General features: G+C 39.7%; 57 protein-coding genes and 2 tRNA genes (2 of these 59 running past the window's edge). 31 read left to right on the forward strand and 28 right to left on the reverse strand.

The features are described from left to right. Positions 1-124: the end of an NAD(P)-dependent alcohol dehydrogenase gene (locus ACWIUJ_RS02670; RefSeq protein ID WP_454168813.1), read on the forward strand. Its footprint begins 974 nt before the window's first position; the window shows 124 of its 1,098 coding nt (coding positions 975-1,098); its start codon lies beyond the left edge, outside the window; it ends in the stop codon at positions 122-124. A gap of 268 nt (positions 125-392) precedes the next feature. On the opposite strand, the gene ACWIUJ_RS02675 is transcribed toward ACWIUJ_RS02670, so the two are convergent. Next, a complete protein-coding gene (locus tag ACWIUJ_RS02675; RefSeq protein ID WP_454168815.1) occupies positions 393-1,046 on the reverse strand; it encodes a hypothetical protein in 654 nt (217 codons plus the stop codon). Between the two features lie 63 nt (positions 1,047-1,109). On the opposite strand from ACWIUJ_RS02675, the gene ACWIUJ_RS02680 reads away from it, so the two are divergent. The 7 genes from ACWIUJ_RS02680 to ACWIUJ_RS02710 all read left to right on the forward strand — a co-directional run bounded on the left by ACWIUJ_RS02680 (position 1,110) and on the right by ACWIUJ_RS02710 (position 8,581). Then, positions 1,110-1,253 carry a hypothetical protein gene (locus ACWIUJ_RS02680; RefSeq protein WP_454168816.1) on the forward strand — a complete coding sequence of 48 codons (144 nt, stop codon included), beginning with the start codon at positions 1,110-1,112 and terminating at the stop codon, positions 1,251-1,253. A 20-nt stretch (positions 1,254-1,273) separates the two neighbouring features. Then, positions 1,274-1,450 carry a hypothetical protein gene (locus ACWIUJ_RS02685; RefSeq protein ID WP_454168817.1) on the forward strand — a complete coding sequence of 59 codons (177 nt, stop codon included), beginning with the start codon at positions 1,274-1,276 and terminating at the stop codon, positions 1,448-1,450. 44 nt (positions 1,451-1,494) lie between these two features. Continuing rightward, the gene (locus ACWIUJ_RS02690) at positions 1,495-3,666 is read left to right on the forward strand and encodes a DNA methyltransferase (RefSeq protein ID WP_454168819.1); all 2,172 of its coding nucleotides are present in this window, start codon (positions 1,495-1,497) and stop codon (positions 3,664-3,666) included. Further along, positions 3,659-6,244: a DEAD/DEAH box helicase family protein gene (locus tag ACWIUJ_RS02695; protein WP_454168821.1), complete on the forward strand. Its 2,586-nt coding sequence runs from the start codon at positions 3,659-3,661 to the stop codon at positions 6,242-6,244. The genes ACWIUJ_RS02690 and ACWIUJ_RS02695 overlap by 8 nt, the downstream gene beginning before the upstream one ends. 354 nt (positions 6,245-6,598) lie before the next feature. Then, positions 6,599-6,982, forward strand: a complete 384-nt coding sequence (locus tag ACWIUJ_RS02700) for a hypothetical protein (RefSeq protein ID WP_454152301.1) — start codon at positions 6,599-6,601, stop codon at positions 6,980-6,982. Between the two features lie 11 nt (positions 6,983-6,993). Then, positions 6,994-7,758 carry an SIMPL domain-containing protein gene (locus ACWIUJ_RS02705; RefSeq protein ID WP_454168822.1) on the forward strand — a complete coding sequence of 255 codons (765 nt, stop codon included), beginning with the start codon at positions 6,994-6,996 and terminating at the stop codon, positions 7,756-7,758. A 19-nt stretch (positions 7,759-7,777) separates the two neighbouring features. Beyond that, the gene (locus ACWIUJ_RS02710) at positions 7,778-8,581 is read left to right on the forward strand and encodes a HesA/MoeB/ThiF family protein (protein ID WP_454168824.1); all 804 of its coding nucleotides are present in this window, start codon (positions 7,778-7,780) and stop codon (positions 8,579-8,581) included. Positions 8,582-8,617: 36 nt separating this feature from the next. Here ACWIUJ_RS02710 and ACWIUJ_RS02715 read toward each other — a convergent pair whose 3' ends face one another. Next, complete coding sequence (locus ACWIUJ_RS02715) at positions 8,618-9,310, reverse strand: hypothetical protein (protein WP_454151984.1); 693 nt, start codon at positions 9,308-9,310, stop codon at positions 8,618-8,620. 103 nt (positions 9,311-9,413) lie between these two features. On the opposite strand from ACWIUJ_RS02715, the gene ACWIUJ_RS02720 reads away from it, so the two are divergent. Together ACWIUJ_RS02720 and ACWIUJ_RS02725 are read left to right on the forward strand one after the other, a co-directional pair. After that, entirely contained in the window at positions 9,414-10,082 is a 669-nt protein-coding gene (locus ACWIUJ_RS02720; RefSeq protein ID WP_454168825.1) for a YggS family pyridoxal phosphate-dependent enzyme, read from the forward strand. 91 nt (positions 10,083-10,173) lie between these two features. Beyond that, the gene (locus tag ACWIUJ_RS02725) at positions 10,174-11,388 is read left to right on the forward strand and encodes a phosphoglycerate kinase (RefSeq protein ID WP_454151983.1); all 1,215 of its coding nucleotides are present in this window, start codon (positions 10,174-10,176) and stop codon (positions 11,386-11,388) included. Between the two features lie 166 nt (positions 11,389-11,554). Here ACWIUJ_RS02725 and ACWIUJ_RS02730 read toward each other — a convergent pair whose 3' ends face one another. Both ACWIUJ_RS02730 and ACWIUJ_RS02735 read right to left on the reverse strand, forming a co-directional pair. Further along, the gene (locus ACWIUJ_RS02730) at positions 11,555-12,106 is read right to left on the reverse strand and encodes a Fe-S-containing hydro-lyase (RefSeq protein WP_454168826.1); all 552 of its coding nucleotides are present in this window, start codon (positions 12,104-12,106) and stop codon (positions 11,555-11,557) included. 10 nt (positions 12,107-12,116) lie between these two features. Beyond that, positions 12,117-12,962: a fumarate hydratase gene (locus ACWIUJ_RS02735; protein ID WP_454168828.1), complete on the reverse strand. Its 846-nt coding sequence runs from the start codon at positions 12,960-12,962 to the stop codon at positions 12,117-12,119. 233 nt (positions 12,963-13,195) lie between these two features. On the opposite strand from ACWIUJ_RS02735, the gene ACWIUJ_RS02740 reads away from it, so the two are divergent. Then, positions 13,196-13,423, forward strand: a complete 228-nt coding sequence (locus tag ACWIUJ_RS02740; RefSeq protein ID WP_454168830.1) for a hypothetical protein — start codon at positions 13,196-13,198, stop codon at positions 13,421-13,423. Positions 13,424-13,597: 174 nt separating this feature from the next. Next, a complete protein-coding gene (locus ACWIUJ_RS02745) occupies positions 13,598-14,158 on the forward strand; it encodes a hypothetical protein (RefSeq protein ID WP_454168831.1) in 561 nt (186 codons plus the stop codon). 103 nt (positions 14,159-14,261) lie between these two features. Here ACWIUJ_RS02745 and ACWIUJ_RS02750 read toward each other — a convergent pair whose 3' ends face one another. The 5 genes from ACWIUJ_RS02750 to ACWIUJ_RS02770 form a co-directional block, all read right to left on the reverse strand. Further along, complete coding sequence (locus tag ACWIUJ_RS02750; protein ID WP_454168833.1) at positions 14,262-14,459, reverse strand: YgaP family membrane protein; 198 nt, start codon at positions 14,457-14,459, stop codon at positions 14,262-14,264. 105 nt (positions 14,460-14,564) lie between these two features. Then, positions 14,565-15,908: an NAD(P)/FAD-dependent oxidoreductase gene (locus tag ACWIUJ_RS02755; RefSeq protein WP_454168834.1), complete on the reverse strand. Its 1,344-nt coding sequence runs from the start codon at positions 15,906-15,908 to the stop codon at positions 14,565-14,567. A gap of 78 nt (positions 15,909-15,986) precedes the next feature. After that, on the reverse strand, positions 15,987-17,192 hold the full coding sequence (locus ACWIUJ_RS02760) for an SLAC1 anion channel family protein (RefSeq protein WP_454168835.1): 1,206 nt from the start codon (positions 17,190-17,192) through the stop codon (positions 15,987-15,989). Continuing rightward, positions 17,182-17,904 (reverse strand): formate dehydrogenase subunit gamma, encoded by a 723-nt coding sequence (locus ACWIUJ_RS02765; protein ID WP_454168836.1) that lies wholly within the window; start codon positions 17,902-17,904, stop codon positions 17,182-17,184. The genes ACWIUJ_RS02760 and ACWIUJ_RS02765 overlap by 11 nt, the downstream gene beginning before the upstream one ends. Next, positions 17,901-19,007, reverse strand: a complete 1,107-nt coding sequence (locus ACWIUJ_RS02770; protein ID WP_454168837.1) for a 4Fe-4S dicluster domain-containing protein — start codon at positions 19,005-19,007, stop codon at positions 17,901-17,903. Before ACWIUJ_RS02770 ends, ACWIUJ_RS02765 begins: the two co-directional genes overlap by 4 nt. A gap of 259 nt (positions 19,008-19,266) precedes the next feature. Between ACWIUJ_RS02770 and ACWIUJ_RS02775 the strand changes: the two genes are divergently transcribed. After that, positions 19,267-19,896 (forward strand): Crp/Fnr family transcriptional regulator, encoded by a 630-nt coding sequence (locus tag ACWIUJ_RS02775; RefSeq protein ID WP_454168838.1) that lies wholly within the window; start codon positions 19,267-19,269, stop codon positions 19,894-19,896. A 95-nt stretch (positions 19,897-19,991) separates the two neighbouring features. On the opposite strand, the gene ACWIUJ_RS02780 is transcribed toward ACWIUJ_RS02775, so the two are convergent. From ACWIUJ_RS02780 to ACWIUJ_RS02840, 13 genes are all read right to left on the reverse strand, one after another. Beyond that, on the reverse strand, positions 19,992-21,155 hold the full coding sequence (locus tag ACWIUJ_RS02780; RefSeq protein WP_454168840.1) for a cation:proton antiporter: 1,164 nt from the start codon (positions 21,153-21,155) through the stop codon (positions 19,992-19,994). Between the two features lie 9 nt (positions 21,156-21,164). After that, a complete protein-coding gene (gene purN / locus ACWIUJ_RS02785) occupies positions 21,165-21,761 on the reverse strand; it encodes a phosphoribosylglycinamide formyltransferase (protein ID WP_454168841.1) in 597 nt (198 codons plus the stop codon). A gap of 26 nt (positions 21,762-21,787) precedes the next feature. Further along, on the reverse strand, positions 21,788-22,882 hold the full coding sequence (locus tag ACWIUJ_RS02790) for a DHH family phosphoesterase (protein ID WP_454168843.1): 1,095 nt from the start codon (positions 22,880-22,882) through the stop codon (positions 21,788-21,790). A 34-nt stretch (positions 22,883-22,916) separates the two neighbouring features. After that, positions 22,917-25,121: a flagellar biosynthesis protein FlhA gene (gene flhA, locus ACWIUJ_RS02795; RefSeq protein WP_454151972.1), complete on the reverse strand. Its 2,205-nt coding sequence runs from the start codon at positions 25,119-25,121 to the stop codon at positions 22,917-22,919. Between the two features lie 51 nt (positions 25,122-25,172). Beyond that, a complete protein-coding gene (gene hisJ, locus ACWIUJ_RS02800; RefSeq protein ID WP_454168845.1) occupies positions 25,173-25,964 on the reverse strand; it encodes a histidinol-phosphatase HisJ in 792 nt (263 codons plus the stop codon). A gap of 1 nt (position 25,965) precedes the next feature. Beyond that, entirely contained in the window at positions 25,966-27,066 is a 1,101-nt protein-coding gene (ubiE, locus tag ACWIUJ_RS02805; protein WP_454168847.1) for a bifunctional demethylmenaquinone methyltransferase/2-methoxy-6-polyprenyl-1,4-benzoquinol methylase UbiE, read from the reverse strand. Between the two features lie 2 nt (positions 27,067-27,068). Continuing rightward, positions 27,069-28,487, reverse strand: a complete 1,419-nt coding sequence (gene argH / locus ACWIUJ_RS02810; protein WP_454151969.1) for an argininosuccinate lyase — start codon at positions 28,485-28,487, stop codon at positions 27,069-27,071. Positions 28,488-28,500: 13 nt separating this feature from the next. Beyond that, positions 28,501-28,950 (reverse strand): protoporphyrinogen oxidase HemJ, encoded by a 450-nt coding sequence (hemJ, locus tag ACWIUJ_RS02815; protein ID WP_454168849.1) that lies wholly within the window; start codon positions 28,948-28,950, stop codon positions 28,501-28,503. A gap of 31 nt (positions 28,951-28,981) precedes the next feature. After that, positions 28,982-29,557: an IMPACT family protein gene (locus tag ACWIUJ_RS02820; RefSeq protein WP_454151967.1), complete on the reverse strand. Its 576-nt coding sequence runs from the start codon at positions 29,555-29,557 to the stop codon at positions 28,982-28,984. A gap of 2 nt (positions 29,558-29,559) precedes the next feature. Continuing rightward, the gene (locus ACWIUJ_RS02825) at positions 29,560-30,045 is read right to left on the reverse strand and encodes an META domain-containing protein (RefSeq protein WP_454151966.1); all 486 of its coding nucleotides are present in this window, start codon (positions 30,043-30,045) and stop codon (positions 29,560-29,562) included. Between the two features lie 83 nt (positions 30,046-30,128). Beyond that, positions 30,129-30,887 carry a glutamate racemase gene (gene murI / locus ACWIUJ_RS02830; protein WP_454168850.1) on the reverse strand — a complete coding sequence of 253 codons (759 nt, stop codon included), beginning with the start codon at positions 30,885-30,887 and terminating at the stop codon, positions 30,129-30,131. A 14-nt stretch (positions 30,888-30,901) separates the two neighbouring features. Further along, positions 30,902-32,197, reverse strand: a complete 1,296-nt coding sequence (gene rho, locus ACWIUJ_RS02835; protein WP_454151964.1) for a transcription termination factor Rho — start codon at positions 32,195-32,197, stop codon at positions 30,902-30,904. Positions 32,198-32,335: 138 nt separating this feature from the next. Then, positions 32,336-32,812, reverse strand: coding sequence for a hypothetical protein (locus tag ACWIUJ_RS02840; protein ID WP_454151963.1), 477 nt, complete (start codon positions 32,810-32,812; stop codon positions 32,336-32,338). Between ACWIUJ_RS02840 and ACWIUJ_RS02845 the strand changes: the two genes are divergently transcribed. From ACWIUJ_RS02845 to ACWIUJ_RS02890, 10 genes are all read left to right on the forward strand, one after another. After that, positions 32,795-33,004, forward strand: a complete 210-nt coding sequence (locus ACWIUJ_RS02845) for a hypothetical protein (protein WP_454151962.1) — start codon at positions 32,795-32,797, stop codon at positions 33,002-33,004. The two genes, ACWIUJ_RS02840 and ACWIUJ_RS02845, sit on opposite strands and share 18 nt — an antisense overlap. 169 nt (positions 33,005-33,173) lie before the next feature. Continuing rightward, positions 33,174-33,248 (forward strand) — tRNA-Gln (locus ACWIUJ_RS02850). A 5-nt stretch (positions 33,249-33,253) separates the two neighbouring features. Beyond that, positions 33,254-33,330, forward strand: a tRNA-Met gene (locus ACWIUJ_RS02855). Positions 33,331-33,406: 76 nt separating this feature from the next. Continuing rightward, complete coding sequence (locus ACWIUJ_RS02860) at positions 33,407-34,846, forward strand: DUF945 family protein (RefSeq protein WP_454168852.1); 1,440 nt, start codon at positions 33,407-33,409, stop codon at positions 34,844-34,846. A gap of 250 nt (positions 34,847-35,096) precedes the next feature. Continuing rightward, positions 35,097-36,680: a 4Fe-4S dicluster domain-containing protein gene (locus ACWIUJ_RS02865; RefSeq protein WP_454168854.1), complete on the forward strand. Its 1,584-nt coding sequence runs from the start codon at positions 35,097-35,099 to the stop codon at positions 36,678-36,680. A 12-nt stretch (positions 36,681-36,692) separates the two neighbouring features. Then, the gene (locus ACWIUJ_RS02870; protein ID WP_454168856.1) at positions 36,693-37,469 is read left to right on the forward strand and encodes a TorD/DmsD family molecular chaperone; all 777 of its coding nucleotides are present in this window, start codon (positions 36,693-36,695) and stop codon (positions 37,467-37,469) included. 98 nt (positions 37,470-37,567) lie between these two features. Then, the gene (locus ACWIUJ_RS02875) at positions 37,568-37,798 is read left to right on the forward strand and encodes a twin-arginine translocation signal domain-containing protein (protein WP_454168858.1); all 231 of its coding nucleotides are present in this window, start codon (positions 37,568-37,570) and stop codon (positions 37,796-37,798) included. 37 nt (positions 37,799-37,835) lie between these two features. Further along, entirely contained in the window at positions 37,836-40,655 is a 2,820-nt protein-coding gene (locus ACWIUJ_RS02880; protein ID WP_454151957.1) for a molybdopterin-dependent oxidoreductase, read from the forward strand. A gap of 10 nt (positions 40,656-40,665) precedes the next feature. After that, positions 40,666-41,301: a formate dehydrogenase FDH3 subunit beta gene (fdh3B, locus tag ACWIUJ_RS02885; protein WP_454151956.1), complete on the forward strand. Its 636-nt coding sequence runs from the start codon at positions 40,666-40,668 to the stop codon at positions 41,299-41,301. 13 nt (positions 41,302-41,314) lie between these two features. Further along, positions 41,315-42,364 carry a formate dehydrogenase subunit gamma gene (locus ACWIUJ_RS02890; RefSeq protein ID WP_454151955.1) on the forward strand — a complete coding sequence of 350 codons (1,050 nt, stop codon included), beginning with the start codon at positions 41,315-41,317 and terminating at the stop codon, positions 42,362-42,364. Positions 42,365-42,457: 93 nt separating this feature from the next. Here ACWIUJ_RS02890 and ACWIUJ_RS02895 read toward each other — a convergent pair whose 3' ends face one another. Continuing rightward, positions 42,458-43,270, reverse strand: a complete 813-nt coding sequence (locus tag ACWIUJ_RS02895; protein ID WP_454151954.1) for a tRNA 2-thiocytidine biosynthesis TtcA family protein — start codon at positions 43,268-43,270, stop codon at positions 42,458-42,460. A 168-nt stretch (positions 43,271-43,438) separates the two neighbouring features. Between ACWIUJ_RS02895 and ACWIUJ_RS02900 the strand changes: the two genes are divergently transcribed. Further along, positions 43,439-44,665, forward strand: a complete 1,227-nt coding sequence (locus tag ACWIUJ_RS02900) for an ammonium transporter (protein ID WP_454151952.1) — start codon at positions 43,439-43,441, stop codon at positions 44,663-44,665. Between the two features lie 125 nt (positions 44,666-44,790). Here ACWIUJ_RS02900 and ACWIUJ_RS02905 read toward each other — a convergent pair whose 3' ends face one another. Together ACWIUJ_RS02905 and ACWIUJ_RS02910 are read right to left on the reverse strand one after the other, a co-directional pair. Then, positions 44,791-45,387, reverse strand: a complete 597-nt coding sequence (locus ACWIUJ_RS02905; protein ID WP_454168859.1) for a DUF1104 domain-containing protein — start codon at positions 45,385-45,387, stop codon at positions 44,791-44,793. 69 nt (positions 45,388-45,456) lie between these two features. Then, complete coding sequence (locus ACWIUJ_RS02910) at positions 45,457-47,844, reverse strand: TonB-dependent receptor (RefSeq protein ID WP_454168861.1); 2,388 nt, start codon at positions 47,842-47,844, stop codon at positions 45,457-45,459. Between the two features lie 246 nt (positions 47,845-48,090). Between ACWIUJ_RS02910 and ACWIUJ_RS02915 the strand changes: the two genes are divergently transcribed. Together ACWIUJ_RS02915 and ACWIUJ_RS02920 are read left to right on the forward strand one after the other, a co-directional pair. Beyond that, positions 48,091-48,564: a TonB-dependent receptor plug domain-containing protein gene (locus tag ACWIUJ_RS02915; RefSeq protein WP_454168863.1), complete on the forward strand. Its 474-nt coding sequence runs from the start codon at positions 48,091-48,093 to the stop codon at positions 48,562-48,564. Next, positions 48,552-50,462, forward strand: a complete 1,911-nt coding sequence (locus tag ACWIUJ_RS02920; RefSeq protein ID WP_454168865.1) for a TonB-dependent receptor — start codon at positions 48,552-48,554, stop codon at positions 50,460-50,462. Before ACWIUJ_RS02915 ends, ACWIUJ_RS02920 begins: the two co-directional genes overlap by 13 nt. Before the next feature lie 62 nt (positions 50,463-50,524). On the opposite strand, the gene ACWIUJ_RS02925 is transcribed toward ACWIUJ_RS02920, so the two are convergent. Continuing rightward, positions 50,525-50,728, reverse strand: a complete 204-nt coding sequence (locus ACWIUJ_RS02925) for a hypothetical protein (RefSeq protein ID WP_454151944.1) — start codon at positions 50,726-50,728, stop codon at positions 50,525-50,527. 300 nt (positions 50,729-51,028) lie between these two features. Here ACWIUJ_RS02925 and ACWIUJ_RS02930 point away from each other — a divergent pair, with 300 nt between their 5' ends. The 5 genes from ACWIUJ_RS02930 to ACWIUJ_RS02950 all read left to right on the forward strand — a co-directional run bounded on the left by ACWIUJ_RS02930 (position 51,029) and on the right by ACWIUJ_RS02950 (position 55,446). After that, on the forward strand, positions 51,029-51,922 hold the full coding sequence (locus tag ACWIUJ_RS02930; protein ID WP_454168867.1) for a DnaJ C-terminal domain-containing protein: 894 nt from the start codon (positions 51,029-51,031) through the stop codon (positions 51,920-51,922). 36 nt (positions 51,923-51,958) lie between these two features. Next, entirely contained in the window at positions 51,959-52,324 is a 366-nt protein-coding gene (locus ACWIUJ_RS02935; protein WP_454151920.1) for a heat shock protein transcriptional repressor HspR, read from the forward strand. Positions 52,325-52,338: 14 nt separating this feature from the next. Next, the gene (locus ACWIUJ_RS02940; protein ID WP_454168869.1) at positions 52,339-53,583 is read left to right on the forward strand and encodes a replication-associated recombination protein A; all 1,245 of its coding nucleotides are present in this window, start codon (positions 52,339-52,341) and stop codon (positions 53,581-53,583) included. After that, complete coding sequence (locus ACWIUJ_RS02945; RefSeq protein WP_454168871.1) at positions 53,580-54,650, forward strand: hypothetical protein; 1,071 nt, start codon at positions 53,580-53,582, stop codon at positions 54,648-54,650. The genes ACWIUJ_RS02940 and ACWIUJ_RS02945 overlap by 4 nt, the downstream gene beginning before the upstream one ends. Positions 54,651-54,714: 64 nt before the next feature. Next, positions 54,715-55,446, forward strand: a complete 732-nt coding sequence (locus ACWIUJ_RS02950) for a hypothetical protein (protein WP_454168873.1) — start codon at positions 54,715-54,717, stop codon at positions 55,444-55,446. A 9-nt stretch (positions 55,447-55,455) separates the two neighbouring features. Here ACWIUJ_RS02950 and ACWIUJ_RS02955 read toward each other — a convergent pair whose 3' ends face one another. Further along, positions 55,456-55,731 (reverse strand): NifU family protein, encoded by a 276-nt coding sequence (locus ACWIUJ_RS02955; protein WP_454151912.1) that lies wholly within the window; start codon positions 55,729-55,731, stop codon positions 55,456-55,458. A 121-nt stretch (positions 55,732-55,852) separates the two neighbouring features. Further along, positions 55,853-56,706 carry the 3' portion of an MFS transporter gene (locus tag ACWIUJ_RS02960; RefSeq protein ID WP_454168875.1) on the reverse strand. 466 nt of this gene lie beyond the right edge of the window, so 854 of the gene's 1,320 nt are visible here — the last part of the coding sequence; the start codon falls outside the window, past its right edge; it ends in the stop codon at positions 55,853-55,855.

Consider the following 56,706-nt stretch of genomic DNA (forward strand, 5'->3'; position numbering starts at 1 on the left):
CGGCATTTACCCCGAGACTGAAATCATTAACGCGAGTGAAAGCGCAATCGATGAGGCATATCATAAGCTCACCACAGGGAAGGCGAAGTTTAGGTATGTAATCGATATGGGGACATTAAAATAGCGCGTTTGTCTCTTTGACGATTTCGCGGGATTCTTCGCGCTCAAGCACTCAATAGACGCTTTAGTCTTATTTCGTGCTTTCACGCTTAAAAAACCCACGAAATCGCCTAAAGATACTTCCGCGCAAGTCGCTTGTATTTTTTTGCAACTACTTCGATTGTGATTTGCGTTGCGAATCAAAAATCAAAATTTTTGTCATTGCGAGGCGAATCGTAGATTCGCCAAAGCAATCTAAATCACACGAATCTAAAAGATTTTGTGCGTAATTTTCACTCCAAAAAGCTCTTTAGATTCTCATAATCCTTGCTTTCAAGCACTTTTTTAAATTTAGCAAAGTCGCTTTTAGCTTTAGCATAGTTTGCTTTGTAGGCGGGGCTTTCATCATCGACATAGCTTAAAATTTGCAAGCCATAAAAATACAAGGCTATGCTACTTGTGGGCGTATCATCATCTAGCCACATAGGGAAGCCAAGATAGCGCAAACCGCTTAACGCCTCTTCAAAATACCTATCCCTTAACTCCCCGCTACTTATCAAAGCAAGGCTTAAATAATCTATGCCATAATGTAGCCCCGCTAACTGCTCTAATTCAAATTCTTCTGGCTCAAATTCTTTTTCTACTGCGCAGGGTTCAAGTTTAGAGCAAGATTCTAAAATGCTTTGTTTGAGCGTTAGCATTTGCGCTTTGTCGGGCTTTTTGGCAAGTTCGTAGGCTTTTTTAAGTTTAGCGATTTTTTCATCGCTTGTTTTTTTGTAGTAGTCATTAGCATTGTGAAGCCGATATTCGCCGTCTTTGTAAATGACACTGAGGGCATTTTCAAGCAAGGTTGGCGTGAGTTTGTCGGGCGATTTTGCGCCATCGCTTAGATTTTGCGCGAAATCAACTGGCTTTTTTGCTTTATCACTTATGGGCTTTGAATCCAAATCAATGCAATTTGCGGTGATTTGGTGGCTTTTGTGCTAAATTGTGCGAGATTTTAGGATTCTTTGAAAGATTTTTGCGTGATTTTGGCAAACCTCGTAGCGTGCAAAATCACACAAATTACGCTACAATGCTACGAAATTTTGCTTTTTAAAGATTATTGTTTTATAAAACTTGCTAGAATCTGCGACTTTAACGCAAAATCATAAAATCACAAAAAGGAATACTAATGCCACAAAATCCACAAAGCCACGAGCAAGACAACGCAGGAAGCGCACAAAATCCACAAAGCCACCAAGACAACGAAGCTAGTCAAAATGCCACACGAGGCGCAAAAACGCTAACCATTCTCAAAGACTCGACACACACACACACACACACACACACACTAAAAACCAAAATCTAGATTCTGACAATTCCTTACAATCCATAGAGCGCGAATTTGGCTCTTTGCAAGAGGCAAAACTCCGTGCGCTTGATAATGATTCGCAATTACTTACATTTTTGCTTGAAAATCCTACGCTTAAAGCGCGGTTTTTCACGCCCATAAACGAATCGCTTATCTTTGACAAAGAAGCGTTTTTAGATTTTCTCAAACTTCGCATTTTAGATTCAAGCTACACAAGATTTGCAAACAAAATCGGGCTTATGATTCACGCTCACACGGGCGCGAAGTTGCTAAAAAGCGATAGCCATATCGTGCTAAATTTCCCCTATAAAGATTGCATTTTAAAAGGTGCGCAAAGCAAAGATGAGGACAAAAGCAACGAAATATTTTTCAATGAGATTTTGGGTAGCGATGAAATTGATTTTTTGCTAAAACCAAAGGCATTGCAAAATTTTGAGCTTATCACTTCGTCATTGCGAGGGAGCGAAGCGACCGAAGCAATCCAAAAAAATAAAATAGATTGCCACGAATCCGCTAACGCGGATTCTCGCAATGACAAAAGCTTAAAATCCATATTGCAAAATAAACCAAATTTTTTGATTAAAGGCAATAATTTACTCGCCCTCCACACGCTAAAATCGCGCAAAGATATTTACGGGCAAGTAAAGCTCATCTATATCGACCCGCCCTATAATACGGGCAATGATAGCTTTAACTACAACGATAGATTTAACCACAGCGCGTGGCTTGTGTTTATGAAAAATCGCCTTGAAATTGCGCGGGAGTTTTTACGCGAAGATGGCGTGATTTTCATTCAATGCGATGATAACGAACAGGCGTATTTAAAAGTTTTAATGGATGAGATTTTTGGGAGAGAGAATTTTGTGGGTTGTATAACTTGGCATAGAAAACGGGGCAAAGATAACTCCGCTAAATTTTTAAGTCGAGTTAGTGAATATATTTTGGTATATGCAAAGCAAATTTCGGATTTAAATTTTGGTAGAACCGAACTTGATGATTCGACATTAGCTCAATATACGAATCCAGACAATGATTCGCGTGGAAATTATAGAAAATTAGCTTTGTGGCGTAGGCGTGGGCAAGGCGGAAGCAAAGAATATGCTTTTACGACAAAAGATGGCATAACTTTAAAATCTCGTGCTTGGCTTTGTAGCGAAACTACAATGCAAGAACTAGACAGAGACGACAAGCTAGTTGTTATAGGCGATAATCTTTATAGAAAATTATTTTTGAGCGAACACGAAGGAAGTATCCCTGAAACAATTTGGACAAATTTATCAAATACTGCAAACGCAAAAGACGAAATTAAATCATTGTTTTTAGAAAATAAAAACTTGAAAACCGATGAAGAATCAAATTTATTTGCCACACCAAAACCCGAAGCATTATTAAAACGAATCATTGAAATATCCACAAAAGAAAATGATTTGGTAATGGATTTTTTTGCGGGAAGTGGGACGACTTGCGCGGTGGCGCATAAAATGAAACGGCGTTGGGTAGGCATAGAGCAAATGGACTATGTAGAGTCAATCACAAAAGAACGACTTATCAAAGTCATAAACGGCGAACAAGGCGGAATCTCAAAAGCTGTGGCTTGGAATCCAAATTCTCAAATTTCCCCCTCCCTTGCGGAGGGGGATACAGGGGGTGGGTATAAAAATGCCAAAGATTCTAAAAACGCTAAATTTGCAAATGCAGAATCTACCCACCCCCTAGCCCCCTCCGCAAGGGAGGGGGAACAAAGGGCGAATCCCTCCGCAAGGGAGGGGGAACAAAATCTTTGTCATACTGAGGGCGAAGCCCGAAGTATCTCAAATGATAGTAAAGAGATTTTTCGCTACGCTCAAAATGACAATAAAGAAGTGGCTCGCAATGACAATGTAAAAAATGAATTTATCTACTTTGAGTTAATGCCACTTAATGCGCTGTATAAAGCGCGAATCTTAGAATCTAACAATGAAAATGAATTAGCACAAATCTACAAAGAATTGCAAGAAAAGGCATTTGTGGATTATCGCGTGGATAAAACATTGCCAAAAGATAGCGACTTTGAAGCGTTGAATCTCAATGATAAAAAGCGGATTTTGTATGAGATTTTGGACTCAAATATGGATTATGTAGTTTATAGCGATATAGAGGACGCAATCTATGGCGTGGATAGCGAGACGATAGAGCTAAATAGGGCGTTTTATAAAGGTGGCAAAAATGAATAGCCAAAATCTAAGCACCGAGCTACAATCCGCGCTAAAATACGCACAAAATATAGAAATCCCCGCATATATCACGGGCAATCTCTCTAAAACATTGCGACAATATCAAATCCAAGCCTTAAAGCACTATCTCTTGCAAAGGCAAAATCCGCGCACAAATCATTTAATGTTTAATATGGCAACAGGCAGTGGCAAAACGCTCATAATGGCTGCCCTAATGCTAGAATGCTACAAGCAAGGCTTTAGAAACTTTGTGTTTTTTGTCAATAGCAGCAATATTTTAGAAAAAACAAAGAGCAACTTTTGCGATGAGAGAAGTGAGAAATATCTCTTTGCGCGTGAGATTGTCATAGAAAATCAAAAGGTTGAAATAAATGCGGTTGAGAGTTTGGGCGAATGTAAAGAAAATGCGATAAATGTGTATTTTAACACGATTCAAGGGCTGTATAATCTTTTTACGCAAGAGAGAGAAAACGCGCTAACTCTGCAAGATTTGCGTCATCAAAAAATCGTGTTTTTAGCCGATGAAGCGCACCATCTAAACGCAAACACAAAAAGCGATGAAAATGAGAGAGGCTGGGAAAATATCGTGCAAAAGGCATTTAGCGCAAATGCGGAAAATTTGCTTTTAGAATTTAGCGCGACAATCCCAAAATTTGAATCCGTGCTAGAAAAATATAGCGATAAAATCGTATATGAATATGCTTTGAAGCAATTTCATAATGATGGATTTAGCAAGAAAATTTATTTGCTCAAATACAATGGATTAGAGATTAGTGAGCGGTTTTTGGGGAGCGTGATTTTAAATATTTATCGAATGCTTTTGGCAAAACAAAATGGCATTTTTTTAAAGCCTGTGATTTTGTATAAAAGCAAGACAATTAACGAATCTTTGGCAAATGAAGAGGCGTTTTTGGAGTTTATCGCCAATCTTGATTCTACGCAAGTGGCGGAATTTATCGAAAATTATGCGAATCTCTCAAAAAGTGATGATGATGAAATCGTGCTTTTTAGGCAAGTGCGAGAGTTTTTTGAAGCGCAAAAAATCACAAGTCAAAATCTTTGCTTTATGATAAAAGAGCTTTTTTCACCCGCGCACATTATCAACGCAAACAATGACAAAGATATAGAAAATCAGCAAATGTTGCTAAATAGTTTGGAATCAAAAAATAATGAGATTCGCGTAATTTTTGCGGTGGATAAGCTAAATGAGGGCTGGGATGTGCTAAATCTCTTTGACATTGTCCGCCTAAATAAAGGCGCGATAAAAGAGACGACAAAAGAAGCGCAACTAATTGGGCGCGGGGCGCGATACTATCCCTTTGTGCTACAATCGCAAGTAACGCAATCTGGCGCGATTAGTGATTATGAGTTTCGGCGAAAATTTGATAATGAGAGAGTGCCTTTGAAAGCATTAGAGATTTTGGCTTACCACGCGGCAAGTGAAAATGAATTTATAAACCGACTAAATAGCGAGCTAGTCAATATGGGACTGCGACAGAGTAAGCAAAAAAATATCGTGCTACGCGTGAAAAAGGACATAATGCAAAGTGAATTTTATAAGCAAGCGTATTTTGCTACTAATTCGCGCTATAAAGTTTCAAGTAAAAATACGCTTTTTTCTAGCGAAATCGTGCGTAAAATCGTGGCTAAAAGCAACTTTTTAGAAGTGCCATTATGTAACGCAAAAGGCGTTCAAGAGGAAAATCTAATGAAAGAGAATCTAACGGGCGAAAATATAAGCAACGATGATTTTAGCACAGATTTTGGAGAGACATATAAAGAGATACAATTTAGCGATTTATCGCAACGCGTGATATTAAAGGCTATGAATATATTGGATTATAATTTTGCCTTTTTGTCGCGAAACTTTGAGATAGAATCTAAACGCGAATTTATCGCTAAATATCTCAATCTCACGCTCAAACTTCACCCGCGACAAACTTTGGATAATCCGCGCACGGAGCTACAAATCGCGCTTTTTGTGCTAGAAAAATTTGGCGAGGGTGTGAGGAAATATTTGGATTCGTATCGTGTGGGGGAATGGAGTGTAAAACCGCTAAAAATCATCGGTGATAAAGAAATAACGCGCAATTTGGACGCGGAAGTGGAAAATTTTAGCAAATATGAGTGGTTTTACTTTGATAAATTTAGCGGGACTACATTAGAGAGAGCATTTTTGGAGTTTATCGAATCTAAAAAAGAGCTAATAAATGCACATTTTAAAGAATGGCTAATCGTGCGAAATGAGCGATTTAGCGAACTTGCAATTTATGATGATAGAGAATTGCTAGAAAATGGGGAGGAAAATGCAAATTATGCGGAGAGATTTGAGCCAGATTTTTATTTTTTAGGCAAAAGGGCGGGGGATAATCGTGTGATAATGCAATGTATCATCGAGCCAAAAGGCGAGCATTTAGTATTAAATGATAAATGGAAAGAGGAATTTTTGGCAACGCTGATTGATAAAAAGCCTATTGATTATAAGGACATTAGCGTGAAAATGCACGGAATGCCCTTTTTTGTAGCTAAAAGTGCGGAATTTAGAGAAAAATTTGAAGTGTTTATACGCAATACATAAGCGCGGGACAACACAAAAAATGTGGCAAAACAAAAAATGTGGCAAATGGTAGTCAAAATCTCATTTTGCTAAATTGTTGCCACCAAAAAAGCTAGATAAGAAACGCTAGACAAAAAAACGCTAGACAAGAAAAGATAGATAAGAAAACACTAGACGAGAAACGCTACGCGTGAAAATCTACGCGTGAAAAAAGGAATGCAAGCAAATAGACTAAATCTTATGGTAGTGTGCGTGAGCGATTTAACGCACTTGGCAACATAGCGTGGGCGATATACGCATTTGTGAGATTTTACAAGGCTACTTCATAAACATATAGTATAATAGCGATTTTCTAATTTTCATAAGGAGAATCTCTTGCTAGGATTTATGAGTTTTGACTTTGAATGCGAGGTGTGTAAAAAGTTGGTTAATAAAACACCCTATAAACTCTCAATGTCGCAACATATCACTAATGGTGGAATCATAGAATGCAAAGAATGCAAAGCGCGCTATAAATCAAAATTTCGCACTTCGTTTTTATACGATACGATTGGACTTGGTAGCGTATTTGTAGTCGCATTGTGTATTTTGTGGATTATTTATATGATGAATTATAGTAAAAATGTCGATTCTATAATATTGCCTGCGGTGCTTGGCATTGTCGGGTGTATGGTGATACAAGTGATTTTTGGCGCACTTATGAGCTTTTTTACCCCTGTGCGAAAGATTGGAGCAGGCGATAAAATTGATATTAAATAAAAGGATTAAAAATGTCGTTTCTTAAAACTTGTGCTTCTGTGGTTTTTGGACTGGTGTTGTTTGCGTGTGGAATGCTGTTTTATGTATTTGTGCTGGATAATAAATATTTTGGTAATCCACCGTTGCAAATAAATTATACAATCTCGGTAAATGGCTCTAAGACACCGACACATTATTCTGCTAATCCCGTATTTTCAAGTGCTTCGCTTCTAAAAATGCCAACGCTAACTCTCCAAGATAAGACTATTATTGCCTCTGGTTTTAAAATTATTTCACAGCGATTTGAGCAAAGCAAACTTTGCAAGGGTGGGAGCTACTCAATAACACCGCTCACCAAATACGACCAAGAGAGTCAATCAAACCAAGTGTATGGGCAAAATTTTCACGCTGAGTTTTCTTGCGAGTTTGATAAAGCACAATTTGAAGAGTATGAGAAACTTTTAAACGAAGCAGGCGCACTAGCAAATGAAATGGGATACTTTACTTTGCAAATCCCAAAAGTGCGTCCAATAGTCAAAAACGAACAGCAAAACGAGATAGATTCCGAGCTTAAAGGCGCGTTGATTGAGCAGGCGAAGCAAAGTGTGGAAGTATATCAAAAAAGCCTTAGTAAAATATGTAAGATTGAGCGTATTGATATAAACGACTCGCACGCATATCCTAAGGTCGCACTAATGCGAAGTGTAGAGACACAAAGCATAGATTCAAGCGCATTGCCCATAGAATCTAGCGAGGAATTTAGCCTTAGCGCGCAAGTCTCGTTGCGTTGCAAATAATTACAAGCGGTAGTAGCGTATGTTGGCGTTTAATGATGAGGAGCTTAAGCGATATTCGCGTCATTTGGTGCTACAAAATGTCGGCATAGAGGGTCAAAAAAAGATTTCACAAGCAAAGGTTTTGGTTGTTGGTGCGGGTGGGCTTGGCTCACCTGTATCGCTCTATCTTACTGCCGCTGGGGTAGGGGAGATTGGAATCATTGATGATGATAGCATTGATTTAAGCAACTTGCAACGCCAAATTATCCACACTACTGCCGAAGTGGGCACACCAAAGGTCCAAAGCGCACTAAAAAAGCTCAATGCGCTCAATCCTCATACCAAAATCACTCCCTATCATTGCCGATTAGACGCGAGTAATGCCTTAGAGATTGTGGAGCATTATGATGTGGTTGTCGATGGGACGGATAATTTTGGGACAAAGTTCCTTGTCAATGATGCGTGTGTGCTCGCGCAAAAGCCACTTTGCTACGGGGGAATCTTACGCTTTAGCGGACAAGTGATGAGTATAAAGCCTAAGGAAAGCGCGTGTTATGCGTGCGTGTTTGACTCTCCACCACCTCCAGATTCTGTGCCGAGTTGCTCTTCTGCTGGTGTGCTTGGTGCGATAGCTGGCACGATAGGGAGCATTCAAGCCTTAGAAGTGCTAAAAATCATCATTGGCGTGGGCGAGCCACTCTTTGATAAAATCTTAAGCATTGACGCGCTTAGTATGGAGTTTCGCAAGGTAAAAATAAGCAAAAATCCTCAATGTCGCGTGTGTGGAACAAATGGAATCACAGAGCTAAAAGATTACGAGCAGGCTTCGTGCTGGGAATTGTAGTCCTTAGCCGTTTCATTATCCTTGGCTATATTATGTTTAAAAGAGTGTGTCGCTTAGCACGCGGATACCCACACTAGCAAACGCGCCATTTTTCCCAAATGGCGTGATAAAGTCATTGCCATAAGTGCAGTCGATTTGAAGTTTGTCTTTTTTAAGCCAGATTCTCACGCCAAGCTGATAGCTCGCCCTCCTGCCTTGCTCATAGAATGCCTCTCCTATAAACCAAAAATGCTCGCTATGGTCATATTCCACGCCAAAGCCCGTGTAATAAAGTCTTTGCGAATAGGCGAGATTTTGGAGTTTGTAGCCTATATTAGCGTGCAAAAAGAGCTGATTTTCTAACAATGATTTGCTTGCAATCCCATACGCATAAAGCTCTTTGTTTGTATCTAAAATCCTGCCTGAACGCATATTGCCAAGACTAAGACCAAAGCTATACCCATCTTGCTCTAAATCCAAAAAGACCTTTTTAAGTGTGAAAATCATCGCAGGCGTAAGCACAGAATCTGCGTAATCCACATTTCCACCCACAGAAATTTCGGTGTTTAAAAATAAATTACACGCGGGCATTGCGTAATATTCTAAGCTCTGTCCTGTGCGTATCCACGATTCTATCTGGCAGGAGTGTTCATCGACTACGCGTCCATCATCAGTGTTCATAGGGCGCGCACCAAAGCACACAGAGTGAGTGATTGCAAGCAATAAAAGAAACTTCCACAACCTTTTCATAAGTGCAATTATAGCCAAAACACGAAAGATATTAAACAAAACGCCCTACAATCTCACATATTAAGAGAAATTTGCCAGAAAAAATATGATAAGCGAGGACAAAATGGATTATACAAGTAATTTTAAGCACATATACGCGCAAATCGCAAAATCTAAAAGCCTTTATAATTGCTCTTATCCCATTGAAGTCATCGCTGTGAGTAAGTATCAAGGCATAGAGCAGATTAAAGCTCTGCATAAATGCGGGCAAGTCGCTTTTGGTGAAAATAAAGTCCAAGATTTAAAGATTAAATGCAACGCCTTAGAATCGCTTCATTTGCAATGGCATTTTATCGGCACTTTGCAAGAAAACAAAATCAACGCACTTATCGCACTAAAGCCTGCGCTTTTGCATTCGCTAGATTCCCTAAAGCTCGCATACGCATTGCAAAAACGATTAGAATCTAAGGGGCAAACAATGCGCGCATTGCTTCAGCTTAATACTTCTTTTGAGCAAAGTAAAAGTGGTGTATATCCAAATGAAGCCATTAGTGTGTATAGACAGATTGCGCGTGAGTGTCAAAACATACAGCTACAAGGCATTATGACGATTGGAGCGCATACAAATAAGCGTGAGGCAATCAAGCGGAGTTTTGAGATTGCGAAAGAAATCTTTGATACACTTCAAGGCGATGGAGCGGAGATTCTCTCAATGGGAATGAGCGGGGATTTTGATATTGCTATTGAGTGTGGGGCGACTATGTTGCGCATTGGCTCGAAGTTTTTTGCTTAAAGAAGCGAATACCAAAGGAAGTAAAGAAGTTGTTTGTAAATAGTGTAAAAAAATACAATAAAATACTAAGAAAATTTTTGAGGAGAGAGCAATGAATAAAATCGCTGGAATCGAGTTAATGCAAAAAGTCAAAAGTGTGCGTGATATTGAATTGCAGGGCAAGCGAGTGTTGATTAGGGTGGATTTTAATGTGCCTATGGATGAGGATTTTGACATTTCTGATGATACGAGAATCCGCGAGGCATTGCCTACGATAAACTACTGCATTGATAATGGCGCAAAAAACATTACACTTATTAGCCATTTAGGTCGTCCCAATGGCAATGACCCAAAATTTTCACTCAAACATATTTTAAAACGCGTGGAGCGACTGCTTGGCAAGGATATTGCCTTTGCTGATAGCATAGATTCTATACAATCTTTACAAGAAAGCATTGCTACACCAAATGCGGTGATTTTGTGTGAGAATATCCGTTATGAAGAGGGCGAGGAGCAAAATAGCGATGAACTTTCGCGCGATTTAGGGAATCTGTGTGATGTGTATATCAATGATGCCTTTGGGACAAGCCACAGAGCGCACGCTAGCACTTATGGTATCACTAAGTTTGCTAAGGAAAAAGTAGCGGGACTCTTGCTTAAAAAAGAAATCGATTCATTTGCTAAAGCCCTCTCAAATCCGCTTAAGCCCGTGCTTCTTATCGTAGGAGGGAGCAAGGTGAGCTCTAAACTCACACTGCTGTATAACATTTTAGATTCCATTGATAAGATTATAATTGGTGGAGCGATGAGTAATACTTTCCTCAAAGCACGCGGGTTTGATATGCAAAAATCCTTAGTCGAAGATGACTTAGTGGCGGAAGCACGCAAGATTTTAGATACTGCAAAGCAAAAGGGTGTAAAAATTTATCTCCCCGTAGATGTCGTAAGCACTGATGATATAAAGCAACATCAGCATATCAAAATCACGCCAGCCCAAGATATACCAGAGAATTATATGGCGGTGGATATGGGACCTGCGACCACGAGACTTTTTAGCGAAGTGGTGCGTGATAGTCAAACTATCATTTGGAATGGACCACTTGGAATCTACGAAATAGCCTCATTTTCTCGTGGGACATTTAGTCTTGCGCACGCTGTGAGCGATACTTATGCTTTTAGTCTTATTGGTGGTGGCGATACTGCAGATGCGATTGATAAGGCTGGCGAGCGAGATAATATGAGTTTTATCTCCACAGGTGGTGGGGCAAGCTTAGAGCTCCTTGAGGGCAAGGTCTTGCCCGCCTTTGCTGTGCTAGATAAAAAATAAAGTTTATGGCTATAATACCAAATCTACAAATAAACGAAGAATCCACAAGCTATCTAAGGCGAATCAAACAATGGATATTTTTTGTGGGTTTAAGTTTTATCAAGTGGGGGGAATCTTGTGAGAAATCCGACTTATAATGCCACTACTCACTAGCAATCCCCATAAACTACGCTCTTTTATACTTTGCTTGTCCGATTTCATAGAAATTTGTCCCTTTGCTATCGATTGCCACGATAGCGGGTAAATCCACTACTTCAAGCCTCGCAATCGCTTCAGGTCCTAGCTCTGGGTAGGCTAGCACTTCGTATTTTTTGATACTTTGTGCGATGAGCGCGCCCGCACCCCCGATAGCCACCATATACACGACTTTGTGCTTGATTATGGCGTCAATTACGGCTTGGTTGCGATAGCCTTTGCCTATCATACCGCTTATGCCTAGCTCCATTGTAAGCGGTGTGTATTTATCCATTCGCCCGCTTGTCGTAGGTCCCGCTGCGCCGATGACTTCGCCGGGCTTAGCGGGACTTGGTCCCATATAGTAGATGGTTTGATTTGTCAAATCCACAGGGGGCTTCTCGCCATTTTGGACGACTTCAAAAAGCCTTTTGTGCGCGGCGTCTCTGGCTACTAAAATCTGCCCTGTGATTAGGACATTATCCCCCGCCTTTAAGTGTGCTACTTCCTCTTTTGTGAATGGTGCTTTGATTTTGATTTCCATAGTATCCCCCTTATAGTTCGATGTCCGCGTGTCTTGCGGCGTGGCAGTTGATATTGATTGCTACAGGAAGCCCTGCTATGTGCGTAGGATACCATTCGACATTCACCGCAAACGCCGTTGTATTGCCTCCAAGCCCTTGTGGTCCCACGCCTGAGCTATTTGCGATTTCTAGCAGTTCGTCCTCTAGCTTTGCGTATCGTTCATCTTTATTGTGGCTACCCACTTCGCGCACGGCAGCTTCTTTGGCAAGCATTGCGGCTTTTTCCATAGTCCCGCCGATTCCCACGCCAATCACCATAGGCGGACAAGAATTTGGTCCTGCGAGATTCACCGCTTCGGTAAAGACTTTTTTCACGCCCTCGATTCCATCGGCTGGGACAAGCATTTTGAGTATGCTTTTATTTTCGCTACCAAAGCCCTTTGCAGCCATTTTTAGTTTGAGTTTATCGCCTTTTACGATGCGCGTGTGGATTATTGCTGGGGTGTTGTTTGTGGTGTTTTTGCGCTCAAAGAGTGGCTCAGCTACGGCACTTTTGCGCAAGTAGCCATTGACATAGCCATTTTTCACGCCCTCATTGATAGCGTCCTCGATATATCCGCCTGTGATTCTCACATCTTGCCCGATTTCGACAAACACCACCGCTAAGCCCGTATCTTGGCAAATCGGCACTAGCGTTTGCTCTGAAATCTTGCCATTTTCGACAAGTTTGCCTAGTATGCTTTGCCCTAGTGGCGAAGTCTCTCTCTCTTGGGCTTTTTTAAACGCCGCCTTTATGTCATCTGTCTGCACACAGCACGCCTGAATGCAGAGCTTCTCCACGCTTTGTGCGATTGTGGCACAATCAATTTCTCTCATTTTTGCCTCCTAATTAGTTGTTGTGGAATGGCAAAATGGTAGCATATTATTTTGGCAAAAACGCTAAAAACTTGTAATTTTTTATCAATACGCGTATAAAATGAGAATGTTTCAAGCAATACCTCTCAACAAATCCATACAAAGATTTACCCAACATATTTTTAAAGAGCATAAAATCGTAGAAAGATTTTCATAAAATGGGTTAGAATGAGATTTTCTAAAAGGATTGCTTCGTGCAAAATAAAAAACTCTTGCGCAAGCTAGATAAGAGAATCTTTGATGAAATAAGGGCAGACATTGATAAAACAATTAACGAACCATATATGGTTACAAATGTATGCTTTAATAGATATTACGATGGTAATGGCATATATTACGGCAGATACGATATAGAAAGCGTATTAAAAAAATATTGCAACACTTGTGAAAAACCTAAGGCAGATGACAAAAGCAAGGAGTAAAAATGGGCTACATAGTAACTGCAACTTGCAATGGAGTAAGCACCTCTATCGAAGTGCAAAGACCGAATTTATCAAGCTTGGAAAAACAATATACCGATATTTCATTTTTGGCAAACTGACCCAAAATGCTCCATTACATAAAGTTAAATACAAGGATGCTCTAATGATGAAAAAATGTATTTTGTGCTGTGCGCTGTGCATAGAGTAGCGTATGGGAAGCAGTGGTGGGATGTGGATTGGGATTTTAGGGTAAAAGAACTTAAACAATATGGACTTTCATATTGCATAGCTTCACTAGAGCAAAAAGCATACACCAAACAAGAGAGGACGGACTGCTTTAAGTCTTCTTATTTTGATTTGGATAAGGGCGAAATTGTTTACAAAGATGAGGATGAATGTATAGTGAATAATAGATTATGTCCTATGGATTTTAATGGCGATGAAGTTGGTAGTAGTAAAAAATATGTCAAACGCACTAAAGGTTGGCGTTGGGATTTTAATCTTACTACGGAGAATGGCGAATGGCGGAGTTGCCTTGCGGAAGAAATTTTTTTCTTTGAGGGTATAGATGAAAATATCTTTGATGAAATCCGCGCATATACAAACGACATCAAGTCATTAAAATCGTGCCTTATTATGTATGATAGCCCTACTTACCACAAAAACATAGAAAATCTATTGGAAAAATACTGCGGTAACTTATGCAGAGAAGAAAAATCTTTTCCTAGATTATAAAAATAACAAGTTTTTAAATGCAAATTTTGAATACAAGCACAAACAATTTAAGCAAAATTTGCGTGAGATTTTGCTTCAACTTGCCTAAATCTCGCGCAAAATCCTACTTTTTGACTTCGCATTTGCCCTTTTTGCATAGTGGGCAGTTTTCGCGTAGCTTATATAGCGGGCAATACCCATACACCGCGCTTAGAAGCGGTGCTAATCCCACAAGCCACCACCAGCTCTCACACACAAAGCCAAAGGCAAATATCCAAATCGTAGCGATTGTTAGCCGAATACTTTTATCTATATTACTCATTTTTTATCTCCTTAATTTTAAAATTTAAATTTTAAAGATTTGCCACCAAAAATCTTGTCTAGCAAAATCTACATTTTAGATTTTACGCAAACCTAAAAGCAAAGCCTACGCCCGCGCATAAATCATTCCTTGCATTACCATTGCTTTCATTGCATAGACTTTTAACGCCCAATTAAGATAGCTCTCTCTTGTCGCACCAAAGCATTCTAGCGATGGTGCAGCACCATTGTAGTCAAATTCTACCATTACTGCTTTGCCATAGCGAGTGAGAAGCGGACACGCCGTATATCCGTTAAATTTCGCCTCTAATGCTCTGCCCTCCAAATGCGCAATGATATTTTGCGTGATTACGGGATATTGTTTGCGAATGGACGCGCCTGTCTTGCCTTTTGGCACACCAGCGCAATCCCCGATAGCAAAGATATTGTTAAAATTTTTGTGTTGCAAACTAAATTTATCCACATCTACCCAATTCCCCGCATTTGTGCTAAGCCCAGCCTCTGTGATAAATTTATGCGCCTTCATTGTGGGAATCATAAACAAATAATCAAATTCGCGCTCGATAAATTCCTCTGTATCCACGCGTTTGCCATTTAGAATGTAACTTGTCTGAAATGTCGCTTTGTTGCGCGTTTTATCCACCGCGACAAGCTGGTGCAAAAGATGATAGGGCATATCTCGCGCTACGAAAAACTGCTCTATCATTTTGGCGTGAATTGGCGAAGAAAGCATAGAAGCACCGCCTGTAAAAAGCGCGGTTTGCACTTGGCTTTGAATCCCGTTTGTGTGGATTAAGTCATTTAACAAAAAGTTGATTTTTTTGTTTGTACCACCGCATTTGTTTTGGCTTTTTTGCTCACTAAAAAACACGGTTAGTTTTTCTTGCTTTTTGCCTCGCGCTATGATTTCATCAAACATTTTTTGGGCTTTTAGCGCGGAATGTGGTGTATAAATCGTAGCGATATTGCTACTCCCACTCTCTAAATCCTCTTGGCTTAAACCCTCTATTGCGTTAAAATCATACTCCACGCCTGTGGCAATGACTAAAATATCATAGCTATGCGTTTCCCCGCCTTGCGTGATGATTTGGTTAGATTCAGGGATAATTTGGGCGATATTGTCCTTTTCCCACGACACTTTGCTATCTATCAAATCTGCTTTTTTATACGCTACATCTTTTAGCGAGTAGATTCCAGCGGCTATGAGCGTAAAGCCGGGCTGATAGTAGAAATCCTCATCTTTGTCAAATAGCGTGATTTTGGCATTTGGCATTGCTTTGATGAGACTTGCGCTTAGTGTGATTCCACCAAGCCCAGCACCGATAATGGCGATTTTGGGACTAAGTGTGGAAGTCTTTGCCTGTGCTTGTGTGGCGATACTCGCTCCACCACCTGCGATAATCGCGCCTGCGCCAAGAAGTTTTAGCGCGTTTCTACGAGATTTTTGCATTTTTTCTCCTTTGGTTTTAAAATTTAAAGCCACATTGTAAGATTTTGCGCAAAAATTGTTTGTAACAAAGTCGCATTTCTACTCCGCTACGCAGATTTTGCCCTTGCTCATCGCCAAAAGTGTCTTATACGCGACAAAAAGCACCGCAAAGGTTGCCAACATTAGCCCAAAAAGTCCAAATAGCGCGTAAAGCGGCGTGCCAAATCCCACAAACACTTCAAAACTCGCTATGCTAAACGCACACAGCGGGAATGTGAAAGCCCACCAAGAGAGCGCGAAATTTAGATGCACAAAAACTTTTGATAAACTTAGCATTAGCAGCATAAAAAAAAGCGCGACAAAATACGCCACTAGGCTTAATGCGCTATGTCCCCCAAAAAGCGCGACAAAATCCACCACAAAAATGCTCGGTGGCGCGATAAAGATAAAAAGCGTGGGCAAAAATTTTGATTCTAAACTCTCTTCAAAGATTAGCCGTGAGGTGATGAGCGCGGTTAAGATGAGCCAAAAAAAGCACCCGATTGCAAAGAATAGAAGCGAAAATTCGGGGCTGATTTTGGCAGAATGCCCAGCCAAAGGCACGATTAGATTGCCAACGATAGGGATAAACCACGCAGGGCTTAGCAAGTGCCGTTTCATCGCATTGCCAAACCAAAAATTGATGACATAAATGCTTAAAATGAGTTGCAAAAACGCGCTTATAAAAAAGGTGATTTGTAGCGCGAAAAGCACAGATTCACTCCCAAACGCACCTAAAAATGTGATGATGATAAGCGCGCTAATAGGGATTGCGGAGAGAAAGTTGATTTTGACTTGGTGGGTAGCTTCAGCTTTCACACTTGCAAAATGCGTGGCGATTTTTAGCCCATAGATTCCAAGCAAAAGCGCGAAAATCCCCATACTTGCAAAGCCTAAAATTACACTTGCGCATTCAAAGAGTTTGCTAAAACTTGTGAGATTTTGGGTGTGAATTTGATTTTGCGCGAAATTTGCGCTTGAATCTGCAAAATCCGCATTTGCACCAAACGCCACACTTGCCTTTTTGAACGCCAAAGATAAGCCACCGATTCCCATCACACTTGCAAAAAGCATTATAGGGAAATGGGCGAGTTTGGATTGTGTAGTTTTTGATTCTTGCGAGTTTGTAGAATTTGATTTACTAAAAGGCAACCCACCCCCTTTATCCCCCTCCGCAGAGGAGGGGGAAAGTTGTGCATTTGCGCTCATTTTGCCAAATCTAGATTCAGAATTTAAATCGCGTTTGTTTGGATTTTCATTTACCACTTTTTGCCTCCATATTATTTGTTTTTAATGTTTGATTTTCTAGCGCGTGTTTGGCAATCTTACAATCCTCTTTGCTCAAAGAATGCCGATGAAGCACATATTCCGCGCTCACTTTTCCACTAAACATTGCGCTTAAAAGCGGGCGATTTGCCTTAAAAATAAATGCCGCCAAATGCCCTATAATGCCAAAAATGATAAGCGCAAAGCCCAAATTATGCAGTTGTGCCACCCAAAAATACACGCTATCGCTTAGGTTAAACCCTGCGAGATTTTTAAAAGTCTTTATCGCGCCCGTGATAACTAGCAGTAGCAACACACCACCGATAAATGCGTAAGCTAATCGTTGCTCGGGCAAGTATTTTTCGCTCGGTGGCTCTTGCCCTCCTAAAAGCATTGCTTTGATGATTTGCGCAGATTTCTTAAAATCCCCTTTTTTGGGGAAAATGTCAAACTCTCGCCGTGCAATGTGAAAATACAAATGAAACGCCACAAACACCACTAAGCCCACTGCACCGATATAATGCGCCATAAGGCTTATGTGATAATCCCCGCTCCACGCCATTAAAGGCAGTTCGTTTATCATATATCGCTTCGCGATAGGGAGCTGAAAAAGCCCTGTGATAATGAGGCTAAAGGTGCTTATGGCGATACCCCAATGCACGATACGATTTTGCAAGGTTTGTCTCTGAATTGTAATGTGTGATTTTTTCATTGTGAATCCTTTGATTTTAGTTTGGTTGATTTTGGATTTTGGTGTAAATCTTGCGCAAGATTCGTGCTATTTTGCGTAGCTTTTTGGGCTTTTTTGTTTTTATTAACAGCGATTGCCCCAGCGATGATTCCTGCCACAGGAGCTAAAAGCACGGATTTGACTAGTGCGCTATCATCGTTTATAAAATTTGGCACATCTATATTTAAGTGCGGACGCCCCATTTTTTGCGTCTTGCCATTAAATTCGCTTTCATTTATGCCGTATTTATGCGCGATTGCAGAATTTATGTCGTTAAAATCCACGCTTGAAATGTAATATGTGCTTGTCCCGCCATTTTGCGTATCGCCATAGATATATTTGCCCTCCGCCCTTGCTCCTGCTACACGCACTAAAATCTTATCTTTGTCATCAAAGATGAGCGCGTCTTTAGGACAGCTTGTTTGACAGGCGGGTTTTTGCCCTTGTGAGAGCAAATCTTTGCACATATCGCATTTAAACATTGCCCCGCCACCGCCGAGTTTTGGGGCGATTTTTAGGTAGATTCCAACCCCTGCTTGTCGCTGTGGAATCCCCCACGGACACGCATCACGGCATTTCGCTCCGCCAAAGCAAAATTCCTCATCAATATCCACTGCGCCATTTTTGTCCTTGCCTATCACGCCAAATGGGCAGATTTTTTGGCAGGTGGGGTCATCGCAGTGCATACAACGGCGTGGGATTGAGATGTCCTTGCCACCGACATTTACCCGCTCTACAAAGGTAAAATTATAAGGTGTGAGACGGCTTATGTCATCGCGGTTTTGAGAGTAATCCTCTTTGACTTTGCGCGGGAAATAATCAGGTATTTCAGCAATAGGCTCGGGGAATCTATGCGCGTTTTTCTCTTTGCACGCGCTTACACACGCGGGAGTGGCGAGATTTTCGCACCCATCGCATTTATCTATATCAATGATTGAGGCTACGCCATTTGGGCTTAGATTTGCGCTAGATTTATCTGCGTGAGAATCTGTGCTAGATTTTGGCGGGTTTGTATTTGCGCTTGTATTTGTCGCTAAAAGCGCAGGACTTAGGGCTAAAAATTTCACAAAATTTCGTCTTTGCATTGTCTTTCCTTTGTTGTTGAATTTGTTTTATATTGTTTGACTTATCAAATCGCGCTTCGCAAAATCGCTATCGCTAATCAAGTCGCGCCTCGCAAAATCGCTATCGCTTTTTTGCGCAAAATCATTTAAGATTTTGCAATCGCCTTGCTTTAAATTTTAAACCTTAAAAGAGTTTTAAAATTTTTGTGCTATTATCACAAATTATGCAAAAATACAATGTAACTTTGTTACGAAGCGAAATAAAATAAAGGCAGATATTATGAATCAATCTCAAATGGCGCGAGTGGCGCAAATCAATACACAAATTTATGGCGATGAGAGCAGTCTAAAAGTCTTGCGTGAAAAAGGTGCGTTTAAGGTTATGGAAAAGGCTACAAAAAAATACGCCGATGAGTTGGGGTTTTTTCGCCTTGTGTGCGGGAGGATTCGCGTGTTTTCTATCGCGCCAAATGGCAAGGAAATCACTATTTTTTATATGACAGATACGGAGTGCTGTATCATCTCTACGAGATTTATGAGCGAGACGCTAGGCGATGAGGTGATGTTTGAGTGTATGGAGGAGTGCGAGATTTTCACGCTTAGCAACGAAATCTATCAACGGCTATGTGCGCAAAATGCGGGGATAATGCGCTTTAATGTCGAGCTGGTGGCAAAGAGATTGCGTCAGATTCTTGATATTGTGGGCGATGTCGCGTTTAAAAGCCTTAAAGAGCGTGTGCTGAAATTTTTAGCAAATAATGCCAAAGAAGGCATAGTGCATACAAGCCAAGAAAATATCGCAAACCACATAGGCAGCGCACGAGAAGCAGTCGCAAAAGTGCTAAAAGAGCTAAAAAATGAGGGGCAAATCGACACAAAAAGAGGCGAAATAGTGCTAAAAAATGTGTGATTTTGGGCGAATTTGTGGAATCTAAATAGCTAAATGCGCGATGGATTTATGTAAATTTTTATGCAACGCTTTTTCTCTCATAAATTTATCGCTTTTTATTTAGTCCGCCATAGTGTGTGAATGAGCTTAATGGCAATGCTAAAGAAAATCCCCTCAAAAATCGCGCCAAAGATACACGAAATATATGCTACTTCGCTAAGCACGCCAAATTTTTGCCCAATGCTTGCGGTGATGACTAAAAATGTGAGTGGCATTGAATTACTCAGTGCAAAAAGGAGCGTGTTTTTCGCACTTTTAAAGTGTTTTAAAAACACAAGAATAGAAGCGATTAAGCGCACTAAAAACATTGTAACAATGAGATATAGCGCATACAGCAAAATCTCTGGATTGATAAATACGCGTGTCAAATCAATAGTCGTGCCTACATATACGAAAAAAAATGGCACAAGGAATCCAAAGCCAATATCATCAAGCTTTTTAGGAAGTGTGTGTTTGTATTTAAAATAAGTAGTAATGATGACTCCTGCGATAAATGCGCCAAGCACAGGTTCTAAATGGAGTAATGAGGTAATGGCAATAAATACAATAAAAAGCATAAACACGAAACGAATGTCTTTGGAGTTGGTATCATCGTGTGGTAAAAGAAAGAGTTTGAGATTTGGAAACCACCAAAACAGCACATTTGCCATTTTAAAAATACACACCACGCCAATTAAGAATCCACACAAAATAAGCAAACTCTCCAATAAATCAATACTAAATCCATAGTGATAGATTCCCTCTAGTGTGATAAGCACGACAATGCTAACAAGCTCGCCTATTATGCCAATTTTTAGGGTGAGATTAAGCCAAGCGCGACTTTTGCCATAATCACGGATTAACGCCATAATCATACCCAAGCTCATCACAGGCAGGATTGCTATAAAAATAAAAGGCAATTTGAAAACAATCACAACAAGCACACAAAGCACATATAAAATCACAAAATACCATAGTGCTTGGTATAAAAATCGCTTGCCAAGCGAAAAAGAAGACTTCAAATCCACTTCCATACCGCACAAAAACATTAAAAACAACAATCCTACATTTGCCATTACACTAATGTGGGTTTGCGTAGAATCTACCACACCAATATATGCTGCGATAATGCCAAGTAAGATTTCTGCCACTGTTATAGGGATTTTAAGCACGCTATGAAGCGGGATAGCAAGCACAATAAGCGCACCAAAAACAGCAAAAGAAAGTGCATATTCTTGCATTTTACTCCTTTATTCTTCTAAATGTAGTGCTTGTAGTGTGGCTTTTGGGAATAGCGTGTATTCGAGATTGTGAATGCGTGATTCAAAAGATTGCAAGCTCTCATTGGGAATCTTTGGGAGTTTTTCTTGCAAGATAATATCTCCAGAATCTAATTCTTCGCTTACCCAATGCACACTCACACCACCAAAATCCTCATTTGATTGATAGCTTTGTGTAATGGCGTTTGCGCCTTTGTGTAATGGTAAAAATGACGGGTGGATATTGATAGCTTTAATGCGCGAGGTAAAAATGGGTGTTAAGATTCTCATAAAGCCACTTAGCACACATAAATCTGGTGCAAATTCTGTGATTTTTTTTACGAGTTTTGTATCAAATTCTTCACGCGAAAGATTGCTATGTGGGATAATCTCGCAAGGGATTGTGTAGTCTTTTAATCGTTGCAAACCTTTAGCGTTTGGATTATTACAAATCGCACCCGCAACGGTTAAAAGCACGGATTTTTTACTTGCAGATTCTATAAAAACCTTTTGGTGCAGAGTGTTTATGAGATGTATCATATTGCTTCCATTGCCACTAAATAAAATCACTATTGTCTTTTGTTGCATAGAAAAACTTTATGTAAGATTAGAATCTAGGATTTTTGTAAGCGTTGGAGGATTTGCTGTTTAATGTCCTCGTATAAAAAACTTTCTTTAAAGCCGTCCATTTTCCCACCTGAAGCATTTTTATGTCCTCCACCATTAAAAAGTTCCTTTGCCATTGCGCTGACATCGCACTCTCCATTCGCTCTCAAGCTCACATTGCCTTTGGCGTTAATATCCATATAAAAGGCAAATTCTGTGTTTTGACGCAAAAATAAATTTGCAAGCACGCTAATGCCACCCATTGAATAGCTTAAAAATCCTAATTTGTCTTCATAATAAATCGAGCATTGCTCCTTTTTTTGACTAAGGAGATTTGCTTGAGCGAGTGAAGTAATGCTATCCATTGTTTGTGTGGCTGGATTCCCGCCTAAGATTTGCTTTTTTAGACAAAATAGTGCGTTATCAAATTCCACTGCGCCATTTTGTTTGCCTAAAAATTCACGCGTGCTCTCAAGCAGGCTAAATTTATACTCCCTATGCTCCTCTTCAAACATAAAGCGATTAAGCTCGCTACTTTGGCTTATCATATTCATTGCTACCTTACCAAACTCAAACTCATAGGAATCTTCAAGCCAAATATCCACCGAATTTGTCATTTCTACAAGATTATGTAACCATTGCTTTTTACTCTCATTGCGGAGTGTGAAGTTGGCATTCAAATGTTCCCATACAAGTTTTGTCGCACATTTATTAGAATCTAAGTGATACCACGAAAATTTGTTCGCACATTCTTGCCCGCTAATGTGGTGGTCAAGTAAAGTAAGCGTGATATGCACGCCAGCATTTTTGAGGTTTTGCACTTTTTGGTGCAGAGTGTTTGCTTCTTGGAGTGTGAGGTTTAAATCACTAATGAGAATCATATATTCTTGTAGCTCGCTAGATTGCTTTGTTTTAGTGCGAAATTTTGTGCTAAGCATTTGAGTGTGATTGAGTGGGATTTGCTCCAAAATACAATCCAAGCGCACGCCAACTTCTTTGCCATAATTGGCGTTAAAAAATACAATATCATCAAAAAACTCTCTAGCAATAAATTGACACGCATAACCATCTAAGTCAATATGCGAGAGATGAAATACTTTCATTTTATTCCTTTAGATTCTTTTATTCTTTTGCTCTTTAGGTAAAAGCCACATCAATCGTGCTAAGAATCTCAAAATCAATTCTTGGGTCGATTTCAGAATTTCCAAGCACCACCACTTCGAGTTTATGCTCTTCTAAGAGATTTGCCAATGCCTTTCTTAAGCGATAATCCACGAGCAACACCACAGGAGAAATGCCACTATCTCTAATCTTTGACATTTCATCAACAATAGTATTTACCAGCGTTTGTGTTTCATTGATGCTTAAAAGTAACGCTTTGGTGTTTGTCTGGTCTTTAAGTTTGCTTAGCAAAAATTGTTCGGTTTTTATGAAAAATGTCATTGCTTTTAGTGTGCCATCATCAGATTTGTATAAATCTGTAATAGTGCGCGATAAGCTAGCACGGACATATTCACTAAGCGCGCTTATGTCATTTTGTAAGTTTGGATATATGTCGATGAGCGTTTCTAAAATGCTTATCATATCGCGGATTGGAATCTGCTCGTGCAAAAGATTTTGTAAAACTTTTTTAATTGTGCTAAGAGGGATTTTTTGCGCCTCAGCTACCACGGTTGGATATTTATCACTCAGTTTATTCATTAGATTCTTTACTTCATCAATAGTGATAAATTCCTCTGCGTATTTTTTAATCAGTGTAGATAAATGCGTGGTGATGATATTTGGTGGTTCGATAATCATATAGCCTTTTTGCGCAGCGTCATTTCTCGCAGAGGCATCTATCCATAGCGCGTCTAATCCCATTGCTGGTTCTTTAGTCTCAATCCCATCAATTTTGTTGATAACTTGCCCTGTATCAAGTGCTAGGAGTTTGTTTGGCATTAGCTCCCCTTGTCCTATGATGACATTTTTTAGCAAGATATTATAACACTCAGGTTTAAGTTTGAGATTATCCCTAATGCGCACTTGAGGGATAAGGAATCCATAATCACTAGCAATTTGCTTGCGCATTGAGCGCACACGCTCTATCAAGTCGCCATTTTCATCTTTATTTGCAAAGCGCATCAAATCATATCCTAAGTGGATTTCTAGCATTTCAAGTTTGAGGGCTTCATTAAGCATTGCTTCTTCTTTTTGTTTGATTTCTTCTTCGCTTGCTTGGATTTTTTCTCCTTTGTGTCGCTCTATATCTTCTTGGTTTGTTTGAGATTTTGTATCTTGTGGCTTGTTAAGTTTTTTGTTAAACCAATTTTCAAACAACGATACAATGCTCTTTGGGTCTTCTCTATTGCTAAGCCACGCAATAAGCAAGAAAAACAATCCTACAAAGCCAAATGAACTACCAAGCACGGTAGCAAATAGACATAAAATAAAACCAACAATAAGCAAAATTTTTGAGCTTGAGATAAGTTGGTTGATAATATCGCTCGCAAAGTTTGTCCCACTACTTTTAGCCGCGCGTGTGGTCATAATACCTGTGGCAGTAGCGATGATAAGGGCGGGAATCTGTCCCACCAAACCATCGCCAATGGTAAGGATTGTAAAGACTTTCGCACTTTCGCTCACAGGCAATCCATATTGAAAATAACCAATCAAAAATCCACCAATAATATTTACCAGCGTGATGATGATAGAAGCAATGGCATCACCTTTGACAAATTTACTCGCACCATCCATTGTGCCGTAGAAATCTGCTTCTTGTTGCAATGCTTCACGCCTAGCTCGCGCTTCTTCTTGCTTGATAAGTCCAGCATTTAAATCCGCATCAATCGCCATTTGCTTACCGGGCATTGCATCAAGTGCAAACCTCGCTCTCACTTCGGTTACACGAGTTGCACCATTCGTGATAACGATAAGATTGACAAGAACCAAAATAGTAAAAACGATGATTCCAATAATGTAGTTTCCACTTACGACAAATTGCCCAAATGAGTTGATAATCTTACTTACAGAATCACTTCCATTTCCACCTTCGGTAAGAATCATTCTAGTGGTGGCTACATTGAGTGCTAAACGATAAAGTGTAACAATAAGCAAAATGGTAGGAAAAGCAGAAAATTCTGTGGGTTTATCAACATAAAGCACCATAAAAATAATCAATACAGAAAGCGCGATAGAAATAGTGATGAGAAAATCAAGCACAGCACTTGGCAATGGGACGATGATGATTGCCATAATAGCGACAATAAATACAACAACACTCAAATCCTTAGACCCAAAAATCGCGCGCATAAAAGGGTTAAGTTTTTGTGTGAGTTTTTGTGCGGTTTTATTTTTTGCCATCCATTGCCTTTATACACTCATTTTACGCTTAAGATTGTAGCAAAATTTTTCTTAGTTTATGTCAAAAACTTGCATTTGCTTATCTTTAAACGCACAGACTTTATCAAATGCAAGTTCAAGTGCGAGATTTTTGCACTCTTCATAGCCAAAGCCTACATTTTCTACGCTATGAGCATCTGAGCTAAGAGTGATAGGAATGTCAAGCTCACGCGCCATTGCGAGAATCTCTTTAGAGGGATATTGTTGTTTGCAAGGCTTGCGTAACCCTGAAGCATTTATCTCAAGCACACAGGAGTGGTTTTTGATAGTTTGGAGAGCGCGTTTGATTATAGGATATATGGCTTGTGGTGGTTGATTGTTAAAGATTTTAAACAAATCAAAATGTCCAATAATTTGGAAAAATCCACTTTTTGCCATTGCCTCAATGGAATCAAGATAATGTTCCCAACATTTTTGTGTATCAAGATTCTCATAATTTCCAAGAAATTCTGGGTTATCAAATCCCCATTCATTGAGGAAATGCACAGAACCAATCAAATAATCAACCTCGCAATTTAGCACAGATTCTAGCATTAAGTCTTCTCGCCCCAAAATAAAATCCACTTCCAAGCCGATACGCAAGTCGATTTTATCGGCATATTTTTCACGCAAGTCCTTAAGCGTTGTGAGATATTCTGTGAGTTGTGTTTCGCGCATTCGATATTGCTCATCGAAGTTCATTGGTGCGTGGCAAGAAAAGCCATAGATTCCAATGCCAAGCTCTATTGCCCTTTTGATATACTCCTCTGGCTTTCCTGTGGCGTGATTGCATAAAGGAGTGTGATTATGTAAGTCAATACGCAAGTTAAGCCTTTGTGGAGGTGGTGTTTTTTGGAGTTTTTTTAGAGATAGCCACTTTTTTTGTTGGTTTTAGGGTAGATTTTTTGGTTGTAGCTTTGGTGTTAGTCTTTGTCGCGCTTTTTGTTTTAGAATCCGTAGGTTTTTTGGCGATATTTTTTGTGCCCTTGACTTCATTTTTTGTTTGTGTGGTTTTTTGGGTGATTTTTTTTGTGGTCGTGGTTTTTGGTTTTTTTTGAGTTTTGGTGTTTGCCCTAGATTGTGTTGTGGATTCTGTAGAATCTTTGTCTTTTTTTGAGGTTTTCTTAATTGGCGTTTTAGATTTTTTTACTCCTATAAAAAGTGTCGAAACACCAGCACTATAAGATTTTGTAAAGCTTTTTGTAATACCTTGTTTTTTAAGTAGGCTTTCTAGTTGAGTAAGAGAGATAAATGCCCCAATGGAGTTTGGTAGGTAATTGTAGGCTTTGAAGTTTGATGAGATTATCCCACCTATGAATGGTAGCACTTTGCGTGTATAAAAATTCATCACTTGGTTTGCTATACCCTTTTGGTTGTTTTTTAAAAATTCTAAAATTACTAATACCCCATCTTTTTTTAGCACACGGGCAAATTCGCTTAACGCAGCCTCGTATTCAAGCACATTACGCAGTCCATACGCGATAGAGATAATATCAACACTTTCATCTTTAAAGGGGAGTTTTTTTGCCTCGCCTTGCAAAAATTCTATTGTTACATTATTTTTTGATTCGAGTTTTTTCTTGGCGATTGAGAGCATTTTTTCCGAGCTATCATAGGCATAAATTTTGGTGATTTTTATAGAATCTTGTTGTATTTTTTTGCCCAAAATGTCTTTAAAATATTCACGCGTTTTGTCGTTAAATCTTTTTGCCCCATCAATCCAATGGGTTATCATATCGCCACTACCACAGGCAATGTCAGCGATGATGAGGTTTTGTGATTTGATTTTTTGGTAGGCTTTTTGGCAGGCTTCCTTGCGCCATAAAATATCCACACCAAAGCTCATCGCACGATTCGCTATGTCGTAAGTAGGGGCTATGTCATCAAACATTTGTATGATTTCTTGTTGTGTTGCTTGTTTTTTCATTGTTACTCCTTGTGTAATTGATGAATGTCTTTAAACGCGAGTGCAGATTCTATACATTGCTCTAGTTGTGAGATTTGAGAGAGCACCTGCGTGCTTGCAGTGCCACCTAGACTATCTCGTGCTTGCATACTAGATTCTAAATTTAGCACTTCGCACACATTGCTTTTTATACGATTATCAATGCTTGCAATCTCTTCAAAGCGAAGTTCGCTTATATCTACGCCATTTTGTTCAGCGAGGCTTACGACTCTGCCCGTGATATGGTGAGCATCTCTAAAGGCAATGTCGCACTCACGCACAAGAAAATCAGCCAAATCAGTCGCGCTTAAATGACCGATTTTAGCCATTTTAAGCATATTTTGCGTATTGACTTCCATTGTGGCGATACATTGTTCTAAAATTTCCAAACACATATGGGCGGTTTGAATGCTATCAAAAAGTGATTCTTTGTCCTCTTGCGTATCTTTGTTGTATGCAAGTGGCAAGCCTTTCATCACTACTAAAAGATTTAAGAGATTCCCATACACACGCCCGCTTTTTCCACGCAGTAGCTCTGGGACATCGGGGTTTTTTTTCTGTGGCATTATTGAGCTTCCTGTGGAGTATTCATCACTGAGTGTGATAAATTTAAATTCACTACTACTCCATAGCACTAATTCTTCGGCAATGCGTGAAATATGCATCATAAGCATAGCGATGTCATATAATAAATCAAGTGCAAAGTCTCGCTCACTTACGCTATCCATTGCATTAAGTGTGGGAGCGAGAAATCCTAACTCTTTAGCGACAAATTCTCTGTCGTTTTTATATGGTGTGCCAGCGAGTGCTCCTGCACCAAGAGGACAAAAATTATTGCGCTTATAAGTGTCTTGCAAACGCGTTACATCGCGCATAAAGTTTGCACACCACGCAACCAAGTGGAATCCGAAGCTAATAGGTTGGGCGTGTTGGAGGTGTGTCATACCGGGCATAATGCTATGTGTGTGTGATTTAGCAAGATTAAGAAGAGTTTGCATAAGGCTAAGAATGCGTTTTTGCAAGGCGACATTAGCACGCAGTGAGTAAAGACGAAAATCAAGAGCAACTTGGTCGTTGCGACTGCGTGCGGTATGAAGTTTTTTACCACTTTCTCCAATAAGCGCACTTAAGCGAGATTCTATTGCCATATGAATGTCCTCATCGCTGTTGCTAAATGTAAATTTATCTGCTTGGATTTCCTCTGCGATAGAATCTAATCCTTGTAAAATGGCTTGGAGTTCATCTTTATGCAAGATTCCTATGCGTTGAAGCATTGTAGCGTGTGTTTTTGACCCAGCGATGTCCTCACGCCATAATTTGTAATCAAAGCCAATAGAAGCATTAAAGTCTTCTAAGAGTTTGCTTGATTGCTTGTTAAATCGCCCACCCCAAAGTTTCGCCACTAAAATAACTCCATTAAAATGGTTTCACTATGACAAGAATTGCAATGACAATAAGGCATAGTGTAGGAAATTCATTATAGAAACGAAAAAATCTTTCACCTTTTTTACAAGTGTTTTGTTTAAGGGTTTTTATAAAATATCCGCATAAAAAGTGATACGCAATAAGAAAAACAAGCACAAAAAGTTTGGCGTGAAACCAACCACCACTTTGAAAAATAGCAGGGAAATCACGCAATATAAGTGCCAATCCGCTTATAAGAGTAAGCACAAATGCAGGCATTCCAATGTATTTATATAATCGTATTTCTTGGAGCTTAACAATAGTAGTAAAATCTTTGTTATCTACATTTTGTGCGTGATATACAAAAAGTCTAGGGAGGTAAAAAAGCATAGCCATCCACGAGGTAAGCGCGATAATGTGAATTGCCTTAATCCACAAGTAATATTGCCCTAAAAATTCCATACCAATCCTTATTGTATTTTATAAAAAGCGATTATAACGAATTTTTCAATATTTCCAACGAATTTTTATCGCCAAGACAAAAAATTTTTATATCTTTATCTGTAAATTCTTTGTGAAGTGTAATACCAAGTTTTTGCGCGTGGTATTGTGCTTTTGATATGGCGTTATAAGGGATTTTTATTTCTAAGATTTCTTGTTTGAGGTAGGGAATAAGCGTGGCATTTTTGATACATTCTTGCACGCTTTGTGTGTAAGCACGCACAAGTCCGCCCACCCCAAGTTTAATCCCACCAAAATAGCGCACCACCACACAACCTATATCAATGAGATTTTCTCCACGCAAGACATTGAGGATTGGCATTCCACTGCTTCCTTTTGGCTCACCATCATCGCTAAAAGATTCTGTGAGTTGATAAGTGTTTTGTGTGTCATAAAATCGCGTTGCATTAACAAAATGCACAGCCTTTGGGTGAGAATCTCTAAGGAGTGCTAAGGATTGTTTGAATTCTGCAATAGGAAAAAGGAAACTTAAAAATTTTGAGCCCTTAATCTCAAAAACACCGCTAGATTGTGTTTTGCAAGTTTTTATCGTCTGCTCTTTAGGCATTATCACTCGCTGTGTAAAAAATACGCAGCATTTTTACCCACAAGCACCATTGTGTTTTTAGGGAGATTCCCATAATCTGCTTCTGGTGCTTTGTAGTTTAGTTCGCGTTGTTTGTATTTATCAAGGCTTGTTAGTTCAAATTTTCCCTCAATAGTGCGTAAAAACTCAAATTCAAACACCATAGCCCTTTGTCTATCGCAAATCTTTCTAATGGCTGAATGGTTGCTAATCGTAATGATATGTTGTTTGATTTCAAAATTCGCTGTGTAGCTGTTACACCCTGTATTGCCTAAAACCCGCCTTTGCTCAATGTTGAAAACTAAAGTCGCTCCCTCGACAGCTTGGGTGAATTTTTGTCTAGATTCTACGCCAAGCACCACCCAATCTTTATCTTTTAGATTTACATTAAGACGCAATCGTTCAATATCTGTGCAAGCGGTAAAAAGACTAAATATTATAGTGTAAAAAATAAGAAAGGTTTTATTCATTCTTGCTACTCCTTAAAATCTTTAGTATTGTAATGCTTAAAAGCATACAAATTGTAAATTTGGTTGTTTTACGCAAAATTATGTTAGTTTGATAAATAATCTTTGCCAAGCCACATTTTTGCACTTGCTTTAAGCGCACCTACATCATCACTAGCGTGGAAGCTAAGAGATTTTAGAATCTTATTTGATTGCAGGTTATAAGTGTTTTGGATATACTCCACAATCGCCTCTCCACTATGGATAAGAAGCGTTTGATTCCCAAAAAATTCTTGCAAACTCTGCGCGATAAGTGGAAAATGCGTGCAACCCAAAATCAATGCCTCTGGGCTTTGAATGTGAGCAAAATAATGCTTAAAGAGGGCGAGCAGAGGCTCACCGCTAAAGATTCCCTCTTCGACAAATGGCACAAAAAGTCCTGTGGCAAGACTCTTTATATTGTTAAATCCTTTTTGTTTAAGTTTTTTTTCATAGAGGTTTGAGCGAATGGTGGCTTTCGTGCCAATGACAAGGATTTGAGAATCTTTTGATTTAAGTTTGTTTTGTGTGGCGATTACACCGGGCGTTATCACCCCTACGACAGGGAAATTTGCACTTGCTTTAAGAGAATCTAGCGCATACGCACTCGCTGTGTTGCACGCGACAATAAGCATATCGACATTGTGTGAGGAAAAAAACTCTAGGGCTTGAAGTGAGAATCGAATGATAGTTTGTCTATCTTTAGTCCCATAAGGCACGCGCGCAGTATCGCCATAATAGACAACAGATTCAAAAAGCCTTGCCTCAAGTAGGCTTTTTAGCACACTTAAGCCACCAACACCACTATCAAAAACCCCAATTTTCATTTTCACACTCTGCGTTATTCTTGTGAGTTCATTGCACTTAGAAATTCTTGATTGTCTTTGGTTTGCTTCATTTTAGAGTAAATAAAACTCAACGCCTCCACATCGTCCATTGAGTGCATTACATTGCGCAACGCCCAAACTTTACTTAAGTTATCCTTGCCAAGCAAAAGTTCATCTTTTCGTGTCCCGCTTTTTAAAATATCAAAAGCTGGGTAGATTCTGCGTTCAGCGATAGCGCGTGCAAGCACAATTTCACTATTGCCCGTGCCCTTAAACTCCTCAAAAATCACTTCGTCCATTCTGCTCCCTGTCTCAATGAGTGCTGTGGCGATAATAGTCAAACTTCCGCCTTGCTCGATATTACGCGCCGCACCAAAAAATCGCTTAGGCTTATGTAAGGCATTGGCATCAACACCACCACTTAACACCTTGCCACTTGATGGTGTCGCGGCATTATACGCGCGCGCTAATCTTGTGATAGAATCTAGCAAGATAACGACATCTTTACCCATTTCAACCTGTCGCTTTGCTCCTTCGATGACAAGTTCAGCCACACGAATGTGGTTTGTCGCTGGGAGGTCAAAGGTTGAGCTAAACACTTGTCCCTTTACACTGCGCTCCATATCTGTTACTTCCTCTGGTCGCTCATCGACAAGAAGCACCATTAGTTCGACATCTGGGTGATTTTGCGCGATTCCGTGTGCAAGTTCTTTCATTAACTCTGTTTTTCCCGTGCGTGGAGGGGCGACTATAAGTGCGCGTTGTCCCTTGCCAATGGGGCTAAATAAGTCAAGCATTCGCCCTGTAATGCCTTGTGATTGGTATTCGAGTTTGAGTTGTTCAATAGGAAAAAGTGGCGTGAGGTTGTCAAAAAGTGGGCGGTTTTTAATTTCATCAAGTGAAATGAAATTAACCGCTTCGATTTTTAAGAGTGCGTAATATCGTTCTTGGTCCTTTGGTGGGCGCACTTGTCCCATTACAATGTCCCCATTCCTCAATGCAAAACGGCGGATTTGACTTTGAGATACATAAGTGTCATTTTGGCTATTGCTAAAACTCTTATCTGATGAGCGCAAAAATCCGTGCCCCTCTGACATAATCTCTAACACACCCTCAAAAAGAATGTATCCACCTTGTGAAACCTGTGTCTTTAGAATCTCAAAAATCAAATCTTGGCGTAAAAATTCCTGTGGATTCTCTACACCAAGACTTGTGGCAATATCGATAAGTTTGGGGAGTGTCTTGCCTTTTAAATCTTCGATTTTGTAACCCTCAACGGGCGTATGTGTGCGAGTTTTTGTCTCTGCCATAATTATTCCTTAATTTTGGAGTTGCGTTTTGAAAAACTTAAAAGCTTTGCTGGCTATGTTGAAGTTCTTGCAAGAAAAGTGGGATTGTATATAACCTTTCCTTAAAGTTAGCTAAAGCAAGGGCATTATAATATAAAATTATGGAATTTTGGTGTTTTTGTGATGATTTTTAATAAGAAGTCTAATGCGTTCAAATGTATCAAAAAGGACGCAGTCCTGCTCACAATGGTTAATGAAATCACCTTTGGCGTATTCATTGTATGGAATCTTAGTGGTATTTTGATTGTGTGTAGAAGTGTGTGTTTGATTGTGTGTGAAGTTTCTAGGGATATATGCCTTTATGGAATCCATCTTGCATAGCGTAGGAAATTTTTGTGGATTGTCCTTTATGCTTTGTAAGAGTTGCTTGCCGATATAGTTTATCTCTTGGCATAGACTTGGGTGTGTAACGGCAAAAAAAATCGTGCGCTCCTTATGATAAATATATGCAATGCGTTCTTTTAACGCTGGCGTGAGATATGCTGCTTTAAAGAGATTGATTTCATCTTTTATGCGCAGTGGCGCGTAAGATTTTTGTAATTTTAATAAGGATATGATATGTTGAGAATTTTTCATTTGGTAATGGTAGCATATTTAGCGATACTTTTGAGTGCTTGTGGGTATAAAAGCGCGCCATTTTATACAGGCGATACACACAATCAAAGCACACAAAGCAAGGAGCAACAAAATAGTGATTCTACTTCTTCACACTCAAAGAGCATTCAAAGCATTGATAGCAAAGTCGTTACGGGAGGGGAGGGCGAGTAAAACATAATCCTTGTTAAATCTTAAGGAGCGCAAATATAAATAATTGTAAGCAAAGTGATAAAAACTTTGACACTTTGGCTTGACTTTTTGTAGTGAATCCTATATAATCGCTAGCTTTTTATTTGGTTTTGCTAAAAAGCAATTCTTTTTTGCATAAATTTTTGGAAATTGGGGTATCGCCAAGCGGTAAGGCACCTGGTTTTGGTCCAGGCATTCCGAGGTTCGAATCCTTGTACCCCAGCCATTTGTCGCGGGGTAGAGCAGTCCGGTAGCTCGTTGGGCTCATAACCCAAAGGTCGGTGGTTCAAATCCATCCTCCGCAACCAAATCAATTTTAATAAATCAAACGATAAAAAACCTCAAGTTGTTTATTATTGTTAAAGAGTTGGAGGACATAAAGAAATGGAAACAGCACAAATACTACAAAAACTTAAATCAAAGAAGGTTATAGCGGTTGGTGTCGCTACAATAGTTGTCATTGCCTTATATCTTGCTCAGGTGTTTTATATGGGTGGGGTAAATCAGAGGTTTTATGAAAATACGCAAAAGACAGCTAAAGAGGTCATTGGTGAGCTAGCAAAAATAGATGAGGCATATGGACATTTTTCAATCGCAAATGAAACTTTTGAGCGAGGATTTTTTAGCTCAGAGGCAAGTTTTGATATACTTCTTGATGCTGCTGGTCTTGTTGGTGGAGGTGTTGGCGAAATTCCTCCAATAACCGTGAAAATAGAGCTAAAAAATAATATTTTTAGCTCACAAAATTACACAGCAAGGCTTGAAAATCCATTCCACGAGATGCTCTCAATGCTTGCTAGTGCATCTGGGATAACGGTTAATATGGATAAAAATCTCATTGTGGCAAAGGCGAATATTTCTTTGTTTGGTGGGGCATCATTAGAGATGAGAATCAATGATATAACACTTAAGGCAAGTGATAATGAGCTTATGGAGTTTAAGGATTTTGTTACAATGTTTAAGATTGATGGTGATGGCAAACTTACTTCTAGCTCTTTACACTTTGGAGGGTTTGAGATTAGAAATAAAAACGAAGCATATTATATGAAAGAAGTAGTTTCTAATACGAAGTTTAATGAACCCGTTGATTTCTTTGGTGCGATTGGATTTAAACTTGTGGATTATGACTCGCACACGAGCATCAAAAGTATGGGATTTAAGGATTTTGGCAATGGCGTGGAGATTCTTGAAACGACATTTGACATAAAAGCTCAAGCAAGTGATGATAAAAATTCTTCAAATAGTGGAGAGAGCGAGACATTTAATTTCAACACAACTACAAAAATTAAGAATCTTAACAGAAATGAAAATGACAGCAAGATAGCACTTAATGATATAAACGCACAAATACTCATCAAAGAGATTCCTGTGAAGGTTTATTATCAGTTACTTGTTGCAATGTATGATACAAAAGAAATATTGGCTATGTTGGACAATGCAAGCAGTCAAATGGAGATTAGTGATATAAGTTTCCGCAAAGACAACAATGATTTCAAAGCTAATGGCTTTATAAAGAAAATCAAAGGTGATGCAGAAGTGGAAGTGAATCTTTTACTTACAAGCAATGTGCATTTTAGCGAGCTTTTACCTGGATTTCTTGCTGATATAGAATTGATACAAAACAATGAGGGTAGGTATGTATTAGAGATTGTAGGTATGGGAGAGGATATGCGCTTTAATGGTAAAAGCTTTGTAGAATTTGCTGGGATTGATGATGGGCTTATTGATGATGAACAACCTGAACATATTGAAGCGATTGAGTTGCCTGAGGACACACAAATACCAGATGAAATAAATCCAACGCAACCACTCCGCAATCCTTAAGAATTTTTGTTGTATTTGTGTAAATGCAACCTAACTTCACAGATTAAATATACAATATATAAAATTAGCGATTTCCGTTGCCATAGAGGTTAATAGGGAATCGTTAATTTAATGTGTTACTATTCTAAACGCTATATTTTATTAGATACATATTTTCTTGTTGAAATATGTAATTTTTGTATGATTTTTTGTTATTATCCACACAAAGGGTAAAGAATTTATACCTAAAGCACAACAAATGGTGGATAAAATGCAACAAGAAATTTACCAAGACAATGTCTATCAACCTATCTTAGATTTAGATATATACGCAGATTCTCAAGTAGCACTGCTTAATGAGGTTAATGAAATTCGTCTTGATTACACTCCATTTGAGAATCATAGAAGCATTTTCCTTGAACCTAAAGTTGCCATTATCGGTGTGGGTGAGGGCGTGCAAAACTTCATTTCTATCTTGCAAAGCACAAATACACAAGACATTACTTGGGAGATTACACATATTGAGCCACAGGATTTTATGGGTGCAAATGGTAATCTTGGGAATTTTACCATTTTGCGCGCGCAAGATTCTCTTAAATCTACCCCATTGTGTGTGTCTCAAGTGATATTTTTTACGAAGTTTGATAATGTCGCGCGCATTAAGGGCGTGCATTTTGTCAATGAATATGCAAATCCAACTGAACTCATCAACGCGCTAACAAACTTTGTGGGTGCATACTCCTACGAAGTCCCACTAAACCTTAATCCCAATCTTTGTGATTTTCATCATCGCCGTGCTAAAGCAGATGGTAGCGGATATTGTGCTGCGTGTGTGGGGGTGTGCCAAACTTATGGAATCTACAAAGATGAGAGAAAAATGGAGATTAACCTAAATCCGCTTGATTGTGTGGCGTGTGGCGAATGTGTGAGTGTCTGCCCCACAGGAGCACTCTCCCGCATAACTGAAAGTTTAGAATCGCTTACCTTACAAGCACGAATGTATAATGGTTATATACCGCTTGTGCTACAAGATTCTTGTATGAGTGAAGTGGCGGATGTTTTAAGAGATTTTAAGGGGAGCAAGGTATTACCATTTGTTGTTGCGCAACCCCATATTTTAAATGAGGTTATTTGTCTAAGTCTTATCCAAGAGAGTGGCTCTAGAGTGCTACTTTATGGTGATTTTACTCCAAGCAATATGCAAGCCATAGAGGGCATAAATGAAATCACGCGCTGTATTTTTGGCTTTGATACGCTTTTTGTAGCGAGCAACGCACAAGAGTTGCGCAATACAATAAATACAATCAAATCTTTAGAATCTCACACACACAATCTCGCCTATCTCTACACTCCAAATGCCGATGAGAGTGCCAAAGAAGTCCTATCAGCGCGTCTTTATGCGTGGGTTAGAGGCGGGAGTTTTGGCAGTGTGGGTGTGCGCTCGAGTGCGAATATCAAAGTGGATTCTCATAAATGCACGCTATGTCTCTCTTGTGTAGAAGCGTGCAATACAAAGGCACTCATCAATAATAATGCAAGTTTTGAGTTGCTTTTTAAACATAGTCTTTGCACGGATTGTGGATATTGCGCTGATGCGTGTGCTGAGAAAGTCATCACTATAGAATCTCGCACTTTGCACTTAGAGGCTCAGAGCTTTGAATATGTGCAAAAGGCGTATGATGAGCCATTTAAATGTGTAGAATGTGGGAAAATCTTTGCCACTACCAAATCTATCGCAAAGATTAAGGGCATTCTTGCAAGTAGCTTTAGCGGCGATGATATAAAAATGAAAAGTATTGAGTGTTGTGCGGATTGCAAGGTAAAAATCATCTTTGGTCCCAAAGGAAACTCATAGCAAGGAAATAAAATGGAAAATTTGCATTTTACTGACAAAAATACAAAAGATTTTAACCCTGCGTTGCAAAATTCCCTATTACAAGATGACGCCCAAAAAATAGATTCTAAGTGTGATACTTCATTTCACCATAGAGAATCTAAGAGTGCTACCACACAAAGCCAAGAGGCGATAAACTCTGCTCGTGCGCTGTATTATGACTTCTTTGCAGGATTTTTTCTTTATGAGCTTATTGCAAAGCGGTTTGAGCTTTTTAACAAGCAAATTGAAGTGCTTTCTCAAGCTCCACTTAGTGATGAGGATTTGCAAAGTTTTGTAATGCTAAAAAATCACCTCTCAAATACCACTGCACAAGAAATAGCAAGGGAATACAGCGTGGCATTTAATATCCCATTCAACACAGGCAAAACCCCGCCATTAGTCAAGGGTCAAAAAGCCCGTTCATTTGGGAATCCACAAACTTTTCTTTATCTTTCGCATTATGTTGAGGGTTGTTTAAATGGCGAGAGTTTAGTAAAGGCAAAAATGCTCACCAAAAAAACAACTTTTCGCCTAAACGAAGAATTTAAAGAGAGCGAAGAGCATTTTGGATTTTTGTTAATGCTTATGCGCCATTTGCTTCAAGATTCTCAAAATACCCAAGCAAATGAAATATTTAAAGAATGTCTTAAGCCAATGGCGATGCCAATCGCACTTTCATTGCAAAAGCGAGATGATTTGCCTTGCTTTAGCCTTGTTGGCGCATTGTTAAAAAATTTCATCACAATGGAGGAGCATATCAACGGATAATTCAATATTAGCATTTGTTTAATGCCTTTATGCAAGTCTTAGCCCAAAGATTTGCATAGGGGTATTAACCCCCCTAAATCCACACTTAAGGAGTCGCGATGGCACAAGAGCAAAATGAGGTTCAATCTTCTGGTGAAATTGAATCAAGACGAGGCTTTGTTAAGGTTGCAGCGTTAGGTGGCGTTGGCTTGGCAGTTGGCTCGTTGGTTAGCGGTTGTTCAAAGGGAATTGAACAAAAAGAGGTTATTAAGGGGACAAGCAAGAAGCAAGAAGTCCTCCATAGAAGCGATACGAAGTATTGGCAGGAATATCTTGCTGTTGCGAAGTAGGCTTTGATAAGCAAAATAACAACAAAAGGAGTAAGAAATGAGTAACACAAATACGCGTTCAAACGCACGCCGTTCATTTCTTAAGCTCTCTGCGCTAGCGGGTGTCGCTGGAGTGAGTGGAGCGTTTGGAAGTGATAGCGAGCGTGTGATACGCAAGGCAAGTGAAGGCGAGCTAAAGGAAATGTTCCCCGAAGCAAAGCGTGTGAAAACAATATGCACACACTGCTCTGTGGGCTGTGGAATCATTGCAGAAGTCCAAGATGGTGTATGGGTGCGCCAAGAAGTAGCACAAGACCACCCAATCTCACAGGGCGGACACTGCTGTAAAGGTGCAGACTTGATTGATAGGGCGAGAAGCGAGACAAGATTGCGCTATCCATTACACAAAGTCAATGGCGAATGGCAACGCACAGATTGGGATAGTGCTATGGATAAAATTTCAAAGCAACTTCTCCAGATTCGAGAGGAGAGCGGACCTGATGCTGTTATGTGGATAGGAAGTGCGAAACTCTCAAATGAGCAGTGCTATTATTTGCGTAAATTTTCAGCATTTTTTGGGACTAATAACTTAGACCATTGTAACCGCGTTTGACATTCACCTACAGTCGCCGGTGTGGCGAATACATTTGGATATGGTGGAATGTCAAACCATATTGGTGATATGATGTTTTCAAAATACATTCTTATCATCGGGGCAAACCCAGCGGTAAATCACCCTGTATCAATGGTGCATATTTTGCGTGCTAAAGAGCGTGGAGCAAAGCTTGTTTGCATTGACCCGCATTTTAGCAAGACTGCAGCGAAATCTGATGAGTTCCATAGAATCCGAAGCGGGACAGATATTGCATTTGTGTATGGATTGTTGCATGTTATCATTAAAGAAAGACTTTATGATGAGCAATACCTTAAAGAGCGCGTTTATGGATATGAATCTATTATGAAAGAAGCAGAGAAATTCACTCCACAAGAAGTGAGTGATATTACAGGTATCCCAGCAGATTCTATCATTCACATTGCACGCGATATGGCGAGTGCCAAACCAGCGGCTGCAATTTGGAATCAAGGATTGACACAACACACAGTTGGGACATCAAATACGCGTATTGTGCCAATTTTACAAATGTTTTTAGGCAATATGGGTAAAAATGGCGGTGGCGTGAATATCTTGCGCGGGCACGATAATGTGCAAGGAAGCTCGGATATGGCAGCAAACCCTGATGTTTTGCCTGGTTATTACAACCTTTCAGAAACCTCTTGGAGACATTTTGCTAAGCATTGGCGTGTAGATTATGAGTGGCTTTTAGGTCGTTATAAAAGCAAGGAAATGATGGAAGCGGGTGGCTTTGCGCACTCTACTTGGAAATTTGGCGTGCTTAATCCTGAAAATGCTGAAAATAATGGTGGCACAATGCTTCGCGCATTAGTCGTAATCGGCACGGGTATGACAACTGTGAATCTCCTTGATTTGCAACGACAAGCGATGAACAAATTAGAGCTTGTAGTGTTTATCGACCCGTATGTTAATGACTTGGCGATTTATTGCGAAAAGGATAACAATCTCTACTTGCTCCCAGCAGCAAGCCAAATGGAGACTAGCGGTAGCCTAGCAGCAACTAATCGTAGCTATCAATGGAGAAGCAAGGTTATGGAGCCAATGTATGAGTGCCGAACAGACCACGACATTCTCTTTGATTTTGCGAAAAGAATGGGCTTCTTAGAGGAATTCCAGCGAAGTCTTTATGAGATTGCTAAATCTAAAGGGCGAGATGAATTTGTGTGGCCTGAAGATGCGACTACTGAATATACACAGAGCATACGAAGCATTGGTTTGCAAGGAATGAGCCCAGAGCGATTAAAAGCACATCAAGAGAATTGGCATATGTTTGATAAAGTAACACTCAGAGGAACAGGACCATTTAAAAACGAATACTATGGACTTCCTTGGCCTTGCTGGAGTGATAAGCACCCCGGAACTCCTGTATTCTACGATGACACTAAGCCTGTAATGGAAGGCGGAATGGGATTCCGTGTGAATTGGGGAGTGGAAAGCCCTGATGGAAAGTCTATGCTTTCTACTAGAAGCCTGCCAGATTCTAAAATTGCTGGACACGCTCCTATAAGTGCAGCAAATGCAGAATCTTTAGGACTTAAACTCACCGAAGAGGAGAAAAGACAAGTTGAGGGACAAACTTATGCGATAGGATTTGGTAACAATATCCTAGCGGAAAAGGCATTAGAGGCTGGACTTTGCCCTTATGGTAATGGTAGGGCGCGTATGGTGGTGTGGAATTGGTTTGATAAGATTCCATTGCATAGAGAGCCTTTACACACTGTGCGCCCAGACTTGCTTGAGAAGTATCCAAGTTTCCCTGATAGAAAGAATCTCTATCGTGCAAATATGGAATATCGCTCAAGACAAATGGAAAGAGAATGGACAAAAGAATATCCTGTCAATATGCTTAGCGGGCGATTAGTCGCACATATGGGGACAGGCACAGAGACAAGAAGTGCAAAATACTTGGCTGAAGTGTATGGTGAAATGTTTGTGGAAATCCACCCAAATAAAGCCGCTGAACTTAACATTAAAGACGGCGATATGGTGTGGTTGCACGGCACAATGGGCACAAAAATGCTCACAAAAGCCAAAATTAGCCAACGCGTGGATTACAATAGTGTGTGGTTACCACAAAACTTCTCTGGTATGGACCAAGGAGAAAATTTGCTAAGCAAGTATCCAGCGGGCACAGAACCTTACGCCATTGGAGAATCTGCGAATATGATTTCAAGCTATGGTATTGATTACAACTCAGGTTGCCCAGAGACAAAATGCGGACTTTGCCGCATAGAAAAAGCATAAGGGGGATAAAATGAGTAACACAACAGCAGTTAATGGATTTAATGAACCCGGACACGCTCGCATTAAGTTTTACTGCGATGATTCTCGCTGTATTGATTGCCACGGCTGTGATGTCGCTTGTAAGGAAGCGCACCACTTGCCTGTGGGAATGAACCGCAGACGCGTAGTTACACTTAATGACGGAGTTGTAGGAGCTGAGAAGTCAATCTCTATTGCTTGTATGCACTGCGCAGATGCACCTTGCTCAAAGGTTTGTCCTGTGGATTGCTTTTATATCCGTGCTGATGGCATTGTCTTGCACGACAAAAAGACTTGTATTGGCTGTGGCTACTGCCTCTATGCCTGTCCTTTTGGCGCACCACAATTCCCAAAAAGTGATGTCTTTGGCTCACGCGGCTCAATGGATAAATGCACATTCTGTGCTGGCGGACCTGAAGAGACACATAGCGAGGAAGAATGGCGTTTATATGGACAAAACAGAATCGCAGAAGGTAAAGTGCCTGCTTGCGCGGCAATGTGCTCTACTAAAGCATTGCTTGCTGGTGGTAGTGATGATGTGAGTGCCATTATTCGCTTAAGAAGCCTTACAAAAGGAGAGGGCGAGCCTAAGATTCCATATACTTGGGAAAAAGCGTATGGTAGCTGATAAGGGGGCGAGTATGAAAGCAATAGTTTGGTTACTAGCGATAACGCTTTTTTCGAGCTCTTTATTTAGTGCTACTGATGGGAAGAATTATGTCGACCCATCGCATATTGGCACACACGATGAAGAAGTGGATTTGGGCTATAACAAGGACATTTATGGCACGAAGCAAATTGAGGCGATTAAAAATTGGGGGCTTAACACCAAGACTTCTGGCGTAGTGCTCGGCACAGCAGTGCCCGGTGATGGTGGGAGTATCGAGCCTGCGACAATGGGGAAACCTATTGAGGGGATTCGCGGTTGGAATGGCTTGGGCGAAATCTTTACTATCTTGCAAGGTGGATATTTTGCCGCGATTTTCCTCCTTATCGTGCTTTTTGTGCCATTGGCATTTTTTGGACATTATAAAATCATCGGTGCGCGTAAATACAATCACGCTAGCAAGCTAAAAGTATTTAGCAAATATAATATTTTCGTGCATTGGTTTGCCGCAGTGCCTTTTGTGCTTATTTGCATTACGGGACTTATGATGGTTTTTGGTGATAAACTTGGTGGAGGCGGGCTTATCCGCTTTGCGCGTGATTTGCACGGATTATCTACGATTGTGTTTGCGATTTTTGGCACACTAATGTTTTTAATGTGGGTAAAAGATTGCTTTCCTAAAAGTTATGATATTAAGTGGCTAATGATAATGGGTGGTTACCTTGATAAGGTAAATAAAATAATCCCAGCACACAAGTTTAACGCAGGACAAAAAATGTGGTTTTGGGTGGCTACGCTTGGTGGAGCAGTAATGGTCTTTACAGGAGCAGTAATGTTTTTCCAAAACACAGATATTAACACATTGCGCCTTATGGCTCTTATTCACAATGTTGTTGGTTTCTTGGTGGTGGCGTTACTTATCACGCATATTTATATGGCTGCCTTTGCGATTGAAGGTGCTATGGAATCTATCATCAATGGAAATATGGGCGAAGAGGAAGTCTCAATGCTTCATAGCTTTTATTATGAGGATTTAAAAAAGAGCGGTAAGCTCGATTCTATGCGAGTGAGCGGACATCACTAATTTTATGCAAGCCTTAGGGCTTGCATAGATTCTTACAAAACACACAATTTTACTTCATCATACATAAAGACTTCTCTATAAAAGTTTGTTTTATCATTCTAAAAATCTTTCATCACAAAAACTTCCTGTGTGTAAATTACTAAAAGCATTCTTCAGGGATTTGAAAAGTTCGGCATTTTGAGATTCTAATTGAGCCAAAAATTGCTTGGTGTTTTCGCGTGCAAAAGGTCGTTTATCCTCAGGCAACCAATTTATCGGGCAATTACAATCAGGTGCTATATAGATATTATTATGCGTGATAAAGTCCTTAATCGCTCTCTCGCGCAAAAAAATGAGCGGACGGATTACACGCAAGCCATTTTGTGCGGTATAAATCGGTGGCATTGAGCGCAGTGCGCCATTGTAGCTTAGATTCATAAAAAAGCTCTCCACAGCATCATCGAAGTGATGTGCTAGAGCGAGTTTATTGAATCCTCCCTCTAGTGCTTTTGTGTAAAGTGCGCCCCGCCTCATACGCGAGCAAAAGCTACAATATACCGTGCCACCGCGTTTATGTTCCTCTAAAATTTTGTAAATATCTGTGCGATAAAGTTCATAGGGAATCTGCAATTTCTCGCAATACTCAAAAATATACTCATACTCGCCTCCGCGCCCATAATCAACCGTGAGTGCCTTAAACTCAAAGTTAAAAGGCGCGTGCTTTTGCATATAGGCTAAAATGGTGGCAAGTAGGATAGAATCTTTCCCCCCACTTAACCCCAAAAGCACTCTATCCCCATCTGCAATGAGTTTGTATTGCGCATTTGTTTTGCCCACAAGGCGTAAGATTTTTTTACTGATTTGGGGCGTGGCGCATTGTGATTTTTGACTGTGTGTGGTAGATTCTAAATGTGGTGTATCAAGCATTATATTCCTTGTTTTGTTTAGTATTTCTCAATGCTAACAAATTTTTTTACTTTTGATGACAAAAAGCGTGAAGTTTTGGAATATATGAATTTAAAATAAACACATTTAAGTAAAAATTTATGATATTTAAGATACACTCGCCGTGTAAAAAAATATAAGGAGTTAGCAATGGATACTATAAACACAAGTTTCATAATGCTATGCTCACTTTTAGTCTTGCTGATGACGCCTGCGCTGGCGATGTTTTATTCTGGTATGGTGGGGACTAAAAACACCCTAAATACCATAATGAACGGCTTTATCGTCTTTGGCGTGATTACTTTGCAGTGGATTATTGTGGGCTTTAGTTTAAGTTTTAGCGGGGATAATGCTGGCATTATCGGGAATGTTGAGAATTTCGCCCTTGCTGGGATTAGCGGATTTAATGATGATGGCGTGCCACATATCCTTTTTATGCTCTTTCAAATGATGTTTGCGCTTATCGCTTCAGCGATTATCACAGGCTCGCTTGTTGGGCGCATTAAGCTTGGCGTGCTGGTGGTGTTTTTGCTGATTTGGAGCACGGTGGTATATGACGCGCTCGCGCATATGATTTGGGGTGGCGGATTTTTAGAATCTCGAGGGAGTTTAGATTTCGCAGGTGGCGGAGTCGTGCATATTAGCTCTGGTGTGGCTGGGCTTGTGGGCGCGCTCCTCGTGGGTGCGCGTAAAACCCCCGCTTCGACAAGCGGTGCGCATTCTGTGCCTTATGCGTTTTTGGGCGCGATTTTGCTCTTTATCGGCTGGCTAGGGTTTAACGCAGGTAGTGCGGGCGCGGTAAATGACATCGCGGTAAATGCCTTTATTGTAACGATTATTTCAGCGGCAAGCGGATTTTTAATCTGGGTGCTACTTGAATGGATAAAGCACAAAAAGCCAACGGTGCTAGGTGGCTTAAGCGGTCTTGTGGCAGGGCTTGTGGGCATTACCCCGGGAGCTGGGTTTGTAGGGATTTGGTCAAGCGTGCTAATCGGTATGATAAGCGCGCTGGTGTGCTACTTTGGGCTATTTTATATCAAATACAAACTCAAATGGGACGATAGCCTTGATGCGTTTTCACTGCACGGCATCGGGGGAATCTGGGGTGGTATCGCCGTAGGGCTATTTGCTTCTGGTGCGGTAAATCCTGACATAATCGCAGATGGTGCTTTGGGCGAGGGCTTACTGATTAGTGGCTCTTTTGCGCTATTGTTGGAGCAGATTTTTGCCATTGTGGTGTGCGCTGGGCTCTCTGCAGTGGTAAGCGTGATAATTTTTAAGATAATCGCGCTTTTTACGGATTTGCGCGTCAAAGAGGAAATCGAGGAAAAGGGCTTAGACATTCACTTACACGGCGAAGAAGCGTATAGAATGTAATTTTGTAAAATAGAGTTTTGATACTATGTTTTAACAAGCCGACTTTAGAATCTCTAATGCTTTTTAGACTGATTATAAAAGTCTAAAAAGCACCCACTCTACTTCCAAAAAACAACAAATAGCACTTAATGTGTGGCTGTGATGCCTAATCGTTTTTTCTCATCTTCAGGCATTTTTTCGGTAAGTTTTTTAAACTCGTTATTCACTGCCGTGCGATATTCTCGGTATTTTTTCATAGTCCAAGAACCTATGGCTTTATCTTGAGCTTTTGTAAGCTTTTCTTGGAATGTCTTTTTGCTTGCTGGGTCAAGGAAAGCTGTAATTTTGTGAATCTCTAAGCGCAACTCAGCAGCCTCAGTAGCCGAAAGCGAACCATATTTAGCTTGCTTTGCAAGAGCGTCATTTTGTCGTTTTTTATCATACTCTTTATTGACGCTTTCTCTGTAATTTCTCCATTTGTTTACACTCCAAGATTCCGTAGCTTTGTCATAATTCCCACGCATTTTATCCATAAAGGATTTTTTCTCATTGCCTTGTAGTTTATCTGCACGGCGCATTAACTCCAAACGCAAATCTGCTGTATCACTCACACTCATACTGCCGTATTGGGCATAGAGATTGAGTAACTCCTCATTGCTTTTGCCACTAAAGTCTGCTGCAAATGCAGTGATTGCAAAAGATAGCAATGCACTTGCAGCGAGCATTTTTTTTGTATTTATCATCTTAACTCCTTGTTTTATCTTACTAAAGTCGGCTTGTTAAAAAATAGTTATTCGACAACTTTATACTATTTAAAATCCCATCTTCACCTCCGCATAGTAGTTTCTCCCCTCGCCAGCGAGGTAATAGCGACCATTTGCCTGATAGGCGACATAAAAAGTATCATACACATTACGCACACCAGCACTTAAGCCCAAACTTTTGTATTTATAAGACAATCCCATATCGCCAAGTGTGTATCCGCCCTCATTCATTATTTCATAAGCAGAATCTCTCATTTGTGAAGTGTAGCTGTGATTAGCAAAGATATTTAGCGCGTGATTTCCTCTTTTTAGTGCTGCAATATTTACAAGCACACTAGCCTTTAAATGTGGGACATACGGAATGCTTTGATTTTGTTTGTTAAGCTCACTCGCGCTTGAGCCCCCTGCATTTTCTCGCCCTTTAATGACATTTGATTGATTAAAGTTTATGGATTCTTGGAGAGTGAGAATCTTGCTAAAAAGATATTGTTTTGCACTAAACTCCGCTCCAACCCTTTGCGTTTCTCCTAAATTATAGTAATTATAGGCGTAAGTTTCTGGGATATAGCGGATTTCATTAAAACTATGCGTGTAATAGAGTGCCAAAGACCAAGTGGAGCTAGCAAATTCATCTCTCCAGCCAATTTCGGTGGTTATGTATTGCTCAGGGCGCAGGTTTGTGCTTCTAAATTCGCGGTTTATGGTTGTTTGTCCTCCACTACTTGTTTGCCCTGTTTCTACGACATTAGTGATTTGCGCGATAGTGGGATTGATAAACCCTAGCTCGCCTTTTACATATACAATCCCAGAATCACTATAATGCACACTTGGAGTAACTTCAGCCGCGTAATTAAATTTCCATTCGCCTTGACCTCCCTCCTCAATTTCAAAAGAAGCAACGGTTGGGTGTCCGCCAGCTCCTGTCCCTGCTACGCGGTTAGTCATACCGCGTCTTTTGACGCTATAATACAATCCCTCACCGCGCAATCCTGTGGTAAGTCCAAAAAGATTCCAACGCATAGAATCTAAAGCATACAATGCACCAGCGTATTTGTATCCCTTGCGTCTGTCTCTATATCCACTAGAGCTTGGGAGACGGATTGCTTCGCTATATTCTAAACTATTATCTAACCCCAAAAGTAGCGTATTGTTATCAGTGGTGCGTTTGAGTTTTATATTAACCCCGCCGTTGTGGTTAAGGTTGGTCCCTGAAGTGTTGGCATAAGTAGTATTTGGGACACTTTCAGTATCTGCGGTAATGCTTGTTGGGAATGAAAAATCACTAAACGCATAGAATCCTAACGCCTCAAATCGCCAATTTTCACTTGTATCGTTGGTGTATTTTAATGAGGCTTGAGCTAAATCTTGTTTGGCGTATCCAACTGAAGTTGCGAGATTGCCTGTGGGTAAGTCATAGCGCGATTGTTTCATTTGCTCTAAAGTTTTGCCCTGCTTGTCTTGGTAGCCTAAAAAGTAGGAGTGATGGCGTGTGTAACTCGCAGAAAAATCAAGCCGTTCGTGCTCGCTTTTGTCATAACTATTGCCAATGGAAAAATACGCATCTTTGGTGTATTCGCCTTTGCGTAAGCCATTTTTATACATATAGCTTGCTGAGACATTTAAAAAGTTTTTCTCATTAAGATTATATCCCGTGCCTACACTCGCTTTAGCAGTTCCGCGCGGTTTAGACATTGGCGCATTTGATGGGATATACTCATATATTGAGCCTGTTAAAGAGAATCGCGTGAAATTTTGGCTTGGCTTTTTGGTTACGATATTAACCACTCCACCGCGTGTGCCACTACCATAGACCACAGAGCCACCACCGGGCAAGATTTCAATAGATTCTATATCATTGACATCAATGAGGTCAAAAGGCGTGTTTCCTCCCATTCTCAGTCCGTGTCCTGTCGCGCCAAATCCCGTTTGGTTTGGATTGATTGAGACGCCATTGACAAGCACTTTTACCGCTTTCATAGAATCCATTCCCTGTCCTCGTATGTCAATTTGCTTTTGTCCATTGGGTCCGGGATTAAAGGTTATGGCGGGTTGGTGTTCTAAGGCTTGCTCGAGGTTTGTATAACCTTTGTCTTGCAAATCTTGCTTGTCAATGACAATGACATTGCGCTGTGCGTTCTCTGGCAAATCAAGTTCTTTATCCGCAGTGGCTGTTACTTTGTCAAGTTTGACTTGTTGCATTTGTTCGTCTTTAGAATCTTTAGAATCTTTGTCGTTGTTGGTAATATCATTTGGTTGTTGCGCTAGGAGCACACTTCCTCCCAAAATAAGGATAAATGCAAGCGCAGAACTTACTTTAGAGTTTAGCTTTTGTGTATTCTTGCTTAACTTTGCGTTAAAAATTTCGCCTATTTGTGCTCGTCTTTGTATTCTTTGCTTGTGGAGATTCTCTAGTTTGGTTGATTTTTGTTCTATCATAGTAAATCCTTTAAAATTAAAATTGTAAGAAGCGTTATAAATTAAAAAACCTTAATTTTTACTTAAAATAAGACTTTTTATCGTTTTTTTTTTACAAAATTGTGCTATAAATCCAGCCCATAGCATTTCAAAAAAATGTCTCTATGCCAAAGAGTGAAGCATCGGTATAGTCCCTAATAAATGGGGATTATAAGGGTTATTTTAAGCAAAGTTTTAGTTTGTTTATGGAGATTTAAGGAGATAACAATGAAAAAATACAAAATGTCAATAAGCGATAAAATACACAATATAACGAAAAGTGCAAATAAAATATTTAAGAATTATTATTTATTTTTGGCTTTAAAATTAAAAAATACAAAAAAGTTATTTTGTGGTGATATTTGTCTATCGCGTTATTATTTTTTGGGAGTATTTTTGATTTTTGTAGAGCAAGCAAATGCTAACCCTAACGAAAATATGCAATCTACGCAAAATGTAAGTCAAGATTCCAAACAGAGCGATATGACACAAATCAAGTTAGATAAAGTAACCGCTACGGCTAATGAATATGATATACAAAGCGAGGCTAAAAATATCATAGTGATTGATAAAGATGATATAGCCAATAAGGGCTATACAAATCTCGAGCAAGCCTTAGAACACCAACCTGCCATAACTTTTACTCCCGGACCCAATGGACAAAAGCAAATTGACATACGAGGACGGGAATGGACGCACTAAAGGCGGTAAAAATTATGGTCAATGGTGTGCCAATCAATATCAATGATTCTGGTTATGGTGCAACGCGTTCAAGTTTTGTGCTTAATGGCGCAAATCCTTTCAACCTCATTGATGTCAATGATATAGAATCTATTGAAATCTTGCCCGGTGGTGGCTCTGTGGTCTATGGTAGTGGCACACGCGGTGGAGTGGTTAATATCGTAACCAAAAAATCCCCCCAAGATTTTGTTAAGACTTCTTTATTAGGCGGGGTGTTTTCTCATCATTCATTGCCTAGTAATGCAAAGGCAAGTGTGGGTGGAGGATATAACTTTAGCAATAGATTCTATCTTGGAGCAAATGCGAGCTATTCATACAAAAATGGCTTACGCAAGGGAGAATACACCAAAGCCACTTATGCTGCATTACAGGGAATCTATGAGATTACCCAAAATTCAAAAGTTGATATAAATGCAAGTTACACAAAATCTCATCAACTTTCTTTGGGATATAATAACAAACTTAATGCTGATGGAAGCGAAAAATCTCTTTCTCAATTAAAATTTGAGCGATATGCAATGCCAGATTCTCAATCTCTAAATGGTCCAGCACAGCAGGATTTAGCCCAAGCAAGCATCAAATATAATGCAGGTTTGAGCGAAAAAACAAATTTTGAAGCGTTGGGATTCTATGCGTTTAGTGATTTTTTCTACTCATATAAAAATGATGAAGATGTGGAAAGTGGCGATAGCACAGGCAATATCACGGGCACAAACAAAAACCACAATACAGGACTAAATCTGCGATTAAAATATAAGGGCGATATACACGCTTGGCTTTTAGGGATTGATAACACTTATGAGGTAAGTGAAGCGGTGAGCGCAAGCTATGATAAACGCAATGGTGCTAAGTATGCGCTGGGAATCTATGCACTAGATTCTATCAATAAAGGCAAATTTGGACTTATAGCTGGCGTGCGAGGCGAGTTGCTTTATTATGACATCAATAGATTAGTTAATGTGGGGCGACCACAAGCACATATTTTAGTGAGGGATTATAGAAAGTCCATAAAGAGCAACTATTCCGCAGAAATTAGCCCAAGTTTTAACTACACGAGCACAGGGAGTGTGTATCTTAAGGGGGAGTATGGGTTTATATCGCCTAGCATTGGTCAGCTAGTGAATGTAGGGAATCTCTATGATAGTGCGGGCAATCGAGTGAATGGCACGCCAGAAGCTAGCAATATCAAACCTGAATCCTATATCACCGCTGAAATTGGGTTAAAAGATGAGTTTAGTTTTGGGAGTTTGCAGACAAGCATTTACTATACACACACTTATGATGAGATTCGCTCTGTATTTTTTGCTGTGCCACTGCGGAATTGGTATAACTTAGGAGAGACACAGCGATTTGGAGTAGAGCTCTCTAGTAGTCAATATCTTGGTGAGATTGTAAGTTTGCAAGAATCGGTAAATTTTAACTACTCTAATGTATTAAAGGGACGCAGTAATGCTGCAAGTATCAATAGCTCTTCTGCTACGCAGGGTGCGATTACAGATTCTTTTAAAGAGGGAACGCAGATTCCCTATACGCCTAGTTTTAAGGTTAGCCTATCTAGTAACATTAGGGCGATAAAGGCAAACAACCACGCACTAGATATTTTTATAAATCATAGTTATTACGCAAGCCAGCTTGATAACAATTATTTTATAATGAATAAAGGAGGGTATGTGTTAGGGGATATTGGGCTCAATTACAAATATAAAAACTTTGCTGTATCTGCAGGCGTGCGCAATGTGTATGATAGCTTTTATGTGAGTTACCAGCGAAGCTCTATTGGCACAAACAATGCCATTACAAGACGCTATCTCGCAGGTGAGGGGAGGAATTATTTCTTAGAAGCAAAGATAGAGATTTAGATTCTCTACTTTATACAAACTCTATTCTTGCTTTAGTTGTTGTTATGTGAGATATGTAAGCACTATATGAATAAAATCCCTATGACCCAAGCACTTGCCAAAGCAGATGAGCCCATTTTAGCAGGACTTATATCTTTGATGCTAAGCTTTTGTGTGTCATTTCCATTCATTTCTTGTAATTTATTATGAATTTCGTGTATCTGCTCTCGCATTTGCTTTCTTTCTTTATGAAATTTTTCTAATTTGTTTTGTTTTATGCCTAACATTGTAATAATCCTTAAATAATTCTAAAACGATATTATAAGCTATTATAACCTTAAATTTTGCTTAAAAATACAAAAATTTTTATAATATTACAATTCCTAAACGAAATTTTTTATTGAAACCTTGTTTGCATCATTTAAGTTTGCTTCATCACCAGCGAGAATCTCGGCATAATCTAAAATTTTTAAAACTTTTCTACACAAACGATATTTAAACTTGATTATATAATACTAAACTTTTATGATATAATCACGCTAAATTTAAAACAATATAAAATTACAGAAAATATAGCAGGAGAGCGTATGGCAAAGAGTTTATATGAGACATTAGAAGTCCCAGAAAGTGCGAGCGCGGAAGAAATCAAAAAATCTTATCGCAAACTTGCGCGAAAATATCACCCAGATATTAACAAATCCGCTGGAGCAGAGGAAAAATTCAAAGAGATTAACGCTGCGTATGAGGTGTTAAGCGATGCGCAAAAAAAAGCGCAGTATGATAGGTTTGGTGATTCTATGTTTGGCGGACAGAGTTTTCACGATTTTTCCCGTGCGCAAGGCGGAGGTGTGAATCTCGATGATATTTTGTCGCATATTTTTGGTCAAGGTGGCTTTGGTGCGGGCAAAAGTCAAAACTTTCATTTTGGGAGTGCTGGATTTGGTGGTTTTGGAGGTTTTAGTGGGGCAAGTGGCTTTGAAGAGCCTGATTTGGATATTAGTGATTCTATTACCATTCCCTTTGAGAGTGCGATTGTGGGCGGGAGTTATCACTATGCGCGAAATGGCAAGGACTTCAATATCAAAATTCCGCTTGGAATCCGTGATGGCGAAACGATACGATTAAAAGAAAAGGGATTGACTTCAAAGTCTAGCGTGGGCGATTTGTTGTTGAAAGTTAATGTTGCTTCAAGCGATGAATATGAAATTAGCGGTGATGATTTGCTAAAAGATATTGAAGTGCCACTTAAGATTGCGCTTTTTGGAGGGAAACTCAAAGTTAAGACATTGCAAAAAGAAGTTACACTTACAATCCCACCAAACACAAAAAATGGGCAAAAAATGCGCATTAAGGAGTTGGGATTAAAAAATCGCAAAACACAAGATACAGGGGATTTGTATGTGTGTTTAAAGGTTGTCTTGCCTAAAGTGGAAAATTTAAGCAAGGAATTAGTCGATTTGCTTCAAAGTGAATTACCATAAATAAAGCAGAGTTAGCAATAAACTTAAGGAGAGCAAATGTATAGTTATGATGAACCCGTGTATTTGATTAGCGTGGTGGCAAAAATTTTAGAGATTCACCCACAGACTTTGCGTCAATATGAAAAAGAGGGGCTTATCGAGCCGGGTAGGACAGAGGGTAAAATGCGCCTGTATTCGCAACGCGATATTGATAAGATTAAGACAATTTTGCGCTTAACGCGTGATTTAGGTGTGAATCTCGCAGGCGTAGATATTATTTTGCGTTTAAAAGAGCGACTTGATGAGCTAGATTCTATCATTGATGAGTTTAAAGATGAGCTTGCTAAAAGCCCAAAGGCACAAGATTCCAAAGCGATTAACATTAAGCAAAGCTCTTATGAAATCATCTTGTTTAAAAAATAGACGCGACACATACAATGCAAAATCTTACTACACTTTTGCGTCCGAGCACTTTTGATGATTTTGTGGGGCAGGAGCATATCATTGGGGCAGATACTCCATTGCGTAAAAGCATACAATCTGCCCTAAGTGATGAGAGTTTTGCTCCGCCACATTGCATATTTTTCGGTCCTCCGGGAAGTGGCAAGACTACGCTAGCACGCATTATAGCTAAGAGTTTAAGGCGTGAAATTGGATTTTTTAATGCGACAAATTTCAAACTCGAAGAGTTGAAAAAGTTTCTTACACAATATGAAAATTCATTGCTTAAATGCGTGGTGTTTATCGATGAAATTCATCGCTTAAGCAAACCACAGCAAGAATATTTGTTGCCTATAATGGAGGAGGGTAGAAGTTTGATTTTAGGTGCAAGCACAAATAATCCATTTTTCACTCTCACAAACGCCATTCGCTCGCGTTGCTTTTTATTTGAGTTTAAACCACTTGATTACGCACAAATGGAGCGTATTTTACACACAGCGTTGCAATCTTTGGGGTTTGTGGAATCGAGCGCAGAACAAAGTAGAGATTCCACAAAGTGCATTGATAAAGAAGCTTGCGAGTATCTTATCACAACGAGTGCAGGCGATGCCCGCGCTATGTTAAATACCTTGCAAGCCTTGTCTTTCACGCAAGTAATTAGCATAGATTCTATAAAATCCCTGCGTCCGTATGCTTTGCACGATGGGACAAGCGAGCAAGATACACATTACAATCTTGCTTCCGCGCTTATTAAGTCTATTCGTGGTAGTGATGTCAATGCAAGTGTGTATTATCTCGCGCGCCTTATTGCTGGAGGTGAAGATGCGGAGTTTCTTGCTAGGCGATTAGTAATTTTGGCGAGCGAAGACATTGGCAATGCCAATCCAAATGCGCTTAATATAGCTACTTCTACAATGCTTGCAGTGAGTAAAATAGGCTATCCAGAGGCGCGGATAATCCTCTCTCAATGTGTGATTTACCTCGCAAGTTCTCCAAAATCAAATACTGCATATAAGGCGATAAATACAGCATTAGATATGATAGAATCTGGTGAGATAATTCCTATCGCACCAAATATTTTACCCCACGCAAAAGAGTATCTTTATCCCCACGATTTTGGTGGTTGGGTAGAGCAAAGCTATCTTGCTAAAGATTTGCATCTTGTAGAATCTACAAACAAGGGTTTTGAAAAAACGCTTAATGAGTGGTTAGAGAAAATTCATAACACAGGACAAAAATGAAAACTTTGCTATGGAATGTATTGCGAGTGTGTGTCATAGGTGGATTACTTATCACTTGTGCGCAAGGTGAGGGCGAGCAACCCACCCAAAGCCAACAAGAGCAACCAAAACAAGAGCAACCAAATAACGAGCAAGTAACACCAGAGCAGCCAAAAGAGCAACAACCCATACAAGCACAAGTCCAGCAACCAAAGCAAGAGGAAGTGGAGATTGTCTATAAGGAGCAAAAAATTGGTTGGCAAATTGATTTAAAGCAAATGTCAATAAATTTCTCTTCTACTACTTTGCAAAACCAAGATTTGTATGTGATTTCTGCGGATACGCGCTTGCAAGGAGATTCTCAAATTGTCGCACAAGGTATATTGAGTTTAAATGCAGATTATTATACGCACAACTTTGTGGTGTTTAATTCACTCCTTGCTGAGTATGGACGCACGGTTATTTTCCCAAAAGATTCTAAAACCATTGATAACAAAACGATTGATAGAATCTTATTAAGCTCGGATTATACACAAAGACTATGGGAGATTAATGAGGCGTTTGGCGTGCCAAAGTGGCATTTTGAATTTGGTCCATATAGTAGGCTTTCTTATCAAACAGAATTTGTGCCATCGACAAGTGAGTTAGGCAGGCGACAAATCGTGCGTATCAATGCGGGATTGAAACTTTTTAGCGGGATTGTGCTAAAGGACTTTATGCTTACTGCCTTTGGCGAGAAAGATTTTAACCCAAATATTGCAACACAAAGTTTTGGGTATGAGATTGGACTAAGCCTTGATAAACGACTAAGAAATACCACAAATTTAACCTTTATGCTTAATTTTCGTGATTATTTGCACAATACAACGCAGAGTGAATATAATCCAAAGTATTACTTAGAAACTGAAGTGCGCTACAATCTTAATCTCTATAAAAAACTTAAAATCGCTCCTTTTGCTAAACTTTATGCCTTGCAAGGCAAAAATATGCGCGTAAGTGGGAATAATATAATGATTGGCGTGGTGTTTTCTTATGCGCAAATGTTACGCGAAGCACCATTTGAAATCGTAGAAAGAAAAATTAAATAGGGTAAAATTTGAGAATCTTACGCGCTTTTTGCTATGATTAGGAATTTACTTTTTGGAGTGAGCGATGAGACACAAAATTTGGAATCCACACAAAAGAGAGATTGTGCTTAGCAAAGTTGTTTTTATGCTGTGTATTGTGCTAGCTCCGCTAATAGCATTGGGCGATGAATTTACAAAAGAAGATGAGATTCGCGCAATGCAGTATTTAGATGGATTGATACAATCACAAATGCAAGATGAGCAAAGAGAAATAACTTATAACGGCAAACCCACTCCAAAGATTTTTTGCGAGGAGGGTAGAGTTTCTCGTGCTCACGGGCTTAATGCCATATCAAATCGCTTTAATTCTGCAAGTTTTGGCTTTGGTTATATGTGGAATTTGCGAGATGAAAACAAACCCTTACCCCCGAGATTTTTTTCATTTGACATAGGTTCTTTGGGATTACCCAGTGAGTGTGCAAATAGGAAGTTTTTCTTTGGTGTAAGGGCGCGTTATGAGCAAGCACTTGATATTCACGCACCATTAGATTCTGTATTTCGATTGGGTGCAGAGGGATATTATCACCCACAGCTTTTAAATTTCAAAGGACATCAAGCCCTAAGCTTCTCTCTTGGATTTGGCTATCGATTTAAGCACGCAAATTTAGAGAGTGGAAATTATATAGATTTTGGTGCATTGCTTTACCCAAGTTTCCCCGTGCATTTTGCATTGATTTATCGCACAGATTATGCGAAAGATACGCCCACACAGCATTCTTTTAGAATCTCGCTAAAGATTCCTATCAATATACGCTAATCACAGAGCTTAAGCAAAGGGATTTGGCTGGTCGTGAGGAATGTTGATAATCTCAATATTAGGGTGAATTTCTTCTTTTAACTTATTTTCTACGACAAATTTTAGTGTATTTGCGCTTGCTGGACATCCGTGGCACGCACCCTCTAATCTCACATACACTTTAGAATCCTTAATCCCCAAAATGCTAATATCCCCGCCATCAAGGTTTAGCATTGGGCGCACTTTCTCAATAACCACTCTTACGGGAGTTTGTAGTTCCTCATCACTGAATGGAAAGTCTTGCATTGTTTTCTCCAAATATTAGTCTTTTTTAAAGTAATGGCGATTGCGATAGATTAAAAAAATCATATACACGATTAAGACGCCCGCTATGACAAATTTTTCACTTTCCATAATTTTACACCCCTTATTTTAGAGTTTGGATAATCTTTTCCTCACTTACTTGTGTATTATCAAACTTTATTATCACTACACCTTGTGTGAGATTGCTATACCACTCAATAATGCCATTTAGAGAATCTAACCTTTTGTAGTGCTCTTGTGGATAGTGTTCAATCTCAAAATAGAGATTTTTTTCATTGATTGGATTCTCTAAGAAATATATCATCACAATCCCCCACGCCACACATACAAACGCTGTGGCTATGCTTAAGGTAAGCAAACCAAAATGTTGATATGCCTCTCCAGCACTTATCGCACCAAGTGCAGACCCCACAAATCCCATTGTAGTAAAAAACCCAAGCGCACTTCCCTTCTGGTGAGCTTTAGGATAGCGACTTGTGAGCGTTTGCATAATAGGCTCGTGAATGGAAAATCCTATAAAAAACACAAACACACCTATCACAAACACCCAAAGTGCATTATAATACACGCCGATTCCCAACAAAAGATAAGATAGGGCAAAACATACAATCCCAAAAAGCATTACTTGCTTGAAGTAGCCCTTTTTTTGTGCTAAGATACTGCTTGGACCAAGTGCCAAAAGCCCTAAAATTGCAGCTGGCGCATATATCTCCCACAAATCTTGCTCATTGTAAGAAAACTTAGAATCTAGCGTAAGTGCGACAAGGATAAAGGTGCTAATCATCAAAAACTTTTGCAAAAACGCGCTTAAATTCATCACTTGTAAATTTTTGTTTTTTAATACATCACTAAAAGGCGCATTACTAAAAGAATATCGAATACTTGGTGTGGGAGGGACTTTTAGCACCAAAATAACAAGAGCGATAATGTTTAGAATCGCAGTGAGGAAAAATATGG

Source organism: Helicobacter sp. 23-1046 (assembly GCF_053654635.1).

What these genes read in the sequence shown, in the direction of transcription:
- ACWIUJ_RS02925 (WP_454151944.1), bottom strand. Translation starts at nt 50,728, where the DNA reads ATGTTAGGCATAAAACAAAACAAATTAGAAAAATTTCATAAAGAAAGA.
- ACWIUJ_RS02950 (WP_454168873.1), top strand. Translation starts at nt 54,715, where the DNA reads ATGAGACACAAAATTTGGAATCCACACAAAAGAGAGATTGTGCTTAGC.
- fdh3B (WP_454151956.1), top strand. Translation starts at nt 40,666, where the DNA reads ATGAGTAACACAACAGCAGTTAATGGATTTAATGAACCCGGACACGCT.
- ACWIUJ_RS02755 (WP_454168834.1), bottom strand. Translation starts at nt 15,908, where the DNA reads ATGCAAAAATCTCGTAGAAACGCGCTAAAACTTCTTGGCGCAGGCGCG.
- ACWIUJ_RS02875 (WP_454168858.1), top strand. Translation starts at nt 37,568, where the DNA reads ATGGCACAAGAGCAAAATGAGGTTCAATCTTCTGGTGAAATTGAATCA.
- ACWIUJ_RS02750 (WP_454168833.1), bottom strand. Translation starts at nt 14,459, where the DNA reads ATGAGTAATATAGATAAAAGTATTCGGCTAACAATCGCTACGATTTGG.
- flhA (WP_454151972.1), bottom strand. Translation starts at nt 25,121, where the DNA reads ATGGCAAAAAATAAAACCGCACAAAAACTCACACAAAAACTTAACCCT.
- ACWIUJ_RS02765 (WP_454168836.1), bottom strand. Translation starts at nt 17,904, where the DNA reads ATGAAAAAATCACACATTACAATTCAGAGACAAACCTTGCAAAATCGT.
- ACWIUJ_RS02945 (WP_454168871.1), top strand. Translation starts at nt 53,580, where the DNA reads ATGAAAACTTTGCTATGGAATGTATTGCGAGTGTGTGTCATAGGTGGA.
- ACWIUJ_RS02955 (WP_454151912.1), bottom strand. Translation starts at nt 55,731, where the DNA reads ATGCAAGACTTTCCATTCAGTGATGAGGAACTACAAACTCCCGTAAGA.
- ACWIUJ_RS02725 (WP_454151983.1), top strand. Translation starts at nt 10,174, where the DNA reads ATGAATAAAATCGCTGGAATCGAGTTAATGCAAAAAGTCAAAAGTGTG.
- hemJ (WP_454168849.1), bottom strand. Translation starts at nt 28,950, where the DNA reads ATGGAATTTTTAGGGCAATATTACTTGTGGATTAAGGCAATTCACATT.
- ACWIUJ_RS02715 (WP_454151984.1), bottom strand. Translation starts at nt 9,310, where the DNA reads ATGAAAAGGTTGTGGAAGTTTCTTTTATTGCTTGCAATCACTCACTCT.
- ubiE (WP_454168847.1), bottom strand. Translation starts at nt 27,066, where the DNA reads ATGAAAAAACAAGCAACACAACAAGAAATCATACAAATGTTTGATGAC.
- murI (WP_454168850.1), bottom strand. Translation starts at nt 30,887, where the DNA reads ATGAAAATTGGGGTTTTTGATAGTGGTGTTGGTGGCTTAAGTGTGCTA.
- ACWIUJ_RS02820 (WP_454151967.1), bottom strand. Translation starts at nt 29,557, where the DNA reads ATGCCTAAAGAGCAGACGATAAAAACTTGCAAAACACAATCTAGCGGT.
- ACWIUJ_RS02920 (WP_454168865.1), top strand. Translation starts at nt 48,552, where the DNA reads ATGGACGCACTAAAGGCGGTAAAAATTATGGTCAATGGTGTGCCAATC.
- ACWIUJ_RS02890 (WP_454151955.1), top strand. Translation starts at nt 41,315, where the DNA reads ATGAAAGCAATAGTTTGGTTACTAGCGATAACGCTTTTTTCGAGCTCT.
- ACWIUJ_RS02860 (WP_454168852.1), top strand. Translation starts at nt 33,407, where the DNA reads ATGGAAACAGCACAAATACTACAAAAACTTAAATCAAAGAAGGTTATA.
- ACWIUJ_RS02790 (WP_454168843.1), bottom strand. Translation starts at nt 22,882, where the DNA reads ATGAAAGTATTTCATCTCTCGCATATTGACTTAGATGGTTATGCGTGT.
- ACWIUJ_RS02905 (WP_454168859.1), bottom strand. Translation starts at nt 45,387, where the DNA reads ATGATAAATACAAAAAAAATGCTCGCTGCAAGTGCATTGCTATCTTTT.
- ACWIUJ_RS02695 (WP_454168821.1), top strand. Translation starts at nt 3,659, where the DNA reads ATGAATAGCCAAAATCTAAGCACCGAGCTACAATCCGCGCTAAAATAC.
- ACWIUJ_RS02735 (WP_454168828.1), bottom strand. Translation starts at nt 12,962, where the DNA reads ATGAGAGAAATTGATTGTGCCACAATCGCACAAAGCGTGGAGAAGCTC.
- ACWIUJ_RS02915 (WP_454168863.1), top strand. Translation starts at nt 48,091, where the DNA reads ATGAAAAAATACAAAATGTCAATAAGCGATAAAATACACAATATAACG.
- ACWIUJ_RS02910 (WP_454168861.1), bottom strand. Translation starts at nt 47,844, where the DNA reads ATGATAGAACAAAAATCAACCAAACTAGAGAATCTCCACAAGCAAAGA.
- ACWIUJ_RS02730 (WP_454168826.1), bottom strand. Translation starts at nt 12,106, where the DNA reads ATGGAAATCAAAATCAAAGCACCATTCACAAAAGAGGAAGTAGCACAC.
- ACWIUJ_RS02930 (WP_454168867.1), top strand. Translation starts at nt 51,029, where the DNA reads ATGGCAAAGAGTTTATATGAGACATTAGAAGTCCCAGAAAGTGCGAGC.
- purN (WP_454168841.1), bottom strand. Translation starts at nt 21,761, where the DNA reads ATGCAACAAAAGACAATAGTGATTTTATTTAGTGGCAATGGAAGCAAT.
- ACWIUJ_RS02900 (WP_454151952.1), top strand. Translation starts at nt 43,439, where the DNA reads ATGGATACTATAAACACAAGTTTCATAATGCTATGCTCACTTTTAGTC.
- ACWIUJ_RS02825 (WP_454151966.1), bottom strand. Translation starts at nt 30,045, where the DNA reads ATGAATAAAACCTTTCTTATTTTTTACACTATAATATTTAGTCTTTTT.
- ACWIUJ_RS02775 (WP_454168838.1), top strand. Translation starts at nt 19,267, where the DNA reads ATGAATCAATCTCAAATGGCGCGAGTGGCGCAAATCAATACACAAATT.
- ACWIUJ_RS02865 (WP_454168854.1), top strand. Translation starts at nt 35,097, where the DNA reads ATGCAACAAGAAATTTACCAAGACAATGTCTATCAACCTATCTTAGAT.
- ACWIUJ_RS02710 (WP_454168824.1), top strand. Translation starts at nt 7,778, where the DNA reads ATGTTGGCGTTTAATGATGAGGAGCTTAAGCGATATTCGCGTCATTTG.
- ACWIUJ_RS02940 (WP_454168869.1), top strand. Translation starts at nt 52,339, where the DNA reads ATGCAAAATCTTACTACACTTTTGCGTCCGAGCACTTTTGATGATTTT.
- ACWIUJ_RS02685 (WP_454168817.1), top strand. Translation starts at nt 1,274, where the DNA reads ATGCCACAAAATCCACAAAGCCACGAGCAAGACAACGCAGGAAGCGCA.
- rho (WP_454151964.1), bottom strand. Translation starts at nt 32,197, where the DNA reads ATGGCAGAGACAAAAACTCGCACACATACGCCCGTTGAGGGTTACAAA.
- ACWIUJ_RS02840 (WP_454151963.1), bottom strand. Translation starts at nt 32,812, where the DNA reads ATGAAAAATTCTCAACATATCATATCCTTATTAAAATTACAAAAATCT.
- ACWIUJ_RS02745 (WP_454168831.1), top strand. Translation starts at nt 13,598, where the DNA reads ATGTATTTTGTGCTGTGCGCTGTGCATAGAGTAGCGTATGGGAAGCAG.
- ACWIUJ_RS02845 (WP_454151962.1), top strand. Translation starts at nt 32,795, where the DNA reads ATGTTGAGAATTTTTCATTTGGTAATGGTAGCATATTTAGCGATACTT.
- ACWIUJ_RS02705 (WP_454168822.1), top strand. Translation starts at nt 6,994, where the DNA reads ATGTCGTTTCTTAAAACTTGTGCTTCTGTGGTTTTTGGACTGGTGTTG.
- ACWIUJ_RS02720 (WP_454168825.1), top strand. Translation starts at nt 9,414, where the DNA reads ATGGATTATACAAGTAATTTTAAGCACATATACGCGCAAATCGCAAAA.
- ACWIUJ_RS02870 (WP_454168856.1), top strand. Translation starts at nt 36,693, where the DNA reads ATGGAAAATTTGCATTTTACTGACAAAAATACAAAAGATTTTAACCCT.
- ACWIUJ_RS02770 (WP_454168837.1), bottom strand. Translation starts at nt 19,007, where the DNA reads ATGCAAAGACGAAATTTTGTGAAATTTTTAGCCCTAAGTCCTGCGCTT.
- ACWIUJ_RS02895 (WP_454151954.1), bottom strand. Translation starts at nt 43,270, where the DNA reads ATGCTTGATACACCACATTTAGAATCTACCACACACAGTCAAAAATCA.
- ACWIUJ_RS02935 (WP_454151920.1), top strand. Translation starts at nt 51,959, where the DNA reads ATGTATAGTTATGATGAACCCGTGTATTTGATTAGCGTGGTGGCAAAA.
- ACWIUJ_RS02780 (WP_454168840.1), bottom strand. Translation starts at nt 21,155, where the DNA reads ATGCAAGAATATGCACTTTCTTTTGCTGTTTTTGGTGCGCTTATTGTG.